The sequence below is a fragment of the Streptomyces sp. NPDC086519 genome, from assembly GCF_040686075.1.
GTDB lineage: Bacteria > Actinomycetota > Actinomycetes > Streptomycetales > Streptomycetaceae > Streptomyces > Streptomyces shenzhenensis.
In genome coordinates, this window is the sequence record NZ_JBFBJL010000050.1 from 1 (window position 1) to 57,671 (window position 57,671).

Consider the following 57,671-nt stretch of genomic DNA (forward strand, 5'->3'; position numbering starts at 1 on the left):
GCCGCCCCACGGGGGGCGGCCGGCACGGCGCATGTGCGGTCGGCCTGCCACCCGCCCGTGGCGATCACGTTGACGACCTTCCAGGTGGCGCCGCCGTCGGTGCTGGCGTACAGGGCGATCGCCAGGTCCTTGCGGTCACCGTCGTCGGACGGCGTCCAGTCCGGGTCGGCGGCCTTGTGCTCCTTGTAGTAGGCGTCGTCACCCGACACGACGCCGGCCGGCAGCAGGGTGCCCTGCTTCAGGGTCCCGACGTCCTGCGGCAGCGTGTACCGGTACGGGTTGGTCCAGTTGCTGGTGTACTTCGCGTACCGCGGGTCGTCGGACAGGTACGCCGGGGCCTTCACCTCCGACAGCGGCTGCCACGTCGTTCCGTGGTCGTCGCTCTTGCAGACCGGGAGGGTCTGCCCGTCGGCACCGCCCGACGCGGACCCGACGGTGGGCCTCTCGAACGAGGCGACCAGCCGCCCGGTCGGCAGCTGCGCCGACTTGGGGTAGCTCACGCGGTTGCCGCGCCCTTTCAGACAGGGCCCGCTGCCGGGCTGGTAAAGGATCCCGCCGGTCGGGGCGTACGCGCGCGCACTGGCGGGCGGGGTCATCAGCAGCGCGGACGCCGCGGCGAACGTGCCCGGTGCTCTCGCTGTCCTTCTTCTCCGCATGGCCTCTCCCGGGCGGTCAGCCGATGCCGGCGGCGACGAGTACACGGACGTCCCACGGGCCGAGCTCCAGCGCCGTGCCCGCGGGGACGGACGTGCCGTCGAGCACGTCCGTGAGGTGCACCGGGACGGCGACGCTCGCGCGCTCCCAGCTCCAGTTGTGCACGATGTGCACGCGCCGCCCGTCCGGTGCGGTGCCGGTCGTCGCGGTGACCGGCACCGGCAGGTCGCGCCAGCCGTGGGCGGGGGCCGGGGCCAGCCACTCGGCCAGGGCCCGGCCGAGTTCCCGGCCCGGCACCGTACCGGTGTACGTCACCCGGCCGGCGCCGTGCCGGCGGGTCGTGACCGCCGGCCAGCGGCCGAAGTGCGGGTGGTCGTACCCGGCGAGGATCTCGGCGTCGGTGACGGTCAGGCCGTCCGCCCAGCGGGTCGCCGTGGCGCCCTCGGGCAGGCGGAGCGGACCGCCGGGCACCGACCGCACCGGCACGTCCCGCACCAGGTTGCTGAATTCGTCGTACGACACACCGGCGGCGTCCGTGAGCCGTCCGGGGGCCGGTTCGGTGCGGGCCCGCGCCTCGTGGTCGGCGTAGCCGGTGCGCGGTCCGAGGACCAGATGGCCGCCTGCGTGGGCGTAGGCCGCGAGCCGGTCGAGGGTCGCGTCGTCCGCGAGATACAGCGCCGGCACGACCAGGACCGGGTGCCGGCGGACCGTCTCCTGCGGCGTCAGGCCGTCCCCCACCTGCAGTCGGCGGGCGTGCAGGATCCGGACCTGCCGGCCGGCGTCGAAGGCGCCCCGGTAGAAGGCGTCGAACACGCGGTGGTAGGCGTCCGGGTCGGGTTCGCCGTCGGGCGTGGCCAGCGGCGGGTACTTCTGCATCAGCCACTTGCTCGGCGTCGAGTACACCAGCGTGAGGTCCGCGTCCGGTTCCAGCCCGGCGACGAGCGCGCCCGCCGTCTCGAACTCCGCGCCCAGCCGCGCCAGTTCGGCGTAGACGCGGCCGGGCCGGCCGGTGTGCGGCAGGATGCCGCCCCAGTAGGTCTCCGCGCCGAAGTGCAGGGTGTGCCAGTGCCAGTACTCGATCATGCGGGCCCCGCGCCCCACGAGCGCCCAGGCCGCCTGCCGCCACTGGCCGTCGTAGCCGGGCCGGTTGTCCCACGGGAAACCGATCGAGCCGGCGTTGGTCTCGGTGACCAGGAACGGCGCCTGCCGGGAGGAGAACATCCAGTCGGCGGTCCGGTGCAGCGCCCACACGCCACTGGTCTTCCACTGCTGCTCGTGGTGGTCGGGGGTGGGGTCGGGCAGCAGCAGCCCGTCCTGCATGTCGTAGTACGGGTTGCCGGCGGCGATGTCGAGGCGGTCGGTGAGCAGGTCGTCCTCGACCGCCGGGCGGGTGTACGAGATGCAGGTGGTGACGAACTGCTCCGGGCGGGCGTACTCGCGGACGATGTCCGCCTGCCAGCCGATGAACTCGGTGACCTGCCGGGCCTGGAACTCCCGCCAGGCGACGTCGTACTGGGGCTGCGCGTTGCCGTCCGGGGTCCACAGGTCGGCCCAGGTGGACAGGCGGTGCGACCAGTACACCAGGCCCCACGCGCGGTTCAGGGTCTCGACGTCGCCGTACTTCTCCCGGAGATGGTCGACGAACCTCTCGAACACACCCCGGTTGTACAGGAGTTCGTTGCCCGGCTCGTTGTCGACCTGGAAGCCGATGACGGCCGGGTGACCGGCGTAGCGGCCGACGATCCGCCGGACGACCCGCTCGGCGTGGAACCGGAACGCCGGGTGCGTGAAGTCCACCTCCTGCCGGGCACCCCAGCCGATCCGCTCACCGGTGCGCCGTTCGCCGGTGATCTCCGGGTACTGGCGGGCCAGCCACGGCGGGACGGCGTACGTCGGCGTCCCCAGGACGACGGAGATCCCACGCTCGTGGGCGCCGTCGAGGACCGGTTGCAGCCAGTCCAGGTCGAAGCGGCCGTTCTCCGGCTCCCAGGTCGACCAGACCGACTCGCCGACCCGGATGACCGTGACATGGGCGTCGGCCATCAGGTCGAGGTCGGTCTTGAGGCGTTCGGCGGGACGTTCGTACGGCTGGTACTCGTGGTAGTACGCGGCACCGAACAGGACACGGGCAGGCAGAGCCGCCATGAAGAGGACCTCCAGGAGAAGACAGGGGAGTCACTGCTTGACGCCGCCGGCCGCCAGCCCGCTCTGCCAGTACCTCTGGAGCAGCAGGAAGGCCGCGACGAGCGGGACGACCGAGATGAGCGAGCCGGTCACGACCAGCGCGAGCATGTCGCTGCTCGCGCCGGCCCCGCCGTTCTGGGCCTGGTCGGCCCACCGGGCGAGCCCGACCGTGATCGGGTACAGGTCCGGGTCGTTGAGCATGATCAGCGGAAGGAAGTAGTTGTTCCAGGTCGCCACCAGGGTGAACAGCAGGACCGTCACCAGGCCGGGGGCCAGCAGCCGCAGGGCGATCCGGAAGAAGATCCGGGCCTCGCCGGCGCCGTCGATGCGCGCGGCCTCCAGGAGGCTGTCCGGGACGGCGTCGGCCGCGTAGACGCGCATCAGGTAGAGCCCGAACGGGTTGACGAGGGAGGGCAGGATGATCGCCCACGGGGTGTTGACCAGGCCGGCCTTGGCGAAGAGCAGGTAGGTCGGGATCGCCAGTGCCGTGGTCGGGATCGGTCGGTGTCTTCATGGCCCTTGTCGATGTCGGCCTGGCTGACGGGCTTCGCGGCGGCGGCGGAACCGCCGGAGTCCTGGCCGCCGCAGGCGGTGAGGGCGGCGCCGAGCGACAGGGCGCCGGTGGTGGCGAGGAACAGTCGGCGGCTCATGGGGGACGCGCTGGAAACGGAGGTGAATCTGGGCATGGTGAACTCCCGCCGGTGGCGACGATGGCGGCACGCCTGGCGAGGGCGTGCGGGGGCTGAGCGTGGAGGGACAGAGCAGAGGAACAGATGCAGGCGCTTAGGCCTGTCTCGGGGCCCACTGGGGGTCAGGGGCGGCTCCGGGCGCCGGAGTCATGGCGGCGCACGCGGGGGCAGGGAGCGATCGGTGCCGCGTCAGTACGACGTGGATGACATCGGTACGGCGGCTCGTCCCGGGAATCGCGGAGGTGATCGCCGGCCTCTTCGGCCGGGCTCGACGGTGTGTCAGCTACGGTCTGGAGCACCTCCGTTCACGGGTTCGGGCCCGGAGGGCGCGCGGCGCCGTGCACGAGCCGGTGTCCTTGGGCCCGGCCAAGGCGCGGTCGAGGCGCGGACGATGAGGTCGACCGGTGGGGCGCTCGGCGGCAGGGGATCAGCCGTCGGGTTCTCGATGGCGTGGACCAGGCGCTTGAGCCCCTCCTGCGCCACGGCGTCGAAGGGCTGACGCACCGTGGTGAGCGGGGGAGTCACGTAGGCGGCGACCGGGATGTCGTCGAAGCCGACCACGCTGACGTCCTCCGGCACCCGGCGGCCGGACTCCGCCAGTGCGCGGATGAGACCGATCGCCATGTCGTCGTTGGCACAGAAGACGGCCGTGACCCGGTCGTCGGCGGCGAGTGTCCGGCCCGCCGTGTATCCGGACGCGGCCGACCAGTCGCCGACGACCACCGGCGGCACCTCCGCCCGCTGCCCGGCAAGAGCCGCCCGCCAGCCCTCCCTGCGGTCCCGGGCGGCGTACCAGCGCTGTGGACCGGCCAGGTGATGGACCGTCACATGACCCAGGCCCAGCAGGTGTTCGGTGGCGGTCCGGGCCATCAGGTCGGCGCCGTCCCCCGCGGTGAGCACGACGGGTGCGGTGACCGGCGGCGGCGCGCCCATCACGAGCACCGGAACGCCGACCCGCAGCGAGCCGGGGGTGCCCACCTCGCCGTCCGCCTGCTCGTCGATGGGCTCGGAGATGACGATGCCGTCCACGCCCTGGTCGAGGAGCGAGTCGACGGCACCGGAGAGGCCCGCCGGATCGCCCTCCACCGTGTTGACCACGCGCAGCGCGTAGCCGGTGTCCCGGACGACCCGCTCGACGCCCATGAGCAGCGAGGCGGGCCCGTACAGGGCGGTGCCCAGCGTCACCACGCCGATCGAGCGGGTGCGCCCGGAGGCCAGTGCCCGGGCGGCGTTGTTGCGCCGGTAGCCGAGGTGCTCGGCGGCGTCGAGGACGCGCCGGCGCACCTCCTCGGAGACGTAGGGCTCGTCGTTGAAGACCCTGGAGACGGTCTTCTGGGACACCCCGGCCAGCCGCGCCACGTCCACACTCCGCGGAGCCGCGGTGCTTCTGCCGCGTCCCGTGCCTGGTGTCATGGCGTCTCCCGGTGACCGCTCGATCGAGGTGATCGAGGCCCATCATGGCATGCGCGATCCGGACCGTCGGCTCTGACTACGCTGTCATGTCTGCGTAGTCATGTCTACGCAGTCATGCTGCGGACGTCAAGAGTCCGGACGTATGTCCGGGGGGTGCTGTACGAGTCCTGCCATGCGGCCGGGCACGGAGCCGGCGGTCCTCCGGGGCCGACCGGGCACCCCGCAACCGGAGGTGCGGGCCACGGTCACCGCGCTGTTCTTCAGGCCGGACAACCGACCGTAATACGGTTGCCCGATCACGGGACGCCCGTGGAGGCTTGCGCGGTGAGATCCGTGCTGTGGCCGTTCGACCTGACCTGGGACGAGGTGGACCCCGCCCGCCATCCGTTCGACGACACGACGGCGGCTCGGGTGGTGCGCTCGCTCGGCCCGGCCCGACGTGTGCCGAGCCCTCCCGACGCACGGCCCGGCGATCCGGTGATCAGCGCCTGGAACCGCGGCGAGGGCGATCTCTGGGCGAGTGCCGTGTCGGCCGCCCTGACGGAGCGTTACGGCCGCTGGGCCGTGGGCTGGCGCTGGGCGCACGACGAGGGGGACTTCGACGGCGGTCCCGTCGGGAGCTGGTGCTGCCCGCGACATTCGATCACCACCCCCGAGGAGACGCTCGACCGGGTCGCCGCGGCGCTGTGCGAGTGGCGGGCGTGGCTGGAGAGCCTCGCCGGGTGGTTCGAGACGTACCCGCTGGATCCGGCCGACATCGAGGACCAGCGGATCCTGTGGGAGCGCACCGCCCGGAACCTCATCCTGCACGTGGTCGACCGTACGGGCTGCGGCAGCGGCTGGTACGGGCACTGCCGGCAGGTGCTCGTCTGGTTCCTCGACCGCTGGGGGGTCGCACCGGACCGCGCGAAGGACCTCGTGGACGACGCGGTGGGCGGCCGGTTCCGCAGTTGGACCGGCCCCGGCATCGTGCTGGTCGACGACATCGCGGAGCGCCTCGCGCAGGCGGTGGACACGCCCGGCGAACCGGCGACGCCCGCCGGGCCGGCCGTCGACCACCTGGAACGCTGGCTGGCCGTGCGCGAGACCGTGGCCTGGCAGGACGTGTACGGCCGCGGTGGGGAAGGACCGGTGACCGGGACGCGGGACGGCGCGGCGGAGGACATCCGCGCTTTCGACCGCGTCCTGGACCCGGCCCGCGGCGACGGGCTGCTCGCCGCGCTGGAACGGCTCCGGGCCGACGCGGCGCACGGCGCGCCGCTCGGCTTCGGACTGCTTCAGGGCTGGCAGCAGCACGTCCTGGGCACCGCGCGGCCGCCCGCGATGCGCACCCTGCCCGCCTTCGCCAAGCGCGGCCGGGAGCGCTACGGCATCGCCCCGGACACCCGGGCCCGCCTCGACGCCTGCCTGGCCGAAAGCGCCAAGGAGTGCGCCGCGGAGCGCGGCGCGCCGCTGCCGCTGACCGTCCGGGCCGCCCGCGCCTACCTCGACGTGTGCTTCTTCCACCCCTTCGAGGACGGGAACGCCCGGTGTGCCTTCCTCGCCCTGGTCTTCGTCCTCGCTCGTGAAGGAGTCACGCTCGACGGCGTCAGCCTGCTGCGCCGCTACGCCTTCGACGCCGACAACCCGCGGGACGCGCTGACCCTCGCCAACTGCGTCGACCTCCATCTCGCGGAGACCCGGCGCCGCGCGGCCCTGCCGGCCTCGTGACCGATTCGCCTCCGATCAGCGGAAGGTCTCCTCCCCGGCCTTCCAGCCCCAGACGGTGAGCATGCCGGCCGACAGCGCGGCGCACTCCTCGGAATCCAGGTACCGGACCGCCGCGTCGACGGCCGCGTCGTCGACCAGGCCGGTGGCGAGCATGGCGGCCCGGCTCCGTTCCCAGGTGTCCGCCCAGAAGCGGCTGACGGGACTGCCCGGCTGTAGCGGGGGCACATGGATCTCGGCGGCGACGGACCCGAGCCCCGCGCCGCGCAGCAACCGCGGGTACGACGGCACCCAGGAGACGTCGGTGCCGATGGTGGCCCGCAGCCCCTGCCACATCGCCCGCATCGCCGTGGTGTACGGCGTGCCGGGCGTGCGGTCGCTCGTCAGGTCGACCGCGTCGCTGAGCACCAGCACACCGCCGGGCGCGACGAGTTCGGCCAGCGTGGAGATCAGGCGCACGTGCTCGGGCAGGTGCATCAGCACGAAGCGCGCGTGGACGAGCCGGAACCGGCCGCGGACGGCGCCCGGGGCGGTGATGTCCGCCTTCAGCACGTCGAGCCCGGGCCGCTCGCCGAGGAAACGTACGTCGCGGTCCACGGCGAGCACGCTCTCGACCCCGGCCTCGTCCAGCAGCCGCCGGGAGACCGTGCCCGTACCGGCCCCCACGTCGAGGCAGTGCCACCCCGGTCCGGCTCCGAGGGCCCGCAGCCGGGCCATGGTGATGTCGTCGTAGGCAAGGGCACCGGCGTCGATGCGCTCGCCCTCGCCGGCCTGTCCGGGACGGAAGACGGCCTCGCCGTATCGGCCGCCGCCCGGCGCGGTGGTCATGCCGCCACCACCGGCCGGACACCGGGACCGCCGGCAGGCCGGCTCTCCTGGAGAAGCACCTGGGGGTGGACACGACCCAGGCCGTGGCCGGCTTCGTGGAGGTGCGTGAACTGACCGGCCCGCACCGCCTGCGGACCTTCTGAACGGCGGGCAGGACCAGGCGGACGGCCTGATCCGCGCCCGCCGCCGGACGGCTCGGGCGCGCCGTACAGTGCCGGTGATCCGCACCCGCCGGACGACGACCAGGAGACGCGACGACGACACAAGCGACCGGCAGCCCCGGTGCCCCGGTGCACGGCTTCGTCGGGCTCGGGGTGATGGGACAGCCCATGGCGCTCAACCTCGCCAGGGCCGGCACGCCGCTCGTCGTGTGGAACGGGACGCCCGCGCGGGCGGAGGCGTTGCGGGCGGCCGGGGCGCCGCCGCCGTCGACCGACTAGGCTCCCGGGCATGCGGATCTCCGTCTCCTCCGACATGGACGAACCCGTCGCCCGCCTCCTCGTCGAGGAACTGGGCCGTCGCGGCCACGAGGTGCGCACGTACGGCGCGCTGGAACCGGGGTCCGACCCGCAGTGGGCCGTCTGCTCGGAGGCGGCCGCCCGGGACGTCGCCGCCGGCGCCGCGGACCAGGCGGTGGTGTGCTGCTGGACCGGCACCGGCGCCTCGATCGCCGCCAACAAGGTGCCCGGTGTCCGCGCCGCGCTGTGCGCCGACGCCTACACCGCCGACGGCGCCCGCCGCTGGAACGACGCGAACGTCCTCGCCCTCAGCCTGCGCCTGACCTCGCAGCCGGTGCTCAAGGAGATCCTCGACGCCTGGTTCGCGGCCGCCCCGAGCCAGGACGCCGAGGATCTCGGGAACCTGGCCCACGTCGGGCACCTCGACGCGGGCCGGGGGACTGTCTAGAGACCGTCCGCGGTCAGTGGGCGCCGAGCCCGCCGCCGCCGAACGAGCCGCTGGAGCCCTTGCTCCAGCGCGGCCGGTCCTTCGACGCGCTCGGCCTGGTCTGCTGGTTGCTGAGTTCGTACGGGGTGAGCGGACGGCCGCCCTTGGGCATCTGCGGGATCTCCTCCGACTCGCGGTTCTCCCGGACCTCGTGCACCGCGCCCTCCGGCGGCAGCTTTGGCTGCTCCTCGGGACGCGGCCGGGGCGACTCGCGGTACTTGACCCGGTTGCCCAGCCAGAAGCCTCCGGCGAGCATCGCCAGCACGGCCACGGCCACCAGGAAGAGCGCGAGACTCAGTAGGCCGCTGGGAGCGGCCAGCTGCATCGGTTCCGTACTCATAGCAAAGGGATACCCCGCCCAGAACGGTATGAACCGGACGCTTTGGGTGGCTGACCGTACACAGCGGGCGACAGCGGTCGGTGCCGACGGCTCAAGAGGGGGCCGCCTGGGCGGCGGCGCGGACCGTCGCGTACCGAAACGGCGTCAGCGCGACGACGGCGTCACGAACGGGGCGTCGCGGCCTGCCGCGACGGGGAGCGGGTGATCGTGTCGGCGACGGTGCACGGACTGCCGTACACGGGTGCCGGTGCCTCCTCGGACCCCGCCGATCACGACGAGAGGGCGGGAAGGACCCCATCCGCTTCTCGCGGATCCTGATTGCGCGGTGCGCGGTCGGCCCGACCGCTTCCCCGCGTCACTTCGGGTCCTTCCCGTCACCTTCAGCACACCATGGGACCGCCCGTGCCGCCAGGGCCGAACGGCCCGGATTCCACCGTGCCGCGCGCGGGCGGCGGGGCGTGCCGTGTCATGCCCCCGGCCGCACTTCTCTGGCGGTGCGGCCGCCGGTCGCGCAGCGTGGAGGAGGGGCCTGCCGAACGCCCGAGGGGAGCCCGAGGAGTGGTGGAACGCATGGACAGGGACGTCACCGAGCGGCGGGTCGTCGTCGGCGTCGACGGGTCGCCGTCCTCGTACGCGGCCCTGCGCTGGGCCCTGCGGTACGCCGGCCTCGTCGGCGGTGTCGTGGAGGCGGTCGCCGTGTGGGAGCTGCCGGGGCTGTACGGCTGGTCGGGGCCCGCCGTGGACATGGACCTCGACGTGGAGGAGGCCCGGGACCGGATGCGGCAGGAGCTGACCGACGTGCTCGGCGCGGACGCGGCGGGCTCGGTCCGTTCCCACCTGGTGCACGGCAACGCCTCCGACGTCCTGCTGCGGGCCGCGGAGGGTGCCGAGGCGCTGGTCGTCGGCAGCCGAGGGCGGGGCGGGTTCGCCCGCGCCCTGCTGGGTTCCGTCAGCCAGCAGGTGTCCCAGCACGCCACCTGCCCGGTCGTGATCGTCCGGGCGGACGAGGGCTGATCCGCGGGTCGTGCCGCGCCGCGTTTGTCGATGCCGCGTGCAGGCTACCCGGGCCGCATGATGTCGACGCCTTCGCAGCAGGACCTGTACCGGTTCCTGGAAGACCGGTTCGCGTGCGCGCAGACCTGCGCCGAGTGTGCCCGGATGTGCGTGCTGCGTGCGGGCGTGCTGGATCCGGACGGGTCCGCCGAGATGGACCGCCTGCGCCGCACCGGCGTCAGGTGCGCCGAGGTGTGCGACGCCACCTGCCGGGCGCTGACCGAGGAGACCGACCGGGACGAGGACGCTCTGCGCGTCCAGCTGGAGTGGTGCCGCACGGTCTGCCTCGACTGCGCGCGGGTCTTCGACGCCCGTCCGGGCGCCGGGCGGAGCGCGGCCGCCTGCCGGGCGTGCGCCGCGGCCTGCACTGACTTCATGGCGGCGCTCGGCTGAACCCCGGGCGCCCGGCACCGGCGAACCGGGCGGCACCGGCACCCGGTCCGGCGCGTGCGCGGAGGCCGACGAGCGACCGGCAGTCCCCGAGCAGAGGACAGGGCATGGGCCCGGAACAGGGGGCTGCCGGGTGGCGCCGGGTCGCCCCCGCGGTCGCCGCGGGGGCGATGTTCGGCCTGGCTGCGGGGCCCGCGCCGGTCCCGCTTCTCTCGGGGCGGCACGGTGCGCTGAATATACTAAGGCTGCTTTATAAGGTAGCCTTAGTATATGAACGATGATCTGGACCCTGACGAAGTCGCCTCGGTCCTGCTGGCCGGTCTCAGCGTGCTGGTGCGACGGGTGCGTCAAGTGCCCGTCGACGGCGGACTCACGATGCCCGAGCGGACCGCCCTGTCACGCCTGGACCGCTTGGGCCCCACCACCTCCTCGGCACTGGCCCGCGAGGCGCAGATCACCGCACAGGCCATGGGGGCCACGCTCGGTGCGCTGCGGTCCCGCGGCCTGGTCGAACGCCACCCGGATCCGGACGACGGCAGGCGCATGGTGCTGTCGGTGACCGAGGCGGGTCTGCAGGCGCTGCAGGACAAGCGCAACGCGCGGGTCGACCTCATTGCTCGGGCCCTGACCAGCAGCGCGTTCACCCAGGCGGAGCTGGAGCTGCTCGCGGAGGCCGGGCCGCTGCTGGAGCGGCTGGCCCAGAGCATCTGACGCCGACGGAACACCGAGGAAGCACACTGATGACGGATCCTCCCAAGACGCGCGCCCCGGGCCGTCTGCCCGGTGACCGGTACAAGTGGACGGCGCTGACGAACACGACCGCCGCGGTCTTCATGTCCGCGCTGGACGGCTCCATCGTGCTGATCGCCCTGCCGGCGATCTTCCGCGGCGTGCACCTGGACCCGCTGGCTCCGGGCAACATCGCCTGTCTGCTGTGGATGATCATGGGCTACCGGCTGGTCCAGGCCGTCCTGGTGGTCACGGTGGGCCGCCTGGGAGACATGTACGGCCGGGTCCGGATCTACAACTCCGGGTTCGCGGTCTTCACTTTCGCGTCGGTCCTGCTGTCCTTCGACCCCTTCGACGGCGGGCACGGGGCGATGTGGCTGATCGCCTGGCGGGTGGTGCAGGCCGTCGGAGGTTCGATGCTGGCCGCGAACTCGGCCGCGATCCTGACCGACGCCTTCCCCGCGGAGCAGCGCGGCTTCGCCCTGGGCGTCAACCAGGTCGCGGGGCTGGCCGGGATGTTTCTCGGTCTGGTCGCCGGCGGGCTGCTGTCGGCCTGGGACTGGCGGGCGGTGTTTTGGGTGAACGTGCCTGTCGGCGTGTTCTTCACGCTGTGGGCCTACCGCACCCTGCGGGAGACCGGCAAGAGCGGTGGCGGCCGGATCGACTGGTGGGGCAACATCACCTTCGCGGTGGGTCTCAGCGCGGTTCTCATCGCGGTCACCTTCGGCCTGCAGCCCTACGGGGGGCACACCATGGGCTGGACCAACCCGCTGGTCGACATCCTGATCGTCGGCGGACTGGGCCTGCTGGCGGCATTCGTGGTCATCGAGAACCGCGTCGCCGCGCCGATGATCCAACTGGGTCTCTTCCGCCTGCGGGCCTTCACGTTCGGCAATCTGGCGGGCCTGGGCATCTCGATCGGCCGTGGCGGCATGCAGTTCGTGCTGGTCATCTGGTTGCAGGGCATATGGCTTCCGCTGCACGGCTACGACTACGGGGACACGCCCCTGTGGGCCGGCATTTTCCTGCTGCCGCTGACCGCCGGATTCCTCGCCGCGGGCCCGGTGTCCGGCCACCTGTCCGACCGGCTCGGCTCCCGGGGCCTGGCCACCGGCGGCGCGCTGCTGTTCGGCGCCAGCTTCCTGGGCCTGATGCTGCTGCCGATCGACTTCAGCTACTGGGTTTTCGCCGTGCTGATCGCGATCAACGGGATAGCCAGCGGTATGTTCGCCTCCCCCAACTCCTCCTCGATCATGGGCAGCGTGCCCGCACAGCTGCGCGGCGTCGCCTCCGGCATGCGCTCCACCTTCCAGAACTCCGGCACCGCCGTCTCCATCGGCGTGTTCTTCTCCCTCATGATCGCCGGACTGGCCGATGCCCTCCCGCACACCCTCACCACCGGCCTGCAAGAGCAGGGCGTACCGGCCCACGTCGCCACTCGGATCGGCAGCCTGCCCCCGGTCTCGTCCCTGTTCGCCGCCCAACTGGGCGTCAACCCGATCCAGCACCTGCTCCAGCCCGGCGGCACCCTGACCCACCTGACGGTGGCGCAGCAACAGACCCTGACCGGACGTGACTTCTTCCCGAGCCTGATCTCCGGGCCGTTCCACTCCGGCCTGGTCGTCGTGTTCGCCTTCGGCGCCACCCTCGCCTTCCTCGCCGCGCTCGCCTCCCTGTTGCGCGGCACCAGTCCCGCCGTCGAGACCCCCGGACCGCGAACGGCCGCCGACGACACCCATGGCGCCGCGGCCGACACCGGGACGGGACTGACGCGGGCGGAGACCACCATGCGCCCTGACCCCGGCAACTAGCCGACATCCACAGGAGAAACACTGATGGCACTGACAGCGGTCGACCCCACGCCCGCGCTCGTCGTGATCGATCTGCAAAAGGGCATCGTGGCGGCCCGCGCCGACAGCCGGGCGACCGCCGCCGTCAAGCGGGCGAGTCAGCTGAGCACCGAGTTCCGACGGCACGGCCTGCCCGTGGTCCTGGTCAACGTCACCGGACGCGCGCCGGGCCGCACCGAGGCCCAGCGGTCCGGGAGCGGCGTCGCACTGCCGTCCGGCCGGGCCGACCTCATCGACGAACTCGACGTCCGGCCGAGCGACCACCTGATCACCAAGCGGCGGCGCAGCGCGTTCCACGACACCGGCCTCGACACCCTCCTGCGGGACCTGGGCGTCACCCAGACCGTGCTCGCCGGAATCGCGACCAGTTCGGGCGTCGAGTCGACCGCACGCTCGGCCCACGACTACGGCTACCACGTCGTCCTGGCCACCGACGCCATGACCGACCCGGACGCCGATGCCCACCGCCACAGCGTCGAACGCGTCTTCCCGAAACTCGGCGAGACCGCCACCACCGCCGAGACCGTCGACATGATCGAGGCGACGCGATGACCCTGCTGGGCCGCATCCTGAAGAACCGCAGGGCAGGCGAGACCCACGCGGCATGGAATCTGCCCAATCTGCAAGGTCCCGAGCTGCTGACCCTCACCAGCCGGAACTTCGGTGACGGAGACCCCATTCCGCTGGAGCACTGCCTGAAGAACATCGGCGGCGACGACCTCTCCCCTCAGCTGGCCTGGACCCCGCCGCCGGCCGGCACCGCCCAGATCCTCCTGGTCGTCGAGGACGTCGACGTCCCGCTGGCCAAGCCCGCCGTGCACTGCGCCGCCCTGATCGACCCGGCAGCCGGACACCTTGAACCCGGTGCCCTCGACGCACGGAAGCCGGCCACCGGAGTGCGGCTGCTGCGGTCCTCCCTAGGGCGCGGATACCACGGTCCCGGGCCCGTCAAAGGCCACGGGCCACACCGCTACGTCTTCCAGTTGTTCGCCCTGGCGGCACCCGTGGACAGTGCCCCCGGCACCGCGTCACCGGACCGGGCACGGCCCCGCACCCTCCTGCCCGCCGTCACCGCACCCGTCCTCGCCCGCGGCCGACTGACCGGCACAGTCGAGCGCTGACCCGCGCCCCGGGCCGCCGCACCAGCGGCGTGCCCGGGGCCGAGGAGATCCTGTCACCGAGGTGAGCCCGGCTCCTTCCTCGCGGCTGTCCTCGTCGTCCTCGTCCTGGCGTCCGAGGAGATCCGCACGAGGGCGGACCGGGCCGCCGGGAACCGCCTGCCCCGATGGCTGGCATCGCCGATCCGCGTTTCCGCCGCGGCGCAGGGCTGCCTAGCGTGGCGTGAGCACCGCCCCGTTCCCAGCTTCCCGTGTGCCACAAAGAGGAGCGCCGCCATGAGCCAGCCGCCCCGCCGGATCGTCACCGGTCACGACGAGACGGGCATCTCCGTGTTCCTCTCCGACGGCGAGCCGCCCGTCGTCCGCACCGCCCCCGACGGCGCCGTCTTCTACGAGATGTGGAACACCGACTCCGTGCCGGCACCCGTCGCGGCGGACGAGGCCGAGCCCACGGAACGCGACCTGACGGTGCCGCCGGCCCCCGGCGGCACCAAGATCCGCGTCAACGAGTTCCCGCCGGGCTGTGTCTCCCCGACGCACCGCACCCAGACGGTGGACTACGGCATCGTCCTGGACGGCGAGGTCGTCCTCGTCCTCGACGACTCCGAGCGGGTGCTGCGGGCCGGGGACGTGGTGATCCAGCGCGGCACCGACCACCGCTGGGAGAACCGCACGGACTCGGCGGCCCGGATGGCGTTCGTCCTCGTGGACGGCGTCTTCACCGAGCCGCTGCTGCGGATCCTGGGCCCCGGGGTGCTCGGCTCCCTGCACGGCAGCCCGCTGGCGCCCGGCCAGTCCTGACAGCGGGCGCGGTGAGCCGCCGCCATTCCCAATTTCTGGAACACGTTCTACGGTGTGCGCCGTCAGGACCGCCCTTGGGGAGCCTGGAGGCGCCGTGCACCTCGACCACACGCCCGAGCAGCAGCGGCTGCGCACCGAACTGCGCGCCTACTTCGCCGGCCTGGTGCCGGACAACGCCTACGCCCGCTACGCCGACCCGGCCGCGCAGAAACGCTTCTACCGGGAGACCGTCCGGAGGCTGGGCGCCGACGGCTGGCTCGGCGTCGGCTGGCCGAAGGAGTACGGCGGCCGCGGCCTGACCGCGATGGAACAGTTCATCTTCTTCGACGAGGCCGCCCAGGCCGGCGTGCCGCTCCCGCTCATGGCGCTGAACACCGTCGGCCCGACGATCATGCGGTACGGCACCGACGAGCAGAAGTCGTACTTCCTGCCCCGTATCCTCTCCGGCGAGATCGACTTCGCCATCGGTTACAGCGAGCCCGACGCCGGCACCGACCTCGCCGCCCTGAAGACCCGGGCCGTGCGCGACGGCGACGAGTACGTCGTCAACGGCCAGAAGATCTGGACCACGAACGGCGACACCGCCGACTGGGTCTGGCTCGCCACCCGAACCGACCCCGAGGCCCCGCCGCACAAGGGCATCACCATGCTCCTGGTGCCGACCACCGACCCCGGCTACTCCTGCACCGTCATCAACACCCTCGCCTCGCACGACACCACGGCCAGCTACTACGAGAACATCCGCGTCCCCGTCTCCCGCCGGGTCGGCGAGGAGAACCACGGCTGGCGGCTCATCACCAACCAGCTCAACCACGAGCGCGTCACCCTCGCCGCCCACGGCACCATGGCCATCCGCGCCCTGCACGACGTGCAGCGCTGGGCCATGGAGACCAAACTCGCCGACGGCCGCCGCGTCATCGACCTGCCCTGGGTGCGCCGCCATCTCGCCCGGACCCACATCCGCCTCGACGCCATGAAACTCCTCAACTGGCAGATGGTGAGCGCCGTCGAGGAGGGCACCCTCACCCCGCAGGACGCCTCCGCCGTCAAGGTCTACGGCTCCGAGGCACGCCGCGACGCCTACGCCTGGCTGATGGAGGTCGCCGGCGCGGCCGGGCCGCTGAAGGAGGGCTCGGCGGGCGCGGTCCTCCACGGCGACCTGGAACGCGGCTACCGCTCGGCGGTCATCTTCACCTTCGGCGGCGGCAACAACGAGATCCAGCGGGAGATCATCTCGTGGATCGGACTGGGGATGCCACGGGTACGGCGCTAGCCTGCTGTGACCACCGACGCCAGTTGTCACATACGGTCGACAGGTGGCACCGGATTTCCCGTGGCGACGGTAGCCCTGCGGTCGGTCAAGATCGAGTGGGCACCGTCTTCCGGTTCGTGAGTTCGCCGCTGGTGCCGCGTCCGAGGTTGCCCGTGCACGTAGACCAGCGGCAGCGGGCATTGCGACGGGGATCTTGGAGATGCCCTTCGCGGGTTCGCGGGCGACGGATGACATCGGAGGTGGGCGTGGCGGGCCGTCGAGGTCTGTCGGTCACGGGCGAGCGGCGCCCCCGCATCCGCGCTCGCTGTGTTCTACCAGTGTCCAGTGCAGATTTCCCGACGCTGAGGGGCCTTGGGCCAAGGCCCGCTCCTATCAATGGGCTGGCCGGTGCGTGACCTCAGCCGCGGCTCGTCTGCCGGTCGGGCGGTCATCGATGAGCCGAGATGAGATTTGAGCCCCGCCAGGTGCCGCACATACGATGAGCGCTGTGCCCTTTGCGACGACGGCCACACTCCGCTGTGCAGCCTCCGCTGCGCTTCCGGACGTCGAAGACCTGGCAGACTCCCTGAATCTGGTGATCACGGCGACCCTCCCGGAACTCGTCGAGGATCCGCGCACCGCAGAGGTCTTCCGGAGCACGGTGCTGGACAATGTCATGTCGGCTCTGCGTGCGCTGAGTACCGACGACCAGACCGAGGAGTTCCCGGCGCCTCCGGTCGCCTTTGAGTTCGCCCGGCGGCTCGCGCAGCAGGGCGTTCCGATCACCACCATGTTGCGGGCCTACCGGATCGGGCAGGCGGCCTTCCATCAGCGGATCATCGCCTGGATCGCGGCCCGGGACGTCACCGCGAACGAGGTCGCGGACGCCGCGATGGCGTTGTCGTCGTTCACCTTCTCGTTCATCGACCGAGTGTCCGAGCAGGTTGTCACCGCATACCTGAGGGAGCGGGACACCTGGATGCGGCACCGCAACACTCTGCGGCTAGCAAGGGTTCAGGCGCTGCTCGACGGCAGAAACTCCGATGCGGAGGAACTGGAGGCGGTGAGCGGCTTCCCGGCAACGCTCCCCATGGTGGGTGTGGTCGTGTGGTGTGGCCGCGAGACCGGTGAGCCGGACCGTCTGGGCGTCCTGGAGCGTCACCTGGCCCGGGTGGCGTCGGCTCTGGACACGGGGCCGCGGCCTGTTCTGTCCGTCGCTCCGGACGACTCGACCCTCTGGGCCTGGATTCCCTGCCCGGCCGTCGATCCGGTGTCCGTGGCCGACCGCATGGGTGAGGAGGCCGACGGCGTACGAACAGCCGTGGGCGAACCCGGGGCCGGGCTCGACGGGTTCCGCCTCAGCCATCGCCAGGCTCGTCAGGCCCAGTCCATCGCCCTGGCCGCGGATCCCGCGCACGCGAGCCCCCTCATGGTGTCGTCCCAGCTCGGCCCGCTCGCACTGGTGGGGGCAGAGGTGGAGGACCTGCGCGCCTGGGTCCAGTCGGTGCTCGGCGGTCTTGCCGCCGACGACGAGCACTGCGCCCGCATGCGCGCAACGGTGTGGGCCTACCTGTCCAGCGGGCACAGCCTCAACACCGCCGCGGCCGAACTGCATCTGCACAAGAACACCATTCAGTACCGGATCCGCAAGGCGGAGGAAGTCCGCGGCCGGCCGCTCTCGGAGGGCCGGATCGACGTGGAGGTCGCCCTGCTGGCCTGCCTGCTGCTCGGCAGTACGGTCCTGCGCCCTGCTCAGCCGCCACACCCCTGACGGCGCCGACCGCGGCGCTGTGCCGCGTAACAGTCGCGCACCGGCACATCCGGTTTCCAGACCGATGACCCTCCGGGGCACGAGACGAACACTTGCGGTCGTCACGACTCTCCCCGGAGGACCGCATGTTCGACCCCGCATCGACGCCGCAGGCCGCCGAGTACGACGACGGTTACGACACCGACGTCCTCGTCATCGGATCCGGTTTCGGCGGATCCGTGAGCGCCCTCCGCCTGTCGGAGAAGGGATACCGCGTCACCGTCCTGGAGGCGGGCCCGCGCCGCACGCAGGAGACGCTTCCCCGGACGTCGTGGGACGTCCGCAACTTCCTGTGGGCCCCGCGACTGGGCTGCTACGGCATCCAGCGCATCCACCTGCTGCGGGATGTCGTCATCCTGGGCGGCGCGGGCGTGGGCGGCGGCTCCCTGAACTACGCCAACACGCTGTACGAGCCGCCGCGGCCGTTCTTCGAGGACCGCCACTGGGCGCACATCACCGACTGGCAGGACGAGTTGGCGCCCCACTACGACCAGGCGCGCCGCATGCTCGGCGTCACGCCGAACCCGACGGTGACCGCCGCGGACACCGTGCTGCGTGGGGTCGCGGAGGACATGGGCGTCGGTTCCTCCTTCCACCTGGCCCCGGTCGGCGTCCTCTTCGGCGAGCCCGGAACGGCACCCGGCACGCTCGTCCCCGATCCCTATTTCGGGGGTGCGGGCCCGGCCCGGCGCACCTGCACCGAGTGCGGGTCCTGTATGACGGGTTGCCGGGTCGGCGCCGAGAACACCCTGGACCAGAACTACCTGTACCTCGCGGAGAGCCTGGGCGCCCGGGTCGTGCCGATGACCACCGTCACCGATCTGCGCCCCTCGGCCGATGGAGGGTGGGAGGTGCGAACGGTCCGCACCGGCCGGTCCCGGCGGCCCGGCAGGAACGGGCGCGGCTGGCGGGCCCGGGAGGTGATCGTCAGCGCCGGCACGTACAACACCCAGCGGCTGCTGCACCGGGCCCGGGCCACCGGTTCACTGCCGGACCTCTCGCCGAGCCTCGGCCGGCTGACGCGCACGAACTCCGAGTCGATCCTCGGTGCGAAGTCCTTGCGCAAGGACGTCGACTTCACCAGGGGCGTGGCCATCACCTCGTCGATCCACCCGGACGAGCACACGCACATCGAGCCGGTGCGCTACGGCAGAGGCAGCAACGCGATGTCGCTGCTGCAGAACGCGCTGACCGACGGCGACAGCCGGGCGCCGCGCTGGCTCACCTGGTTGGGGACGGTACTGCGGCACCCGCGGAACCTGACCTGGTTCTCCCCGCGGCGCTGGTCGGAGCGGACCATCATCCTGCTGGTGATGCAGACGCTGGACAACTCCATCACGGTATCCGGCCGGCGGACGCGCGCCGGACGCTTCAAGCTCACGTCGGGCCCGGGCCACGGCGAGCCGAACCCGACCTGGATTCCCGCGGGCAACGACGCCGCCCGGCGGGTCGCGGCGAAGATCGGCGGGATCGCCGCCGGCAGCACCGGCGAGATCTTCGACATCCCCATGACGGCGCACTTCATCGGCGGCTGCACGATCTCCGACGACCCGGCGCACGGTGTCATCGATCCGTACCACCGGGTCTGGGGCTACGACGGACTCCACGTCGTCGACGGGTCCGCGGTCTCCGCCAACCTGGGCGTCAATCCGTCGCTGACGATCACCGCCCAGGCCGAGCGCGCGATGTCGCTGTGGCCGAACAGGGGAGAGCCGGATCCGCGGCCCCCGCTGGGCGCTCCGTACCGGCGCCTCGATGCCGTGGCTCCCCGTCGAGCGGCGGTTCCGGCGCATGCGGTGGCGGCCCTGCGGCCGCATGCCCCTTCCCGGAAGGGAGGGCTGACCCCGTGAGGGAGGCCGGACTGGTGGTCGTAGGGGCGTCGCTGGCGGGGCTGCGAGCGGTGGAGGGCGCCCGCGCCGGCGGCTACGCGGGCCCGATCACGCTGATCGGCGCCGAGCGCCACATGCCGTACGACCGGCCGCCTTTGTCCAAGGCGTTCCTCCAGGACGAGGAGGACCCCGCGGTGCCCACGCTCGCGGGCGCACACACGCTCGCGGATCTGGGCGTCGACGTCCGTCTCGGAGAGTCGGCGAGCGGCCTCCGCCTGGACGACCGGGAAGTGGTGGTCGGCGGCCGCCCGGTGCCGTACGACGCACTGGTCATCGCCACCGGCTGCTCACCCGTCGCCCTCGCGGGTACGGAGGGCATGGCGGGCGTGCACACCCTGCGGACCCTCGACGACGCGCACGCGGTCCGGGCCCACGTGGCTGCCGGCGCCCGCACCGTGCTGGTCGGTGGCGGCTTCATCGGTGCCGAGGTCGCCACCGCCCTGCGCGCACGAGGCGCGGCCGTGACGATCGTCGAGGCGGCCGAAGTACCGCTCGTACGGGCCGCCGGGCCGGTGATCGCCCCGGCGCTGGCCGCACTGCACGCCCGTGCGGGCGTCGACCTGCGCTGCGGTGTGTCGGTCCGGGCGGTGCGCCAAGGGCCGGACGGCAAGCGGGTCGAGCTGACGGACGGCTCGGCCTTGACGGCGGACCTGGTCCTCGTCGGCATCGGCGCCCGGCCGGCTACCGGCTGGCTGTCGGATTCGGGGCTCACCGTCCGCGACGGCGTCCTCTGCGACGAGACACTGCGCGCGGCACCCGGCGTCTACGCCGCCGGTGACGTGGCCCGCTGGCACAATCCGCTGTTCGGCACCGCGATGCGGCTGGAGAACTGGGCGGCGGCAGCCGAACTCGGCGCCGCCGCGGGACGCCATGCGGTCGACCCGGCCGGGGCGACCGCCGTGTCCGCGGTGCCCTACTTCTGGTCGGACTGGTACGGCTCGCGCATCCAGATGGTCGGCGTCTGCGCGGCCGACGAGGTATGTGTCGTCGGCGACCCGGACGGCGGCTCCTGGTCGGCCCTCTACCGGGCAGGAGACCGCCTCGTGGGGGCGCTGACTCTCGACCAGCCCCGGAAGACCATGAAGTACCGGGCCATGATCGCGCGCCGTACGCCATGGGCGGCGGCACTCGAATTCGCGGGCGCGCCCGCACGCGTGGGGGGAATCGCATGACGATCCAGCACCGCCGGCCGGCCGACGCGGAAGACCCGCTCGCGGCGCACGCCTCGGTGGAACGCGCCGTCTCAGCCCTTGAACAGGGCGAACAGACCTGGTCCGGTCTGACACTCGGCCACCGACGGCGCCTGCTGACCGACCTGATCGCGCTCGTCGCCCGCCATGCCGAGGAGTGGGTCGAGATCGCGGGACGCATCAAGGGACTGCGGCCCGGCTCACCGCTCATGGGTGAGGAATGGATCTCCGGTCCCTGGGCCGTGCTCGGATACGCACGCGCCCTCGCTGACACCCTGGCGCGGCTCGAAAAGGGCGAGGACCCGCTCTCGGGATTCGCGACCCGGCCCGCACCCGGGGGACGCACCGCGGTCGAGGTCCTCCCGCACGGGATCCACGACCGCCTGCTGCTCAACGGGTTCTCGGCAGAGGTCTGGACCCGGCCCGGCGTGACGCCGGAGCACCTCAGAAGCACCGCCGGCCTGGCCCAACGCGATCCCTCCCGCACCCGGGGACGGGCCCTCGTCCTCGGCGCCGGCAACATCCTCTCCATCGCCCCGCTGGACACGCTCTACCAGCTGTACGCCATGAACCGCGTCGTGGCGCTCAAACCGAACCCGGTCACCGACCCGCTCCGGCCCGTCCTGGAGGCCGTGTTCGCGCCGTTCATCGAGCTGGGGGCGGTGGTCGTCGTCGCCGGAGGCGCGGATGTCGGCAGCGCCCTCGTCCGGCATCCCGGCATCGGCGCCGTGCACATGACGGGCAGCGAGGCGACGCACGACGCCATCGTCTGGGGACCGGGAGAGAGGGGCACGGCGGCGAAGGCGGCCGGTGTCCCGTTGCTCGACAAGCCCGTCACGAGCGAGCTGGGCGGAGTCGCGCCCGTCATCGTGCAGCCCGGCCGATGGTCCCGCGCCGACCTGCGCCACCAGGCCCGCCACGTGGCGACCCAGCGTCTGCACAACGGCGGCTCGAACTGCATCGCGGCCCAGGTCGTGATCGTCAGCCGCGACTGGCCGCAGAAGGACGCCTTCCTCGACGAGCTCCGGGCCGCTCTCTCGGCCGCGCCCCAGCGACCCGCCTGGTACCCGGGCACCGAGGAGCGTGTTTCCCGCGCCCGCGCACTGCACGAGATGGCCGAGTGCGTGGGCGGCGCACCGGGCCGCACCCTGCTGCCCTCCCTCGACCTGTCCGACGACTCGGAGACCGCCTTCCGGACGGAGTACTTCGGTCCGGTCCTCGGCGTCGCCGAGCTCGACGGCACGGGAGCCTACTTCCTGCACTCGGCCGTATCGGCGGCGAACGACCGCCTGCGGGGCACGCTGGGCGCGAACATCGTCATCGACCCCCGGACGCGTCGCGACCTGCGCGGCGACTTCGACCATGCCGTCCAGGCCCTCCACTACGGAACGATCGGCGTCAACGCGTGGACCGGCGTCGGCTACCTGGTCCCGTACGCGACCTGGGGCGCCTTCCCCGGACACCCACTCGATGACATCCAGAGCGGGCGGGGCGTCGTACACAACGCCGGACTACTGGCCGACGTCGAACGCACGGTGGTCCGGGGGCCGTTCCGCCCCGCACCCAGGTCGGTTCTCCACGGCGAGTGGACCATCTCCCCGAAGCCGCCGTGGTTCGTGGACAACCGTACGGCGGCCACCACCGGCCGCCGCCTGGTCTCGTTCGCCGCACGTCCCCGCTGGTCCGTTCTGCCGGGCATCTTCCTCTCCGCGCTGCGCGGCTGAGTACACCGGCTTCTTCCCTCTTCTTCCCCCCCACCCCGTTGTCCGTTCCTCAAGGAGGCGTCGTGAAGACCTTCCCACTCCCCGCTCCGATCGACGGGAAGGAGGTCTGGCAGGACCGGAAGCGCTACCTCTGGCCGCTGGGCCTGGTCGTCCCGTTGCTGCCCTTCCTCGCCGGCGCGCTGCGCGCACTCACCGGAACCGACCTGTTCCTGTGGCTCGGGCCCGTCGTGCTGCTCGCCGTCGTTCCGCTCGTCGACCTCGTAGCGGGCAACGACCCGACCAACCCGCCCGACGCCGTCATCGACGCGCTCGAAGAGGACCGCTACTACCGCTGGGTGACGTACCTCTATCTGCCCTTGCAGTACGGCGGCTTCGTCTACGGCATGTGGGTCATCGCGACCGGCGGCGTCTCGGTCCAGGGCCGTATCGGCATGGCGTTCACGCTCGGCACCGTGGCCGGTGTCGCCATCAACACCGCGCACGAACTGGGACACAAACGGGACGACCTGGAACGATGGCTCGGCAAGATCGCGCTCGCCCAGTGCGCCTACGGCCACTTCTACATCGAGCACAACCGCGGTCATCACGTCCGCGTCGCCACGCCCGAGGACCCGGCGTCGAGCCGGATGGGAGAGAGCTTCTACCGCTTCTGGCCGCGCACCGTGTCCGGCTCGCTGCGCAGCGCCTGGCAGGTCGAGCGCAAGCGCTACAAGCGCCGCGACACGCACCCGTTCCGTCTCGGCAACGACGTCATCAACGCCTGGCTCATGACCGTCGTCCTGTGGGGCGCGGTGACCGGGTGGCTGGGCGCGGGCGTGCTGCCGTACCTGGCGATCCAGGCCGTGTTCGGCTTCTCCCTGCTCGAGGTTGTCAACTACATGGAGCACTACGGGATGCTCCGGCGGAAGGTCGCCCACGGCAGCAAGCAGCGCTACGAGCGGGTCACGCCGGCACACTCCTGGAACTCCAACAACATCGCCACCAACGTCCTGCTCTACCACCTGCAGCGCCACAGCGACCACCACGCCAACCCCACCCGGCGCTTCCAGACCCTGCGCGACTTCGAGGAGAGCCCCGTCCTGCCGACCGGGTACACCGGCATGATGGTCGTCGCTCTGTTCCCGCCGTTGTTCCGGCGGCTCATGGACCCCCTGGTGGTCTCCCACTTCCGGGGTGACATCCGCCGCGCAAACGTCCAGCCCGGCAAGCTCGGGAAACTGCTCGCCCAGTACCCCACGCCGGCGGGCGCACCCGCCACCGCCGGCGGCGTCGACCACTCGGCCGGTACCTTCACGGACAACGTCGAGGCCGCCCGCTGCCCCGGCTGCGGCCACACCTATCTCGTGGCCGAGGGCAACGAGTTGGAGGGGTTCGCCGCCGGCACCCCGTGGTCGCAGATCCCCGACGACTGGACCTGCCCGGACTGCGGTGTCCGCGAAAAGGTCGACTTCGTCCCTCTGGCCACTGAGGAGGCCTGACATGCGTATTCTCGCCGACCTGCACAAATGCGAGGGCCTCGGCATGTGCGAGGCCATGGCCGACCGCTATTTCGAAGTCGGTGACGACGGCCAGGTAGTCCTGCTCGACGACCACCCCCGGGAACAGGACCGCCCGCTCGTGGACTCCGCCGTGAGATCGTGCCCGGTGTCCGCGCTGCGCCTGGAAACCTGACGGCAGCGTCCCCGCAGCGTCCACGGGAAACCACTTCGTGGGCCCTGTGGCGCCTCGCGATCGCGGGCGCCACTGCGGCACCGACACCCCCGCCCGCGGGCTCCCGGGCGCATTGCCCGGCAGCCCGCGGGCGGCAGGTCCGCATCACGTTGAACAGGCCGGAAGTCACCGGACGCGCACCCGCAGGATGGCGAACGCACCAACTACCGCGCAGATCGTGCCGACCGTGTACAAGGCGGTGTAGTTGTCTCCTCCTCCGATGGCGGGGAAGGCCGGGGCGAGCGACCGGGGAAGCTGGTTCGCCAGGTCGAAGACGCCGAGGTCCTTGCCCGCGGCGTGGTCGCTGTCCGGCAGGACTTCGGTGGCCAAGGCCAGGTCGACCGCGAAGCAGGTGCCCTCGCCGAGGCTCACCAGGACCATCGCGATCAGGAAGCCCGTCTCGCTGCGGTTGACGGTGAGCGCCGGCAGGCCGACCGCGGCGATGAGCGCCGACACGAAGACGAACACCCGGCGTCGCACGCCCCGGTTCAATAGCCACCCCGCCGCGTACGAGGCCAGGAGGACCGGCACCGTCTGAATGCCGGTCGAGATCTGGATCAGCTCCTTCGCCCTGTCGTCCGACAGGCCGATGGTGTCCGTCCGGTAGTAGAGCCGGTAATTCAGGACGGACGAGATCGACATGAAGATGAGGAGGCGGTTGATCCAGGACCAGCCGAAGTCGGGATGCCGGACGGGATTCACCCAGAACGTCCGCCCCAGCTCCCGCAGGCCGAACGCGGTCCGGGCATCGGCGGTGGCCGGCCGGTCCGGGAGGCGTGCCACCAACCACAGGCAGGCCAGGACGGCGAAGGCGCCCCGTACGCACATCGCCACCGGCAAGGGGCGTCGATCCGGTGACGATCACGCCGACCACGGCCGCTCCTGCTTGGGACATACCGAGAAGGCCGGACGTGAGTCCGCGGCGGTCGGGTCGCTGCGTTCTCGGTCGGCCGAAGTCATTCTGGCTGAAGTCCGTCGGTCGCACCCGAGGGAGCCTTCCGCCAGGAGGGCACATGGCCCCCCGTGCCCCCGGTGAAACACTCCGTGACCTGCGCTGTACCAAAGTGCCGACTGTCTCTCTGATTTCGTACCGCCAGTTGCTGAACCTAGTTGGCAGCAGCGCAGGTCACAATCGTTGCTTGATGCCAACCAAGAATCCTGGTCACACTGCCGGTATGGACGCTGAAACGGGGCTCTTCACCCCCGACTCCGTGACTTGGCAGATGCACGGCGACCCGATGATGTGGGTCGCCGGCGTCCGTGCGCTCTACCTGCAGGCGCTGCACCCGCGCGCGGTGCGCGGCGTGCTGGAGAACTCCGACTTCCGGCGTGACGCCTGGGGCAGGCTGTTGCGCACCGCCGACTTCGTCGGCGCCACGACCTACGGCACCAGCGAGGCCGCCGAGCGGGCCGGAGCCCGGATCCGGAAGATCCACAGCATGCTCGGCGCGACGGACCCGGACACCGGCGAACGCTACGGCGTGGACGAGCCCGACCTGCTGCTGTGGGTGCACTGCGCCGAGATCGACTCGTATCTGCACGTCGTCCGCCGCTCCGGCTTCCCGCTCACCGACGCCCAGGCCGACCGCTACCTCGCCGAACACCGGGTCAGCGCCCGCCTGGTGGGGCTCGACCCCGCCGTCGTACCCGGCGACCGCGCGGAGATGGCCGCCTACTTCGAGAAGATGCGGCCGCGGCTCGCCGCCGGGGCCGACGCACGCGTCGTGGACGACTTCCTGCTCCGCCCGCCGACGCACCCCCTCCTGATACCGGCGCGCGAGGTGCTGTGGCGGCGCGTGGCACATCTGGCGTACGCCTCCCTGCCGCCGTACGCCCATGAGCTGTACGGCAGACCGGCCCCCGAACCGGCGGTCGTCACCCGCCGGCTGCGCGCCACCGGCTCCCTGTTGCGCTGCGTTCCCGCACGTCTGCGCTGGCAACTCCCGCCCAAACACATCCTGCGCGCCATGGCGAGGCTCGGCCCGGACGCACGCCCCGCACCGTACAAAGTCGGGCGATAGGCCGCCGTACTGGACGAGTGGGGGGTGCGTCACGGCGCGGCCGGACCCGGACGGCGCCCTGCGGGGCGGCGGAGCTGGAGGCGAGGGCTGACAGCAGGCTGGTCCAGCGGCGGTACCGGCTGCTCGACCTGATCGGGCGGGGCGGGGCGGGACGGGGCGGGAGAGGTGTGGCGGGCCCGCGACGAGTCCCTCGGCCGGCAGGTCGCCGTGAAGCGCCTCAAACCGTTCGGCCCGCACCAGGACCAGGCGTTCACCCGCGTCCTGCGGGAGCAGGTTCAGGCGCGAGGCGAGAGCGGCCGCCGCGCTCTCCCGCCGCGGCGTCACCGTCGGCACGGTGAGGAGCTGCGCCTTCGGCGGCCGGCCGGACGCGCTGACCGCGTACCGGCGCGTCGCCTCCGCCCGGGAACGCGTCCCCGGCTCCGCCCACCCGGACACCCTGGCCGGCCGCAACGGCGAGGCGCACTGCCTGGAGCAGCTGGGGCGGGGCGCCGAGGCGGTCGAGCCGTACCGGAGGGCGGCGGTAGCGCGCCGGCAGCGCGCGTCAGGAGGCCGGCTTCAAAACCGCCCCCACCACGCGCCCCACAGGGGCGCGGGGAACCGCGCGCCCAGCCACATCCGGCCCGCACGTACATACGACGTACGCCCCCCGCGCCTCGAAAGCGGCCCCCCGGCGGAGCGCACCGGCACGCCTCTTACCCGCCTAGATCATCATGTGTTACGAAGAACCATGCCCGCTGCCACCGAAATCTCGCGCACCTACGACGCCATCATCGTCGGCGGCGGCCACAACGGCCTCGTCGCGGCCGCCTACCTGGCCCGGGCCGGCCGCACCGTGCTGGTGCTGGAGCGGCTGGGCCGCACCGGCGGCGCCGCCGTCTCCACCCGCCCCTTCGCCGGTGTCGACGCGCGGCTGTCCCGCTACTCCTACCTGGTCAGTCTGCTGCCGAGGAAGATCGTCCGCGACCTCGGCCTGGACTTCCGGGTCCGCGGCCGCACCATCTCCTCGTACACGCCCGTGGAGCGCGACGGGCGGCCGACCGGGCTGCTGGTCGGCGGCGGCGAGCGGCGGATCCGCGAGGCGTTCGAACGGCTGACCGGGGGCAAGACCGAGTACCAGGCGTGGCAGCGGTTCTACGGCATGACCGGCCGGGTCGCCGAGCGCGTCTTCCCGACGCTCACCGAACCGCTGCCCGCGCGCGACGAACTGCGCCGCCGGATCGACGACGAGGCGGCCTGGCGGGCGCTGTTCGAGGAGCCGATCGGGGTGGCGATCGAGGAGAACTTCACGGACGACCTGGTCCGCGGGGTCGTCCTCACGGACGCGCTGATCGGCACCTTCGCCGACGCCCACGACGCCTCCCTGCGCCAGAACCGCTGCTTCCTCTACCACGTCATCGGCGGCGGCACCGGTGCCTGGGACGTGCCGGTCGGCGGCATGGGCGCCCTCACCGACGCGCTGGCCGCCGCCGCGCGCGCGGCGGGCGCGGTCTTCGCCACCGGGCACGAGGCGGTACGGATCGAGACGGACGGCCGCGCCGCCGAGGTCGCCTACCGCACCGCCGACGGGGAGGGCGTCGCCGCCGCCCGGCACGTCCTGGTGGGCGCCTCCCCGCAGGAACTCGCCGCCCTCACCGGCGACCCGGCTCCGGAGCCCGCCGAGGGCGCCCAGCTGAAGGTGAACATGCTGCTCAAGCGGCTGCCCAGGCTGCGCGACACCGCCGTCGACCCGCGTGAGGCGTTCTCCGGGACCTTCCACATCGCCGAGGGCTACGAGCAACTGGCCACCGCCCACGCCCAGGCGGCGGCCGGCCGGCTCCCCGCCGCCCCGCCCTCGGAGATCTACTGCCACTCCCTGACCGACCCCACGATCCTCGGCCGTGACCTGGCCGAACGCGGCTACCAGACGCTCACGCTCTTCGGCCTGCACACCCCGGCCCGGCTCTTCACCGCCGACAACGACGCCGTGCGCGACGAACTCCTCAAGTCCACCCTCGCCCAGCTCGACGCCCACCTCGCGGAGCCGATCGCCGACTGCCTGGCCCTCGACGCCCACGGCCGCCCCTGCATCGAGGCGAAGACCCCCCTGGACCTCGAACGCGACCTGCGCCTGCCCGGCGGCAACATCTTCCACCGCGACCTCTCCTGGCCCCACGCCCAGGACGGCACCGGCCGCTGGGGCGTGGAGACCCGGCACGCCAACGTCCTGCTGTGCGGGGCGGGCGCGGTGCGCGGGGGAGGGGTGAGCGGGGTGCCGGGGCACAACGCGGCGATGGCGGTACTGGAACAGGGCGACAGCTGACCGGGCGCGACGAGGACGCGGTCACCTCACCGCGGTGGCGGACGAGCTGGGCGGTGCTGGTCGGCAGCGATCCGTGATCATCACTGGCCCGGCGCGCCGGCACGTGATCAGGGAGACCTCGCCCGCCGGGGAGGGACGGCGGGCCGGACGGGTACCGGCGCCGGGCGAGGGCGGCAGGGAAATCCGGCCGGGAACCCAAAGAATCTGACGGGGCATCAGAAAACCTCTTCCTTCGGCCGCGCGACTGCGGCATCCTGCGCCCATGCAGACGGAGTTGAGCAAGGCCCTGGGAGTCGAGCACGCCGTCTTCGGCTTCACGCCGTTTCCCGCCGTGGCCGCGGCCATCAGCCGGGCCGGCGGTTTCGGAGTGCTCGGCGCGGTCCGCTACACCGCCCCCGACGACCTCAAACGCGACCTCGACTGGCTCGAGGCGCATGTCGACGGGAAGCCGTACGGACTCGATGTCGTCATGCCCGCCAAGAAGGTGGAGGGCGTCAGCGAGGCCGACGTCGAGGCGATGATCCCGGAAGGCCACCGGCAGTTCGTACGGGACACCCTGGCCAAGTACGGCGTGCCCGGGCTCGCCGACGGCGAGGCGTCCGGCTGGCGCATCACCGGGTGGATGGAGCAGGTCGCCCGGACCCAGCTCGACGTCGCGTTCGACTATCCGATCCGGCTGCTCGCCAACGCCCTCGGCTCGCCGCCCGCCGACGTCGTCGACCGCGCCCACGACCAGGACATCCTGGTCGCCGCCCTGGCCGGCAGCGCCCGGCACGCCGTGAAGCACCGGGACGCGGGCATCGACATCGTCGTGGCCCAGGGCTACGAGGCCGGCGGCCACACCGGCGAGATCGCCACCATGGTGCTCACCCCGGAGGTCGTCGACGCCGTGGACCCGCTGCCCGTACTGGCGGCGGGCGGCATCGGCAGCGGGCCGCAGGTGGCCGCCGCGCTGAGCCTCGGCGCCCAGGGAGTGTGGCTGGGCTCCATGTGGCTGACCACCACAGAGGCCGATCTCTCCTCGCCCGCCGTGACCCGCAAACTCCTCGCCGCCGGCTCCGGCGACACGGTCCGCTCCCGCGCCCTGACCGGCAAACCGGCCCGCCAGCTGCGCACCGAGTGGACCGACGCCTGGGACGACCCGAACGGCCCGGGCACCCTCCCCATGCCCTTGCAGGGCCTGCTCGTCGCCGAGGCCCTCACCCGCATCCAGAAGTACGAGGTCGAGCCCCTGCTCGGCACCCCTGTCGGCCAGATCGTCGGCCGCATGACCAGCGAACGCAGCGTCCAGGCGGTCTTCGACGACCTCACCCGGGGCTTCGAGCAGGCCGTCGACCGCATCAACCGCATCGCCGGAAGGAGCGGCACGTGACCAGCACGCCCCCCGCCGGATTCTGGGCCCAGGCCACCCTGGACCCCGACCGCACGGTCCTCGTCGCACCCGACGGCGAGGAATGGACCGCCGGCCGTCTGCACGCGGCCACCAACCAGCTCGTCCACGGCCTGCGGGCCGCGGGCCTGGAACGGGGCGACGCCTTCGCGGTCGTCCTGCCGAACGGGCCCGAGTTCGTCACCGCCTACCTGGCCGCCACCCAGGCCGGCCTCTACCTGGTCCCGGTCAACCACCACTTCGTCGGCCCGGAGATCGCCTGGATCGTCGCCGACTCCGGTGCCAAGGTGCTCCTCGCCCACGAACGGTTCGCCGGCCCGGCCCGGCACGCCGCCGACGAGGCCGGCCTCCCGGCCACCCACCGGTACGCGATCGGCGCGGTCGAGGGCTTCAGGCCGTACGCCGAACTCCTCGACGGACAGCCCGGGTCGGCGCCCGCGGACCGCGAACTGGGCTGGGTCATGAACTACACCTCGGGGACGACGGGCCGCCCCCGCGGCATCCGCCGCCCACTGCCCGGCAGGCTCCCCGAGGAGGCCTACCTCGGCGGCTTCCTCGGCATCTTCGGCATCCGGCCCTTCGACGACAACGTCCACCTGGTCTGCTCGCCGCTCTACCACACGGCCGTACTCCAGTTCGCCGGCGCCTCCCTCCACATAGGCCACCGTCTCGTCCTCATGGACAAGTGGACGCCCGAGGAGATGCTCCGCCTGATCGACGCACACAAGTGCACCCACACCCATATGGTCCCCACCCAGTTCCACCGCCTGCTCGCCCTCCCCGAGGATGTGCGGGCACGCTATGACGTCTCCTCCATGCGGCACGCCATCCACGGCGCCGCCCCCTGCCCGGACCACGTCAAGCGGGCCATGCTCGACTGGTGGGGCCCCAGCGTGGAGGAGTACTACGCGGCCAGCGAGGGCGGCGGCGCCTTCGCCACCGCCGAGGACTGGCTGAAGAAGCCCGGTACGGTCGGCAAGGCCTGGCCCATCAGCGAACTCGCGGTCTTCGACGACGACGGCAACCGGCTGCCGCCCGGCGAACTCGGCACCGTCTACATGAAGATGAACACCGGCGGCTTCGCCTACCACAAGGACGAGGCCAAGACGAAGAAGAACCGCATCGGTGACTTCTTCACCGTCGGCGACCTCGGCTACCTCGACGAGGACGGCTACCTGTTCCTCCGCGACCGCAAGATCGACATGATCATCTCGGGTGGGGTCAACATCTACCCCGCCGAGATCGAGTCCGTGCTCCTCTCCCATCCCGCCGTCGCCGATGCCGCCGCCTTCGGCATCCCGCACGACGACTGGGGCGAGGAGGTGAAGGCCGTCGTCGAACCCGCCCCCGGACACGAGCCCGGCCCGGACCTCGCCGCCGGACTCCTCGCCCACTGCGCCGGGCAACTCGCCGGCTACAAGTGCCCGAAGACCGTCGACTTCATCGCGGAGATGCCCCGCGACCCCAACGGCAAGCTCTACAAGCGGCGGCTGCGGGACCCCTACTGGGAGGGACGCACCCGGCCGGTGTGACCCGCACCCGGCGCCTCAGGGACGCGGGTGGTGAAGGGCCACAGGCCGACCGCCGGTCACCTCGGCAAGCACGCACAGCGCCTGCCCGACGGCCTAGGCGGCACCGGACTCCCGGGCCCGGGACACGGCTTCCTCGGCATGACCGACGGCTTCTTCGGGGGCGACGGGGGCGAGCGCGGACGCCGGCCGCAACCGCCCCGGGCACCAGGCCGGGTTGCGCCGGTCCCGCATGTCCAGCCAGTCCCCGACCGCGGCCGGCAGCCGCGCCGCCTCGGCGTGCCGCCCCTCGGCCAGGAGCAGTTCGGCGCAGACGGCGCGGGGGCCGGGGCAGATGACGGCGTCGACCGGTGCCGCGCCGAAGTGGTGCTCGTCGGCCAAGGCGCGCGTCGGCGATACGCCCCGGCCGGCGGGGTCTTGACGGGAATGCGCACGCCGAACCACTGGGCGGCCATGGGCCACTCCCGTGTGCTCCCGCCCGGTCCGGCCGTCCAGGCCCCGAGCGGGAGGCAGAAGGCGAGCGAACGGCCCCATGGGTTTTCGGTGCTTCCTCCGCGGTCGCTTGACCTGTCCCGGCGACGGGCCGAGGATCATGAGTCATGACGCAGGGACAGGGCAGCACGGTGGACGGGGTACTGCGGCGCAGCGCCCGGCGCACTCCCGCGCGGGTCGCGGTGCGCTACGGCGAGCGGCGGTGGACGTACCAGGAACTCGACGCCGCCGTCTCGCGCGCGGCGAGCGTACTGCTCGGCCAGGGCCTCGACCGCGGTGACCGGGTCGGCACCTACGGCCACAACTCCGACGCCTACCTGATCGCCTTCCTCGCCTGCGCCCGCGCCGGCCTGGTCCACGTCCCGGTCAACCAGAACCTGACCGGCGACGACCTCGCCTACATCGTCGCCCAGTCGGGCAGCTCGCTGGTCCTCGCCGACCCCGACCTCGCCGGCCGGCTCCCCGACGGCGTACCGGCGCTGCCGCTGCGCGACGCCGACGGCTCGCTGCTCGCCCGGCTCACGGACGCGGCGCCGTACGACGGGCCCGAACCGCGCACCGAGGACCTGGTGCAACTGCTCTACACCTCCGGGACCACCGCGCTGCCCAAGGGCGCGATGATGACCCACCGGGCGCTGGTGCACGAGTACCTGAGCGCGATCGCCGCCCTCGACCTGAGTGCCGGGGACCGGCCCGCGCACGCGCTGCCGCTCTACCACTCGGCGCAGATGCACGTGTTCCTGCTGCCCTACCTGGCGGTGGGCGCGACCAACATCATCCTCGACGGGCCGGACGGCGACACCCTCTTCGACCTGATCGAGGCCGGCGAGGTGGACAGCCTGTTCGCGCCGCCCACCGTGTGGATCGGGCTCTCCAACCGGCCCGACTTCGCCACCCGCGACCTCGCCGGACTGCGCAAGGCCTACTACGGGGCGTCGATCATGCCGGTGCCGGTCCTGGAGCGGCTGCGTGAACGGCTGCCGGACCTCGCCCTGTTCAACTGCTTCGGGCAGAGCGAGATCGGACCCCTCGCCACCGTGCTCGCGCCCGAGGAGCACAAGGGGCGGCTGGACTCCTGCGGCCGCACCGTCCTGTTCGTGGAGGCCCGCGTGGTCGGCGAGGACGGCGAGGACGTGCCCGACGGCACCCCCGGTGAGATCGTCTACCGCTCACCGCAGTTGTGCGAGGGCTACTGGGACAAGCCCGAGGAGACCGAAGAGGCCTTCCGGGACGGCTGGTTCCGCTCCGGCGACCTCGCGGTGCGCGACGCCGACGGCTACTACACGATCGTCGACCGGGTGAAGGACGTCATCAACTCCGGTGGCGTGCTGGTCGCTTCACGGCAGGTCGAGGACGCCCTCTACACCCATGAGGCGGTCGCCGAGGCCGCGGTCATCGGCCTGCCCGACGAGCGCTGGATCGAGGCGGTCACGGCGGTCGTCGTCCCGCGCGGCGAGATCGACGAGGCCGGGCTGATCGCCCATGTGAAGGAGAAGCTGGCCGCCTTCAAGGCGCCCAAGCGGGTCCTGTTCGTGGACGAGCTGCCCCGCAACGCCAGCGGGAAGATCCTGAAGCGGGAACTGCGCGAGCGGTTCGGCCCCTCCTCGTGAGAGGCCGGGAAGCGACTCCCGTCAGGTTCGGGGCCGGGGCTCCCAGGCGGACCCGAGAAATCCGGACCCGTACCTTGTGCGGTCCCGGCACCACGTCCGCCGTTCACCGGTGACGCGCACACAGCAGACACGGGCTGCCGCCTTCCGCCCCCTCGGCGCACTCGCGGGCGTCCCGGGCCCCTGCGGGACGCCGCGCTCCGGCCACCTGCCGGCCGCCCGTGACCTGTCCGGCACCGGCCGGCCGGTCCCGCCGGCGGCGCACCCCCGTTCGCCCCAAGGGATGACGGCCGTCCCGGACGCCCGCCCGGAGGTGGCCCGAAGAAGGGCGCCTCCGTAACTTGGTGCCATGTCGACCCTGTGGGAACTCATGCGCGACTGCATCCCCGACGACCACGCCCGCCAGGTCACCTCCCGCTACTACCTCGACGAAGCCATGAGCTCGCCGCGGCGACCGGACCGGGTGGTCGACCTCGGCTGCGGGCGCGGCACCTCGGCCGGACTCTTCCGCAAGCACCACTCCGGCGTCCGGTGGGTGGGGGTCGACATCCGCGATTCACCGGAGGCCGCCCAGCGCGGGCCCGGCGACGACAGCGTGGTGCACTTCGACGGAGTCAACCTGCCGTTCCGCTCCGACGCCGTGCCGCTCGTCTACTCCCACCAGGTCTTCGAACACGTGGCGCGGCCCAGGGAACTGCTCGCGGAGGTGAGCAGGGTGCTGCGCCCGGGCGGGCTGTTCATCGGCAGCACCTCCCAGTTCGAGCCCTACCACTCCTTCAGCCTCTGGAACTACACGCCCTACGGGTTCCGGATGCTGGTCGAGGAGGCCGGGCTCGCCCTGGAGGAGATCCGGCCCTCCCTCGACGGCGTGACCCTGATCATGCGCACCTACCACGGCTCGCGGCGGCAGGAGTACGGTCAGTTCTGGCGCAAGGAGTCGCCGCTCAACACGGAGATCGACGCCTGGGCCCGCAAGGGCAAGCGGGACCCGGCCCTGGTGAACCTCCGCAAGCTCACGTTCTGCGGGCAGTTCGTGTTCCGGGTGAGCAAGCCGCAGGCGAGTCCCTGAACCCGAGGCCGTCCGGCCAAATCCGTTGCGGCACCGCGCCGCCGTCCCCGAAGATCGGCGCCATGCCCACCTTCACCGCGGCGGACGGCACCCGCCTCGCCTGTCACGTCAGAGGCGAGGGCGAACCGCTCGTCGTACTGCCCGGCGGCCCCATGCGCGCCTCCGCCTACCTCGGCGACCTCGGCGGTCTAACCGCCCGTCGCCGGCTGATCCTGCTCGACCTGCGGGGGACCGGCGACTCCGCGACGCCCGCCGACCCGGCGTCGTACCGCTGCGACCGACTGGTCGACGACGTGGAGATGTTGCGGGCCCACATGGGGCTCGACCACATGGACGTACTGGCGCACTCGGCGGGCGCGAGTCTGGCGATCCTGTACGCGGCAGCCCATCCCGACCGGGTGCGGCGGCTCGCCCTGATCACCGGCAACCCCTCGGCTCTGGGCCTGCACGCCACCCCCGAGGAGCGGCTGGCGGCGGCCCGGCTGCGGGCCGCGGAGCCCTGGTTCGAGGGAGCGTTCCCCGCGCTGGAGGCATGGCTGACCGGCTCCGGGGACTTCGACGAGGTGTTCATGCCCTTCTTCCACGGCCGCTGGGACGCTGCCGCCAGGGCCCATGTCGCGGCCACCGGCGAGCAGACCAACGACGAGGCCGCCGACCGGTACTTCGCCGAGGGCGCCTTCACCCCGGACACCACCCGGGCCGCCCTGCGCGCCCTCGCCGCGCCGGTCCTCGTGTACGCCGGAGAACTCGACGGCGGACCCGGCCCCGCCCTGGCCCGGCGGACCGCGGAGGCCTTCCCGCACGCCGAGGTCGCCGTACAGCCCGGCGCCGGTCACTACCCCTGGCTCGACGACCCCGAGTGGTTCGTCCGCCGCACCGTCGGCTTCCTGGACGCCTGAGCCGGAGTCGGGTCCTGCGGTCCGAACGCCGTCAGGAAGCGGTCGCGGAACCGGTCCATCGCCCAGATCGGCGCGTCGGCGGCGGGCTTGGGGCCCGGCGTCCAGCCCCAGCCGGCGACCCGGTCCAGGACCGCCGGGTCCCGGGCGACGATCGTGACGGGGACGTCCCGGCGCGGGCTGCCCGCGACGACCTCCGGGCGGGGCTGGTGGTCGCCCAGGAAGACCAGGACCGTGTTTTGGCGGGCGTGGCGCCGCATGAACCCGAACAGGCTGCGCAGCGAGTACTCGATCGAGACCCGGTACTCGGTGCGCACGCGCTCCGTGTCCTTCCAGACCTCCGCCGGGTCCTTGCCCGCCCGCCGGATGGGCCCGAAGACCGAGCCGTCGCCGAGGTCCTTCCAGTCGATCATGCGCGGCAGGGGCGCCCAGGGCTGGTGGCTGGAGGCCAGGATGATCTCCGCCATCATCGGGCGCCGGTTCTTCCTGCCGTACTCCAGGCGGTCGAAGGCCTCCAGCGTGAACTGGTCGGGGACGGGCGTCCAGCTGAAGTACGGGCCGTGGTAGCCGAGGCGCGTGGAGTCGTAGGAGCGGTCGAGGCCGAAGAACCGGGCCTCCGGCCAGGCCTTGCGGACGCCCGGGACGACGCCGACCGTGCGCCACGCGCCCGTCCTGCGGAAGTACGCGCCGAGGGTCGTCCGGTCGCCGGAGACCAGGTTGCGGTAACGCCGCTGGTTGTTGATCCACAGCCCGGACAGCAGCGTGGCGTGGCACATCCAGCTGCCCGCCCCCAGCACCGGGGAGCGCAGCCAGCCGCTGCGCGCCTCGAAACCGGCCGCCCTGAGGGAGGCGGCGCCCTCGGTGAGGACCGCGCCGACCGGCCCCGCCATCGCCGGGTCCTCGATCGCCGTACGGCCGTAGCTCTCGACGAACGTGAACAGCACGTCCTTGCCGCGCAGCCCCGTCAGCAGCCGGTCCGGCGGAGTGCTCGCGAAGGCGTCGACGGCGGCCTCCGCCGCGAAGACCCGCGCGTCCGCCAGACCGGCGCGCACCGCCCGCACCCGCTCGTCCACCAACTGGGCGTCGAGCGTGGCGGCGACGGGCGCGCCGCCGGCCCGGAGGCCGAAGGTGGCACAGGTGACCCAGGTGACGGCCAGGACAAGGGCCGTCCGACCTGCTCGGGGGCGCCGGCGCGCCAGCCGCTCGGCGAGCCGTACCAGCGCGAGGGCGGTCACGGCCGGCACGGCCGCGGCCAGGAGCAGGGCCCCGGTGATCGCGAGCACCTCGCTGGTCCGGCCGAAGGACTCCCGCAGGTAGTCCGCCGCGTCGTCCAGCAGGATCCAGTCGAGCACCAGGTCGAACGGCCGTTGCAGCACCTGGTAGAAGCCCATGTCCAGGCACTTCACCAGGGTCAGCACCCCCAGCGCCGCGCCCGCCGGCACCGCCGTGACGCGCCGCGCCCGCCCGGGCAGCACCAGCAGGACCGCCATCAGCACGATCCCCTCGGCCGGGAGCCGCAGGAACGACTCGGGCCTGAGCTCTTCGAGCCGGTCCGGCAGCAGCAGCGCGGCCAGGAGCAGGGCGGCGGCCAGGACGGTCGTCCCGGCCGTGACGGTCCGGGCGACACGCGGATGCCTTCGCGGCCGGCCGCCCGCACCCCCCGCACCGGTCGGCGTGGCTCCGGTGTCCGGCAACCGGGCGGGCGTGGGGTGCGGCACCGGAGGTCCTTCCGTGCGACCGTCATGACACCGTGTGCATGATCGACGCCGTATCGTATGCACAGAGTGTGACCGCGAACGCCCCGTGCCGCCCCGGCGTGCCGCCGGGGCGGACGTCTGGCCTGCCGGCCACCCGGGCGAACTCAGCCCTGCGGCCCGAACGCCTTCAGGAAGCGGTCCCGGAACTGGTTCATGGCCCACTCCGGTGCGTTGTCCGCGGGCTTCAGCCCGTCCGTCCAGCCCCACCCGGAGACGCGCGCCAGGACCTTCGGGTCGCGGGCGACGATGGTGATCGGCACGTCCCTGCTGGTGTTGCCGCCGCCCGTGACCGTCGGGACGGGCTGGTGGTCGCCGAGGAAGACGAGGACCGTGTTGTCGTCGCCATAGCGCTGGACCCACTGGGTCAGGCTGTCCACGGAGTACTGGATCGCCTTGCGGTACTCGGTCCGCACGCGCTGCGCGCTCTTCCAGACCTCCGTGGGGTTGGTGCCCTCCTTCTTGATCTTGTAGAAGATCCTGCCGTTCCCGAGGTCCTTCCAGTCGATGATGTGAGCGATGGGGGACCAGGGGTTGTGACTGGAGGCCAGGATGATCTCCGCCATGATCGGGTCGCGGTTCTTCTTCCCGTGCTCCAGCTTCTGGAAGGCCTCCAGGCTGAACTGGTCCGGCACCGGCGTCCAGCTGAAGTACGGGCCCTGGTAGCCGAGGTGCGTGGAGTCGTAGATGTGGTCGAGGCCGAAGTACTTGCCCTCGGGCCAGGCCTTGCGCACGCCCGGGACGATGCCCACCGTGCGCCAGGCGCCGGTCTTCTGGAAGTAGCTGGTCAGGGTCGCGCGGTCACTGGTCGTCAGGGTCCGGTACCGCTGCTGGTTCTTGACCCACAGACCGGACAGGAACGTCGAGTGGGCGAGCCAGCTGCCGGCGCCCGTGACGGGCGACCTGAGCCAGCCGCTCTGCGCCGCGAACCCGGCCGCCTTGAGCCGGGCGTTCCCCTCCGCCAGCGTCGCGTCCATCTCCGGTGCCATCGCCGGATCGTCGATCGCCACCCGGCCGTAGCTCTCGATGAAGGTGAACAGCACGTCCTTGCCCCGAAGCCCGGTCAGTAGCCGGTCGGACGGCGTGTCGGCATAGGCGTCGACGACGAGCTGCTTCTTGAAGACGTCGGCGTCCCCCAGCCCCTCGCGGACGTACTTCACACGGTTGGCCAGGAACTGGCTGTAGCCCTGGGTGGCGAACGGGACACCGGTGAACTGCACGCTCAGCGTGAAGCAGGTGACCCACACGACGCCCAGGACGAGCGTGGTGCGTACCGCCACGGCACGGTGGCGGGCCAGCACGTTCGCCAGCCGCACCATCGCGAGCGCGCTGAGCACGAGCACGGCGACGATCAGGACGATCACGCCGATCACCGCGAGAACCTCGCCCGTGTGGCCGAACGAGTCCTTCACCCAGTCCGCCGCGTCGGTCAGCAGAACCCAGTCGAAGACCAGGTCGAACGGCCGGGCCAGGGTCTGGTAGAAGCCCATGTCGAGGCACTTCAGGACGGTGGACAGGCCGATCAGCGCCCCCGAGACGACGGCCGCGATCCGCCGTGCCCTCGACGGCAGTGCGAGCAGGACGATCGCCAGGAAGAGCGCCTCGACGGGGAGGCGGAGGAAGTTCTGGAGAGCGAGCCGGTCGAGGCGGTCGGGCACGAGGATCGCCACGAGCACGAACACGGCGGCCAGGACGGTCGTGCCCACCCGCACGAAGGCCGCGGCACGGGGGTGCAGCCGACGCCGCCGGAACCAGCCGGTACGGGCGGAGCCGGCGGCGGGGGCGCCCTGGACGGCTGTCCCGGTTCCGTCCTCGGCCGGGGCGGGCCCGGCGGCCTCGGCTCCGGCGCGGTCGTCGACGGCGGGCCCGGCGGACTCCTCGGCCGCCCCGGACGGCTCTCCGTCACCGCTCGCCCCGGCCTCGGCCTCCGCCCGGGGTCCGGCCTCGGCCTCCGCCCGGGGTCCGGGCTCGGCCTCCGCCCGGGGTCCGGGCTCGGCCTCCGCCCGGGGTCCGGGCTCGGGCTCGGGCCCGGCCTCCGGTTCGTCGTCCGTCGGGCCTGTGTCCGTCTCGGCGCTCGGCTCGGAGCCGGTTGCCGCCGGTGCGGGTGATGCCTCCTCCAGCCGGTCCGGCGCAGACGCGTCCGCGTCCGTGTCCAGTTGCTGGCGAGGGGGCGTGAGGTGCGACACCCGTACGTCCTTCCGTGCGAAGCCCCGTGCTGGCATGGCGGACCGGACCCGCAGGCCACGACCGCCAACCTCGCGTACGGCTCCGCGTCACCCCACGTTCAACCGCCCGGGTCAACCGCGCGCAAAGAGTACGCCCGGCTTGTCACCCCCGCCCGCACGGGTACCGTCAGCGGTCCGCCGCGACCGCCACCTCCCGCGCCCACCGGTAGTCCGCCTTCCCGCTCGGCGAACGCTGTATCGCCTCCGCGATCACCAACTGGCGCGGGATCTTGTAGCCGGCCAGGCGGGTACGGCAGTACGACTGGACGTCCTCCAGGGAGGGGCGCGGCGCCCCCTCGCGCAGCTGCACCACGGCGGCCACATGGCTGCCCCACTTCGCGTCCGGCACCCCGGCCACCAGCGCGTCGTACACGTCCGGATGCGACTTGAGGGCCTGCTCGACCTCCTCCGGGTACACCTTCTCGCCCCCGGTGTTGATGCACTGCGAACCCCGGCCGAGGACGGTGACGACGCCGTCCTCGTCGACCGTCCCCATGTCCCCGAGCAGCACCCAGCGGCGGCCGTCCTTCTCGAAGAACGTCTCGGCGGTTTTCCGCGGGTCGTTGTAGTAGCCGAGCGGTACATGGCCGCTCTGCGCGACCCGGCCGATCTCGCCCGCCGCGACCGGCTCGTGGGTGACCGGATCGACCACCCGGGTACGGGAGTTCACGCGGACCCGGAACTCGCTGCCCGCCCCGGAGTCGTTGGTCGCCGTGCCGTTGAAACCGGACTCGGAGGACCCGAAGTTGTTCAACAGCATCGTGTTCGGGACGAGTTCGGTGAACTGGCGGCGCACGGTCTCGGAGAGGATCGCGCCGGACGAGGAGACGCTGAACATGGAGGAGCAGTCGGTGCCCTTCATCGGCCCTCGCAGGGCGTCGATCAGCGGGCGCAGCATCGCGTCGCCCACCAGCGACATGCTGGTGACCTTCTCCTTCTCGACCGTCCGCAACACCTCCTCGGGCACGAACTTGCGGTGGATCACGACCCGTTGCCCGAAGTTGAAGCCGATGAAGGAGGTGAGCGTGGACGTGCCGTGCATCAGCGGGGGAGTGGGGAAGAAGGTGATCCCGCTGCCGCCCGCCGCGACCCGCTCGGCCAGCTCCTCCGGCCGCCGCACCGGCTCACCGGTGGGCGCTCCGCCGCCCAGCCCCGCGAAGAACAGGTCCTCCTGACGCCACATCACACCCTTGGGCATCCCGGTCGTGCCGCCGGTGTAGATGATGAACTGGTCGTCCGCCGAACGCGCCGGGAACCCCCGCTCGGGCGACCCGGCCGCCTCGGCCTCGGTGAAGGCGAGAGCCTTGAGCCCCGCGTCCACCGGCTCACCCACCCGCACCAGGTGCCGCAGCTTCGGTGCCCGGGGCAGGGCCGCCGCCACCCGGTCGTCGAACTCCGCGTCGAAGACCAGCGCGACGAGATCCGCGTCCCGGTAGAGGTACACCAGTTCCTCTTCGACGTAGCGGTAGTTCACGTTGACCGGTACGACCCGCGCCTTCAGGCAGCCGAGCACGGTCTGGAGGTACTCGACCCCGTTGTAGAGGTGCAGGCCGAGATGCTCGCCCGGCCGGATGCCGCTGTCGATCAGATGATGGCCGATGCGGTTGGCGGCGGCGTCCAGCTCCGCGTAGGTCAGCCGGCGTTCCGCACCCGTGCCGGGGTGGTCGAGGTAGACGAGCGCCTCGCGGTCCGCGGCCACGTCGACGACCGACTCGAACAGATCGGCAAGGTTGTACTCCACCGCTCCTCCTGACCCCGGCGACCGTGACGAAGAAAGGCGCACCTGTCCGTTCGCCGGTCATCAGAGCAAAGGGCGCGGCAAGTGGGAAGGGTTCGCGCGAAGAAATCTGACTGTCTGTCAGAAAACCCTTGAAGTGCCTCCCCGGCTACTGCAACCTGTTCTCGTTCTTGTGGAGGGGGGACGATCCCTTCCGGAGGGGAGAGGGTCCATGGGTGGGACGGAACACCTCACCGTGCGGCGCGAGGGCGCCACACTCGTGCTCACGCTCAACAGGCCCGAGGCGAAAAACGCGCTCTCGATCTCCATGCTCGTCGGCCTGTACGACGGCTGGATCGAGGCCGACGAGGACGACGGCGTCCGCTCGATCGTGCTCACCGGGGCCGGGGGTGCCTTCTGCGCCGGGATGGACCTCAAGGCGCTGGCCGGAAAGGGCATGGCGGGGGAGCACCTGCGCGACCGGCTGAAGGCCGACCCGGATCTGCACTGGAAGGCGATGCTCCGCCATCATCGCCCGCGCAAACCGGTGATCGCCGCCGTCGAGGGGTACTGCGTCGCCGGGGGTACCGAGATTCTCCAGGGCACCGACATCCGGGTGGCGGGCGAGTCCGCGACGTTCGGTCTCTTCGAGGTCCGGCGGGGGCTCTTTCCCATCGGGGGTTCCACGGTGCGGCTCCAGCGGCAGATTCCGCGGACGCACGCTCTGGAGATGCTGCTGACCGGGCGGCCGTACACCGCCCGCGAGGCCGCCGGCATCGGGCTCGTCGGCCATGTCGTACCGGACGGCTCGGCGCTGGACAAGGCCCTGGAGATCGCCGAACAGATCAACGCGTGCGGGCCGTTGGCGGTCGAGGCGGTCAAGGCGTCGGTGTACGAGACGGCGGAGCTGACGGAGGCGGACGGGCTGGCCGCCGAACTCAAGCGGGGCTGGCCGATTTTCGACACCGCCGATGCGGCGGAAGGCGCTCGTGCTTTCGCCGAGAAGCGACCGCCTGTCTACAAGCGTGCGTAGCGCAGCGCCGGCCTGGGCCGGTCCGCAGGCCGCGGGCCGCGGGCCGGTGGGGGCTTGTCGCGCCCACGCGGCGGAAGCCGCACATGTCTACGCCCGCGCCCCTGAAGGAAAGGGGCGCGATCACCGACCTTCTCAAGGAGGCAAGGCCCCGATGCCCGAAGTCCTCAAAGCCCCCCTCGTCGTCGAGTTCCCCTTCACCCGTTCCCTCGGCCCCGTCCAGAGCGCCTTCCTCACCGGCCTGCGCGAGCGCGTCGTCCTCGGTGTGAAAGCGGCCGACGGCCGCATCCTCGTGCCGCCCGTCGAGTACGACCCGGTCACCGCCGAGGAGATCCGGGACCTCGTCGAGGTCGCCCCCACCGGCACGGTCACCACCTGGGCCTGGAACCACGAACCCCGCCGCGGGCAGCCCCTCGGGACCCCCTTCGCCTGGGTGCTGGTCCGGCTCGACGGCGCCGACACCGCCCTGCTGCACGCCCTCGACGCGCCGGGGCCAGAGGCCGTGCGCACCGGCATGCGGGTCCGGGTGCGCTGGGCCGAGGAGCGGTCGGGAGCCGTCACGGACATCGCCTGCTTCGAGCCGTACGACGGAGCGGCGGTGGATGTGACCGGGCACAGCGGCGAGTTCGAGGACGCCGTCCACGGCATCGTCGCCCACGCCCGCCTCGACTACGTCTACTCGCCCGGGCGCGCCCAGTCCGCCTACATCAACGCGCTGTCGTCCCGGCGGACCTTCGGCGAGCGCTGCCCCTCCTGCCGGAAGGTGTACGTCCCGCCGAGGGGTGCGTGCCCCACCTGTGGAGTGGCCACCTCGGAACAGGTCGAGGTGGGTCCCGGCGGCACGGTCACCACCTTCTGCATCGTCAACATCAAGGCGAAGAACCTCGACATCGAGGTGCCCTACGTCTACGCCCACATCGCCCTCGACGGCGCCGGCCTCGCCCTGCACGGCCGGATCGGCGGAATCCCCTACGACCAGGTGCGGATGGGGCTCAGGGTCGAGCCGGTGTGGACCGAGGGGGCCCGCTACCCCGACCACTACCGGCCGACCGGCGAACCCGACGCGGACTACGAGACGTACAAGGAGCTGCTGTGATGCGTGACATTGCACTGGTCGCCTTCGCGCAGACCGACCACCGCCGCACCAGCGACGAGCTCTCCGAGGTCGAGATGCTCATGCCGGTGCTGCACGACGTGCTCGGGCAGACCGGCCTGAAGACCGCCGACATCGGCTTCACCTGCTCCGGCTCCAGCGACTACCTGGCCGGCCGCGCCTTCTCCTTCACCCTCGCCCTCGACGGCGTCGGCGCCTGGCCGCCCATCTCCGAGTCGCACGTCGAGATGGACGGCGCGTGGGCCCTGTACGAGGCCTGGACCAAACTGCTCACCGGGGACGCGGACACCGCGCTCGTCTACTCGTACGGCAAGTCCTCACCCGGCTCCGTGCGCGACGTGCTGACCCGCCAGCTCGACCCCTACTACGTGGCCCCCCTCTGGCCGGACTCCGTCGCCCTCGCCGCGCTCCAGGCCCAGGCCCTCATCGACGCGGGGGAGACCGACGAGCCCGCGCTGGCCGCCGTCGGTGCCCGCAGCCGGACGGACGCGGAGACCAACTCCCATGCCCAGCTCAGGGGTTCGGTCCCGCAGGGCGACTACGTCGTACGTCCGCTGCGTACCGGCGACTGCCCGCCCATCGGTGACGGCGCCGCCGCCGTGATCCTCGCGGCGGGGGAGCGGGCCCGGCAGCTGTGCGCACGGCCCGCCTGGATCCGGGGCATCGACCACCGCATCGAGGCGCACGGTCTGGGCGTGCGTGACCTGACCGACTCGCCGTCCGCGCGGCTCGCCGCCGAGAAGGCCGGTGCCTTCGAACGGCCCGTGGACACCGCCGAGCTGCACGCGCCGTTCAGCTCGCAGGAGGTCGTACTGCGCAAGGCGCTGCGGCTCGGCGACGACGTACGCGTGAACCCGTCCGGCGGGGCCCTCGCCGCCAACCCGATCATGGCAGCGGGGCTGATCCGCATCGGCGAGGCCGCCGCCCGCATCCACCGCGGTGAGTCCGACCGGGCCCTCGCCCACGCCACCTCCGGGCCCTGTCTGCAGCAGAACCTGGTCGCCGTACTCGAAGGGGATCCGCGATGAGCAAGGAGCCCGTGGCCGTCATAGGGATCGGCCAGACCAAGCACGTGGCGGCCCGGCGGGACGTGTCGATCGCCGGACTCGTCCGCGAGGCGGCCCGACGCGCCCTCGAGGACGCCGAGTTGGGCTGGGCCGACATCGACGCCGTCGTCATCGGCAAGGCGCCCGACTTCTTCGAGGGCGTGATGATGCCCGAGCTGTACCTGGCGGACGCGCTGGGCGCGGTGGGCAAACCCATGCTGCGGGTCCACACGGCGGGTTCGGTGGGCGGCTCGACCGCGCTCGTCGCGGCCAACCTCGTCGCCGCCCGGGTCCACTCCACCGTGCTGACCCTCGCCTTCGAAAAGCAGTCCGAGTCCAACGCCATGTGGGGGCTCTCCCTGCCCATCCCCTTCCAGCAGCCGCTGCTGGCGGGCGCGGGCGGTTTCTTCGCGCCCCATGTGCGGGCGTACATGCGGCGCAGCGGCGCCCCGGACACCGTCGGCTCGCTGGTCGCCTACAAGGACCGGCGCAACGCGCTCAAGAACCCCTACGCCCACCTCCACGAGCACGACATCACCCTGGAGAAGGTGCAGGCGTCCCCCATGCTGTGGGACCCCATCCGCTACTCGGAGACCTGCCCCTCCTCCGACGGCGCCTGCGCCATGGTCCTCAGCGACCGTGCCGGAGCCGCCCGCTCGGCGAAGCCGCCGGCCTGGATGCTCGGCGGGGCCATGCGCAGCGAACCCACCCTGTTCGCCGGCAAGGACGCGGTGTCGCCGCAGGCCGGGAAGGACTGCGCGGCCGACGTCTACCGGCAGGCGGGGATCGCCGACCCGCGCCGGGACATCGACGCCGTCGAGATGTACGTGCCGTTCTCCTGGTACGAGCCCATGTGGCTGGAGAACCTCGGCTTCGCCGAGGAGGGCGAGGGCTGGAAACTCACTGAATCGGGTGTCACCGAACTCGACGGTGACCTCCCCGTCAACATGTCGGGCGGCGTCCTGTCCACCAATCCGATCGGCGCCTCCGGGATGATCCGGTTCGCCGAGGCCGCCCTCCAGGTGCGCGGCCAGGCCGGAGAACACCAGGTGGACGGCGCCCGGAAGGTGCTCGGGCACGCCTACGGCGGCGGTTCCCAGTTCTTCTCGATGTGGCTCGTCGGCGCCACGGCCCCCGACAACTGAAAGGACCGGTTCACGTGGCCTGTTGAGTGCCGGAACCGAAAGCTAGGCTGGCCGCGGACGACGAATTCGGGAGGAGCACGGACGTGGCCGAGAGCACCATCCAGCAGCAGCGGGCAGTGGGCTGGGACAAGCCGGAGCTGGACCTCAGCGAGGCCGACTGGCAGTCCAGCAGCCGAGGCCTGGGGGATGTCCAGATCGCCTTTGTCGAGGGATTCATCGCGATGCGCAACAGCGGCCGCCCGGAGAGCCCTTCCCTGATCTTCACCCCCGCCGAATGGGGTGCCTTCGTGTCGGGGGCCCGGGAGGGCGAGTTCGACCTGACCTGACCGAGCGCCTTCCCCGGTTCCGTCGGCAGAGAGGTGAACCAGGGGGTGTTCCGCAAGGATTTCCGGACACGTGACCAGCAGCGCCCTCCCGGGGCCGCCGCCTCGGACAGGCTGGCCCCGGAAAGGGAAGGTCGTATTCCGGAGGTGAGGAACGATGAGCACTGCGCCGGTCATCGCCGCGGCGGACGGTTCCGACGACAGCCTGCGCGCCCTGGACTGGGCCGTGGCGGAGGCCCGGCAGCGGGACGCGCCGCTGCGGGTGGTGCATGTACGCCAGTACGCCCCCTGGGGGCAGCCCGACGTCCTGGTCGCCGCGGAACCGGACGAGGGGGGCGACCCCGTGCTCGACGAGGTCCGCGACCGGCTGCGCACCACCGCCGGGCTGACCGTCGAGTACGTCGCCCTGGAGGGCGCCCCGAGCGCGCTGCTGCCCGAACTGGGCGCCGACGCCCAGCTCCTGGTGCTCGGCTCCCGCGGCCGCGGCGGCTTCGCCAGCCTGCTGCTCGGCTCCAACGGCATGGCCGCCGCCCGGGACGCCGCGTGCCCGGTGGTCGTCGTGCCCCGCCCGGGGCGGGAGGTCCGGGAAGAACTGCCCACCGAACCCGGTCCCCGGGTCGTCGTCGGCATGGACGTGGACAGCCCCGACGACGCCACCCTCGCCTTCGCCTTCGCGGAGGCCGCCCGGCGCGGCGCCCGGCTCCAGGTGATCGCCGCCTACCCGTGGCCGGTGCAGAGCTGGGCCGCCGCCGGGGGACTCGTCCCGTCCGCCGTCGACCAGCACGAGGTCGAGCAGGAGACCCGGACCCTCGCCGAGGGCTTCCTCGACCCGCACCTCAAGGACCACCCGAACGTGGCAGCCGACGTCCTGGCGCTGCCCGGAGACGCGGCCGGCCGGCTGGTCGCCGCCTCGAAGGACGCCGCCCTGGTCGTCGTCGGCCGCCACCGCCGGCGGCTGCTCGCCCCCGCCCGCATGATGGGCTCGGTCACCCACGCCGTGCTGCTGCACGCGGCCGCCCCCATCGCCGTGGTCCCGCCTTCGCCACCGCAGGAGTGATGTCAAGCCCCCTCGGTCAGTTACCGTCAGTAGGGAGCGGATGACCGCCGTGAAGCGTACGCTGAGCTGCCTGCAAGCCACGGTGCGCGCCCGCTCCCCGCGCTCGCGTACCACCGTGGCGGGGGGTGGTCATGGGACAGCGGGTTCTGCGGGACCGGCGGACGCTCTACGAGCGTGACAGCCAGCTCGCCGCCGTCGACGAGGCGCTGGCCGAGCTCACCGGCCTCGGGACGGACGGCGCGGCACCGGGCGACCGGCCGCTCGGCGCGCTGCTCGCCTTCGCCGGGCGGGCCGGCATCGGCAAGACGACCCTGCTCGCCGAGGTCCGCCGGCGCGCCGCCGCCCAGGGCTGCACCGTGCTCTCTGCGCGCGGCGGCGAGCAGGAACAGCGCGTCGCCTTCCACGTCGCCCGCCAGCTCCTGCAACCCCGGCTCGCCGGCGCACCGGAGGCCGAACTCCGCGCCTCGCTGGGCAGCTGGTACGACATCGTCGGCCCCGCCCTCGGCCTGTGCGCCCCGAGCGAGGGCGCCCCGCCCGACCAGCAGGGCCTGCGCGACGGACTCGACTGGGTGCTCACCCACCTCGCCGTGCGCCGGGCCCCGATGGTCCTCGTCCTCGACGACGCCCACTGGGCCGACCCCGAATCCCTCGGCTGGCTGGCCGCGTTCGCCCCCCGCGCCGAGCAGCTCCCGCTGCTCGTCGTCGTCGCCTACCGGCCCGACGAACTCCCCGAGCACGCCGACGCGTTCCGTGGCCTGCCCGGACGCGCCGGCGGCCGCCCGCACGGCCTGGAACCGCTCAGCGCCGACGCCGTCGCCGACCTGGTCCGCGAAAGCCTCGGCGAACACGCCGACGACGCCTTCTGCCACGAGTGCTGGGCCGTCACCGCCGGCAACCCCTTCGAGGCCGTCGAGCTGACCGCCAAGGTCCACGACCGGGGCCTCGACCCCACCGAGGCCGGCGCACCCCTGCTGCGCGACCTCGCCGCCGCCGTCAAGGGCAGCGGGCTGATCGCCCGCCTCGAACGCCTTGGCCCCTCTGCCGTCCGGTTCGCCTGGGCCTGCGCCGTCCTCGGCACCGAGATCCATCCTTCGCTCGCCGCCGCCGTCGCCGGACTCGGCCACGAGGAGGCCGCCGACGCCGCCGACGCCCTGCGCGGCGCCCGCGTCCTCACCGGTACCGAGACCCTGGAGTTCGTCCACCCGCTGATCGCCACCGCCGTCTACCGGGCCATCCCGCCCGCCACCCGGGTCGCCCTGCACGGCCAGGCCGCCTGGTGCGTGACCGACGACGGCCAGGGCGCCACCGCCGCCGCCCGCCACCTCCTGGAGACCCATCCGGAAGGCGACACCTGGGTCGTCCGGCAACTGCGCGCCGCCGCAGGCGAGACCCTCCGGGCCGGCGCCCCCGACACGGCCCGCGGCTACCTCGCCCGCGCCCTGCGCGAACCCCCGACCGCCAAGGAGCGCGCCGCCGTCCTCTACGAACTGGGCAGCGCCTCCCTGCTCACCGAACCCGCCACCACCGTCAACCACCTGCGCGCGGCCCTCCAGGAGCCCATCGCCGAGCCCGCCCTGCGCCACCACATCGTCTACCGCCTCTCCCAGGTCCTCGCCCACAGCGACCGCCTCGCCGAGGCGTCCGAGACCCTCGCCCGCGAGATAGCGGTGACCGGCGATGCCCGCGTACGGCTGCGCATGCTCTCCGAACAGTTCATGTGGGACGCCTTCCGCGCCGACGAACCCGACCACCCCTCCCGCTCCCGCCGCCTGGCCCGGCTCGCCGACCGCCTCCGGGGCCGCGACCTCACCGAGCGGTACGTCATCGGGCTGCGCACCTGGGACGCGATCCAGCGCGGCGAACCCGCCGACGTCGCCCTCCACCACGCCGAGCGCGCCCTGGCCGGCGGACTCGGCTGGGCGGAGGCCGACCGCGGGTTCGAGGTCCCCGTCCTCGTCGCCCTCGCCTTCATGTACGCCGACCGGCCCGACCGCACGGAGGAGCTCTTCGCCGCCGGGATCGCCGACTACGAACGCCAGGGCTGGCGCGGCGGCCACCTCTCCTTCGCCTACACCCTCCTCGGATACGTCCGTTACCGGCGCGGCCGGCTCGCCGAGGCCGAGGACCTGGCCCGCTCCGGCCTGCGCCTCGCCGAACGCGTCGGCCCCGGCACGCCGGCCCACTGGTACGCCCTCGGCACCCTGATCCAGACCCTGCTCGCCCGCGGCCGCACCGACGAGGCCGCCTGCCTCGCCGAGGACCACGCCTTCCGGGAGCCCTTCCCGGCGGCCGTGGTCTTCCCCGACGCCCAGACGGTCTACGGCGAACTGCTCCTCGCCCGTGGCCTCACCAAGGACGCGGCAGCCGAGCTCGCCGCGGCCGGCCGCCGCCTGGAACCACGCGGCATCCGCAACCCCTCCTGGTGCCCCTGGCAGCTCCACCTGGCTCGCGCGCAGAGCGACGAAGCCCCGGAACGCGCCCTCACCACGGCCCTGGACGCGCTGACCCGCGCCCGCCGCTTCGGCGCCCCGTCCGCGATCGGCCAGGCCCTGCGCACGGCGGCGGAGGTCTCTTCGGGCGAGACCCGCCTGGCGTACCTGCGCGAGTCGGTGGCCTGCCTGGAGCGCTCCCCGGCCGCCTATGAGCTCGCCTGCGCCCTGGTGACGCTCGGCACGGAACTCCACGACCCCGCCCACCTCCGAAGGGGACTGGAAACCGCCGAGCGGTGCGGGGCGGACGGCTTGGCGACCACGGCCCGAACCGAGCTGGCGGCAAGGGAAAGGGCCGCTCTGTAGCGAACGTCGACGACGACATACCCGGGGAGCAGGGGACAGAGAGGGCGCCTTCGCGGCGGGCGTCGACGACGACGTACCCGGGCGCAGGGGAACGGAGGGGGCGGCCCTGTGGCGGGCGTCGTCGACGACGTACCCGGGCGCAGGGTAAAGGAGGGGCGCCTTTGCGGCAGGCGTCGACGACCACGTACTCAGGGGCGCGGGGAACTGCGCGACAAGCCACGACGGCGCCGCACCCGCCGAACGACCGTCAGAAGTGTCAGAAGTGCCGGCCCCCTCCACAGGCGCCGGCCCCGGACGAAGGCCGGCCGACCCGCACCCCGCACTGAGCCGCATCCCACAACCCCGGCCCCGTACCATGGACCGCATGTCGTTCCTCCGCCGCCGCAGCGCCACTCCCGCCGGTCCCGAATTCGACGTACTGGCCATGGACCCGGGTGACTGGCCCGGCAACCTCGGTGCCGGTCTGCTGCCCGCCCCCGACGGCACCTGCCAGGGCGTCTTCCTGCGCTACGACCTCTTCGGCGGCCGCGGCCCCGCGATGATCATCGGCAACCTCCCCGAGGGCTCCCCGGCCCGCGAGGTGGAGGAGGGCGAGGTCCCCTTCGAGGTCGGCCAGCTCCTCCTCGCCCTGGAGAACGACGAGGACGTCACCGTCGTCGGCACCGAGGACATGCCGGTCCTGCAGGGCGACAACCTGCTGATCGTGCGCCGGCTCAAGCTCTCCGAGAGCCGGATCTCCTGCGTCCAGTTCGACCGCAGCGACGGCGTCCTGGTGACGATCGCGGCGTGGGACCGCCCGATCACCGACGACCTGTACGCCCTGCTGAAGCCGCTCCCGGCGGAGCTTTTCCAGCAGGGCTGAGGCCGGCCGCCCCCGTCGGCTACTTCCCGTGGTGCCGTCCGCCCTTCGCGGCCGGCACCACGTCCACGTCGGCCGCACGGACGAACTCGACCCGGTGGCCGTACTGGATCTCGTAGTACAGGTCCTTGCCCACCACGACCTTGTGCGAGTCGGTGGTGAAGGTGACCGCGTAGTAGTACTCGCCCGGCACCTCGTCACCGGCCACGTACTCCTGCCCCGCGGGGATCGTGTACGGCAGCGGGGAGACCGACTGAACCGGTACCCCGGAGGGGTAGGCGGACGCCTCCGGATAGGCGCGGCCGTACACCGGGATGCTGGTCAGGCCCGCCTTCGGCGTGATCAGCGTCCCCGTCGCGCGCACCGCCGTCGGGGCGCTCGCCGGGTTCCTGAACCACGCCTTCTGCCCGAGGTACCAGATCGCCGTCCAGTCCCCCCAGGTGTCCGCCACCGCGTACTGCTGGCCGGTGGAGGCCCGGGAGGAGAGGTCGTTCACGTCGGTCGTCGGTGCCGTACCGAGGCCGATGTCCTTGATCAGGGCCGAGTTCTCGTCGTGGTCGGAGTACAGCCGTACCTCGCTGGAACCGTGCGCGGAGCAGGGCTGGCCCTTGGCGACGCAGCCGGTGTACGCCGGCTGGTTCGTGGCGTAGTCCGGCAGGATCGTGACCGCACCGCCCGCCGTCACCCGGTGCTTCCTGCCCGCCTTGTGCTTGAAGGGGTGGTCCAGCAGCTCGAAGTAGTGCCGCCAGTCCCAGTAGGGGCCCGGGTCGGTGTGCATCCCGGGGATCGTGGACGTGGTCGGGCCGGGCACGGTGTCGTGGCCGAGGATGTGCTGCCGGTCCAGGGGGATGCCGTACTGCTCGGAGAGGTACTTCACCAGCCGGGCCGAGGAGCGGTACATCGCCTCCGTGTACCAGGCATCCGGCGAGGCGAGGAACCCCTCGTGCTCGATGCCGATCGACTTGGCGTTGATGTACCAGTTGCCCGCGTGCCAGGCCACGTCCTTCGCCTTGACGTGCTGGGCGATCAGACCGTCGGTGGAGCGGATGGTGTAGTTCCACGACACATAGGTCGGGTCCTGGACCAGGCTGATGGTCCCGTCCCAGGAGCCCTCCGTGTCATGGATGACGATGTACTTGATGCTCTGGGAGGCCGGCCGGTCACCGAGGTCGTGGTTGCCGTAGTCGTTGTCCCCGAACTGCGCGTAGGCCGCGGGGATCCACTCGCATGACACCGTTGTCGGGCATTCCGTGCCGTCGTCCGCCGCGGTGCGCAGCCCGGTCAGCTTCAGCTGCGCGGTGTCGGCCCGCAGGCCCGGCTGGGCGGCGAGGGCGACGGACTGTCCCGCGTCGGTGGTGCGCTCCTCGCCCGTGCGGAGGACGTCGAACACGTCGTTGGCGTACGCCGCCGCGGTCGCCGTGTCGTCGGCGCCGGAGAACCGGGCGATCGCGCCGTACCAGTTCGCCGGATCGGCGCTGAGCGGCTGGTGCAGGTCCCGCTGGGCGGCCGCGAGCAGCGCGGCGCCGCCGGCCACGTTGGCCGCCGCGTCGGTGCGCAGGTCCCCGGCCGGGATCCCGGTCAGCGCGGCGGCCTTCGGCAGCGTCGTGAGACGGGCCGGGAGCACGGAGTTCCGCGGGACCTTCGCGCTGGGGCGCAGGGCGGGGCGGGCGCTGTCGCCGCGGGCGTCCTCGGTGCCGTCGGCGAAGTGCTCGGTGGCCGTGGCCAGCGCGGTGTGCGCGTCGGTGAGGTGCATCGGGCCGTAGCCGCCGGTCACGCTGGGCGCGCCGCCGTGCATGTCCCAGCGGGACTGGAGGTAGGAGACGGCCAGCAGCACGCTCTGCGGCACGTGGTACTCGGTGGCCGCGGACGCGAACGCCCGCTGGAGCAGTCCGGCGGACGACTCGCCGGTGTTCGGGGGCGGAGCCGCGCCCAGCAGCGGCAGCAGCAGAGCCGCGGCGGCGACGGCACCGGCCGTCCTGCGCGTACGTCTGCCGCTGTGCGGGGCAGTGGGCTCGGTGACGGATCCTCGCAATGCTGCCTCCTGGGGCGATGGTGCGCGACGGGGCGTGCGGGGCTGAGCGTGGCTCAGTGGTACCGGCTTGCCGACGATCCGTCAATCATGCCCAGAGAGACCTGAATTCCCATGTCATCCGATGGTCGTGGGAGTTTCGCGGTGGCGGCCCGCCCGCCTGCGGGGCGTCAGTGGCGTACACCACTGGGGGGTCCGCGGCACCCCCGGACACGCGAGGATCCGCGGTGCGCAGCTGCCCTGAGCGCACCGCGGATCCTCGTCCCCGTCAGCGAGTGCCGACCGCCGCGCGTACGGCCCGGCGGGCCAGCTGGCAGTCGTCGTGCAGTCGCCGGAGCAGCAGCCGCTGTTCCTCGCCGGTCGGCGCGGCGCTCGGGTGGGCGGCACCCGGTGCCGCCGGGGTCGCGTCGTGCATCGAACGCTGCACGGCGGTCTCGTACGTCCGGATCTCCCGGGTGAGGACCAGCATCAGGTTCACCAGGAAGGCGTCCCGGGACGCGGGCCCCGCCGCCTGGGCGATCTGGCTGATCTGACGGCGCGCCACCGGGGCGTCGCCGAGGACCGACCAGAGCGTGGCCAGGTCGTACCCCGGCAGATACCAGCCCGCGTGCTCCCAGTCCACCAGCACTGGACCGGCCGGCGACAACAGGATGTTCGAGAGCAGGGCGTCGCCGTGGCAGAACTGGCCCATTCCCTGGCGGCCCGCCGCGACCGCGATGCCGTGCAGCAGCTTCTGGAGGTCACCCATGTCCCGGTCGGTGAGCAGCCCCAGCTCGTGGTAGCGGGCGATACGGGCCGGGTAGTCCACCGGGGCGTCGAAGGTGCCCGCCGGCGGCCGCCAGGCGTTCAGCCGGCAGATCGCGCCCAGTGCGGCCCGGGTGTCCGCACGGGGCGGGGCTTCCGCCGGGTGGCGCTGGACCGCCGCCACCCGGCCGGGCATCCGCTCGATCACCAGCGTGCAGTTGTCCGGATCCGCCGCGATCAGCCTCGGCACCCGGATCGGCGGCCGGTGCCGGACGAACGAGCGGTATGCGGCTATCTCCTGGCGGGACCGCTCCGCCCAGGCGGGGGAGTGGTCCAGTAGACACTTCGCCACGGCCGTGCTGCGCCCCGTCGTCCCGACGAGGATCACCGACCGCCCGGAGCGGCGCAGCACCTGCACCGGAGCGAACTCCGGGCAGATCCGGTGCACCGACGCGATCGCGGTGCGCAGCTGCGCGCCCTGGGGGCCGGAGAGGTCGAGTCTCCCGCTGAGGGGCTGGGTGCCGAGACCCGCGGCGCGCCGTTGCCGGCTCACCACCGGTACGGCGGCGCCTGGACGAGCTGGGTCGAGATAGGGTTCGCTCCCCGCCGGGCGGGGGCGCAGCGACCGGGGCGGAGCGGACACGGAGGACGATGCTGCGTACATGGGCGATACAGATCCCTTCGTGTACCTGCGGTGCCTGCCTGAGAAGTCCTGTGAGGGGTTCTCGCGTCCAACCCGTCCCGGCCGCCCGGGCACACCCTGGGGAGTGTGCCCGTCGAGTGGTGACCGGGTCGGGGTGGCGCGTTCCTACCCGACACCCGTCGCCCAGTGGCACACCATCTGGCGCACCCTGGCGAACCGTGGCGAATAGTCGCCCGGCAACCGGCACGGGGCTACTGTCAACTCAGCCGAGAACCTGGGGGCTTGACGTGACCGGAGAACCCAACACCCGTCTCTCGGACCTGTTCGGCCTGGCCGGCTGGTCCAAGGGCGAACTCGCGAGGCTGGTCAACCGGCAGGCGGCGGCCATGGGCCACCCCCAGCTGGCGACCGACACCTCCCGGGTGCGGCGGTGGATCGACATGGGAGAGATCCCGCGCGATCCCGTGCCGCGGGTGCTGGCGGCTCTGTTCACCGAGCGTCTCGGCCGTGTCGTGACCATCGAGGACCTCGGTCTGGTACGGCACGGGCGTACGGGAAAACGGCCGGACGACGGGAGCGTGGAACATCCCGACGGCATGCCGTGGGCGCCCGAACGAACCGCCGCGGTCCTCACCGAATTCACGGGAATGGACCTCATGCTCAACCGACGCGGCTTGGTGGGCGCGGGTGCCGCGCTCACCGCGGGATCCGTACTCAGCAGCGCCATGTACGAGTGGCTCCACACCGACCCCACACTCAAGGCCGACGCCCCCGTCCTCGACGATCCTCTGCACGCCGACCCCGCTGGGTTCGACCGCTACGAGGCCGCCCCCATCGGATCGGAGGAGATCGAGGAACTGGAGCGCTCCGTCGAGGTGTTCCGCGCCTGGGACGCCGCCCGGGGCGGCGGGCTGCAGCGCAAGGCCGTGGTGGGACAGCTCAACGAAGTGGGCGGCATGCTCGCCTACCGCCACCCCGAGCATCTCCAGCGGCGCCTGTGGGGCGTCGCCGCCAACCTCGCCGTCCTCGCGGGCTGGATGTCGCACGACGTCGGCCTAGAGCCCACGGCCCAGAAGTACTTCGTCATCGCCGCCCACGCGGCCCGTGAGGGCGGCGACCGGCCGCGTGCCGGGGAGGCGCTCTCCAGAGCGGCTCGCCAGATGGTGCACCTCGGCCGGCCCGACGACGCGCTCGACCTGATGAAGCTCGCCAAGTCCGGCTCGGGCGACGAGGTGCTGCCGCGCACCCGGGCGATGCTCTGCACCATCGAGGCCTGGGCGCAGGCGTCGATGGGCAAGGGCCAGGCGATGCGCCGCACCCTCGGCCAGGCGGAGGACCTGTTCGTCTCCGACCGGGGCGACGTGCCGCCGCCGAGCTGGATGCAGATGTTCAAGGAAGAGGATCTGTTCGGCATGCAGGCCCTCGCCTACCGCACGCTGGCCGAGCACGACCCGGCCGCGGCCGTGCACGCCCAGCACTACGCGGAGAAGGCCCTGGCCCTGAGGATCGACGGCCGGCAGCGGTCGAAGATCTTCGACTTCCTGTCCATGGCCTCCGCCTGCTTCATCGCGGACGACCCCGAGCAGGCGGACCGTTACGCCCGGCTGGCCCTGATGTCGATGGGATCGAACTCCTCCCACCGCACCTGGGACCGGCTGCGCCAGATGTACCGGCTCACCGCCGAGTACTCCAGCTACCCGAGGATCCAGGAGCTGCGGGAGGAGATCAAGCTGGCCCTGCCCAAGGCCCGGAGCAAGGGGAGCAACAGCAGCGCACAGGCATAGGGGCCTGCGCGCGACACGAGCCCGCCGGTCTTCTACTCACCCACCTTGGCGACGAGCACACAGGCCTCGTCCTCGCGCTCGTTCTCGCCGAACTCCTCGACCACGGCCCGGACGCAGTCCTGGGCGGTGCGCGCCGCCCCGAACCGGGGGGCCAGGCGGAGGAGAGCGTCCAGAGAGTCCGCTCCGCTGTGCCCGGGCACCACTCCGTCGGTGTGCAGCAGCAGCAGATCGCCCGGTTCCAGGGTCACTTCGGCCTGCCCGTAACCGGCTCCCGAGGTGACACCGAGCAGCACGCCCTCCGGCGCGCTGAGCGCACACCCCGTCCCGCCGCGGAACAGCAGCGGGGCGGGGTGTCCTGCCTGTGCCCAGGTCAGGGTGCGGGTGGCGGGGCGGTAGCGGCAGCAGAGGGCGCTGCCCAGGGCGGGTTGCACGGTGGCGTCGAGTAACTGGTTGAGCAGGCACATGAGCTGCCCCGGCCGGGTGCCTGCCATCGCCATGCCGCGTACGGCGCCCAGCAGCATCGTCATGCCCGAGGCGACGGCGACGCCGTGCCCGGTGAGGTCGCCGACGCTCAGCAGGGTGTCACCGTCGGCCAGCTCCAGCGCGTCGTACCAGTCGCCGCCCAGCAGGCCGCGGGCCCCGGACGGCAGGCAGCGGGCGGCGACGTCGAGTGTGCCCGGCCCCTGGCGCGGCAGCCGCAGGGCACCGCGTCCCGGCGGCAGCACGGCCTGCTGGAGCTCGACGGCGAGCCGCTGTTCGGTCTCGGCGCGCCGGTGGTGCCGCTGCAGCGTGTCCCGGGTCTCGTGCACCGTCCGCTGGCTGCGCCGCAGTTCGCTCACGTCCCGCAGCACGGCCCACATCGAGGCGGTGCCGGCGTCGCCGTCGAGCACGGGCTCGCCCATCATGTGGACGGTCCGCACGTCCCCGTCGGGCCGCAGGACACGGAACTCGCCGTCGATCGGCCTGGCGTCGACCAGGCAGGCGGTGACCATCGCGGTCAGCCGGGGCCGGTCCTCGTCCAGCACGAGGGCGGGCAGCTCGTCGAGGGTGAGCGCGGGCGCGGCCGGGTCGCGGCCGAGGATCCGGTAGAGCTCACCGGACCAACTGGCCTCGTCCGTCAGGAGGTTCCACTCCGCGCTGCCGACCCGGCTGAGCAACGAGCCGGAGGCGGGCGCGGGGTGGCGGGCGGGCGCCGTCTCCACTCCGGCCGGCAGTTGTGCCGGTCCGTCCCGCAGCTGGGCCAGGTGCTCGTCCAGGTCGTTGAGTTGATGCAGGGCCAGGTCGTACAGGGCCCGCTGCCAGCGCTCCTCGGGGTCCGAACCGGAGCTCTGGGTGCCCCGCCGGACCGCGTCCACGTCGCCCTTGAGCCGCCGCGTCTGCGATATCAACGCCTCCACCGAGCCGCGTCCGGGCGGCTGGGCGGCGGGGCGGTCCGCGGAGACATGGGACGGCATGACGCACTCCGATGCGGGACTGTACGGCCAAGGCGAGCGGTGGGACCGGTTACGACTGTTGCACAGCCTGCGACGCCCTGTAAGGGATTTGGCAACACACGATACGGTGGTGCTTCTGGCATATGCCAGAGTCTTCACGGGCTGGTCGACCGCCATGAAAGGCGTACTCGACCGGGTGCGCAAGTCGTAGTCGGACTACGTGACTTGGTGGACTCCACGGCATTTCCGGGTCGCGCTCGGGCGGTTGTTCGACGCCTCTGTGTTCACAGTGTCGCGGTCTCGGCCAACCCCGGCAACTCTGTCCGGATTTCGCGTCATGCGAGAGGCCCTCCCGGAGTCCTACAGGCATGGACATCATCTTCGAGCAACCCGC

General features: G+C 72.4%; 45 protein-coding genes and 5 pseudogenes (1 of these 50 running past the window's edge). 35 read left to right on the plus strand and 15 right to left on the minus strand.

Annotated features, from left to right (window positions below):
* The 5 genes and pseudogenes from AB0P24_RS34725 to AB0P24_RS34745 all read right to left on the minus strand — a co-directional run.
* Positions 1–656, minus strand: a 656-nt coding sequence (locus AB0P24_RS34725) for a sialidase family protein (RefSeq protein WP_365801113.1), incomplete at its 3' end; no start/stop codon positions are given.
* A gap of 16 nt (positions 657–672) precedes the next feature.
* Positions 673–2,799 (minus strand): beta-galactosidase, encoded by a 2,127-nt coding sequence (locus AB0P24_RS34730; protein ID WP_365801115.1) that lies wholly within the window; start codon positions 2,797–2,799, stop codon positions 673–675.
* Between the two features lie 30 nt (positions 2,800–2,829).
* Positions 2,830–3,336: pseudogene (locus AB0P24_RS34735) on the minus strand (carbohydrate ABC transporter permease); the annotation flags it as partial.
* Positions 3,335–3,524 (minus strand): annotated as a pseudogene (locus AB0P24_RS34740) (sugar ABC transporter substrate-binding protein); the annotation flags it as partial. The pseudogenes AB0P24_RS34740 and AB0P24_RS34735, both read right to left, overlap by 2 nt.
* 282 nt (positions 3,525–3,806) lie before the next feature.
* On the minus strand, positions 3,807–4,940 hold the full coding sequence (locus AB0P24_RS34745; protein ID WP_365801117.1) for a LacI family DNA-binding transcriptional regulator: 1,134 nt from the start codon (positions 4,938–4,940) through the stop codon (positions 3,807–3,809).
* Between the two features lie 324 nt (positions 4,941–5,264).
* Between AB0P24_RS34745 and AB0P24_RS34750 the strand changes: the two genes are divergently transcribed.
* On the plus strand, positions 5,265–6,650 hold the full coding sequence (locus AB0P24_RS34750; RefSeq protein ID WP_365801119.1) for a Fic family protein: 1,386 nt from the start codon (positions 5,265–5,267) through the stop codon (positions 6,648–6,650).
* Between the two features lie 15 nt (positions 6,651–6,665).
* On the opposite strand, the gene AB0P24_RS34755 is transcribed toward AB0P24_RS34750, so the two are convergent.
* Positions 6,666–7,475: a class I SAM-dependent methyltransferase gene (locus AB0P24_RS34755; RefSeq protein ID WP_365801121.1), complete on the minus strand. Its 810-nt coding sequence runs from the start codon at positions 7,473–7,475 to the stop codon at positions 6,666–6,668.
* Positions 7,476–7,765: 290 nt separating this feature from the next.
* Here AB0P24_RS34755 and AB0P24_RS34760 point away from each other — a divergent pair.
* Positions 7,766–7,894: pseudogene (locus tag AB0P24_RS34760) on the plus strand (NAD(P)-binding domain-containing protein); the annotation flags it as partial.
* Positions 7,895–7,925: 31 nt separating this feature from the next.
* A complete protein-coding gene (locus tag AB0P24_RS34765) occupies positions 7,926–8,381 on the plus strand; it encodes an RpiB/LacA/LacB family sugar-phosphate isomerase (protein WP_365801123.1) in 456 nt (151 codons plus the stop codon).
* Positions 8,382–8,394: 13 nt separating this feature from the next.
* Here the strand turns inward: AB0P24_RS34765 and AB0P24_RS34770 are convergent, their stop codons facing one another.
* Positions 8,395–8,760, minus strand: a complete 366-nt coding sequence (locus tag AB0P24_RS34770; RefSeq protein WP_181809238.1) for a DUF6479 family protein — start codon at positions 8,758–8,760, stop codon at positions 8,395–8,397.
* A 570-nt stretch (positions 8,761–9,330) separates the two neighbouring features.
* Between AB0P24_RS34770 and AB0P24_RS34775 the strand changes: the two genes are divergently transcribed.
* The 15 genes and pseudogenes from AB0P24_RS34775 (at position 9,331) to AB0P24_RS34845 (ending at position 24,237) form a co-directional block, all read left to right on the plus strand.
* Entirely contained in the window at positions 9,331–9,774 is a 444-nt protein-coding gene (locus AB0P24_RS34775; RefSeq protein ID WP_365801125.1) for a universal stress protein, read from the plus strand.
* Positions 9,775–9,831: 57 nt separating this feature from the next.
* Positions 9,832–10,206, plus strand: a complete 375-nt coding sequence (locus AB0P24_RS34780; protein WP_365801127.1) for a ferredoxin — start codon at positions 9,832–9,834, stop codon at positions 10,204–10,206.
* Between the two features lie 267 nt (positions 10,207–10,473).
* Entirely contained in the window at positions 10,474–10,914 is a 441-nt protein-coding gene (locus AB0P24_RS34785) for a MarR family transcriptional regulator (protein ID WP_365801129.1), read from the plus strand.
* Positions 10,915–10,943: 29 nt separating this feature from the next.
* The gene (locus AB0P24_RS34790; RefSeq protein WP_365801131.1) at positions 10,944–12,743 is read left to right on the plus strand and encodes an MFS transporter; all 1,800 of its coding nucleotides are present in this window, start codon (positions 10,944–10,946) and stop codon (positions 12,741–12,743) included.
* 24 nt (positions 12,744–12,767) lie between these two features.
* Positions 12,768–13,334 carry an isochorismatase family cysteine hydrolase gene (locus AB0P24_RS34795; RefSeq protein ID WP_365801133.1) on the plus strand — a complete coding sequence of 189 codons (567 nt, stop codon included), beginning with the start codon at positions 12,768–12,770 and terminating at the stop codon, positions 13,332–13,334.
* Complete coding sequence (locus AB0P24_RS34800) at positions 13,331–13,903, plus strand: YbhB/YbcL family Raf kinase inhibitor-like protein (RefSeq protein ID WP_365801135.1); 573 nt, start codon at positions 13,331–13,333, stop codon at positions 13,901–13,903. The genes AB0P24_RS34795 and AB0P24_RS34800 overlap by 4 nt, the downstream gene beginning before the upstream one ends.
* Positions 13,904–14,176: 273 nt before the next feature.
* Positions 14,177–14,701, plus strand: coding sequence for a cupin domain-containing protein (locus tag AB0P24_RS34805; protein ID WP_365801137.1), 525 nt, complete (start codon positions 14,177–14,179; stop codon positions 14,699–14,701).
* A gap of 94 nt (positions 14,702–14,795) precedes the next feature.
* A complete protein-coding gene (locus tag AB0P24_RS34810; protein ID WP_365801139.1) occupies positions 14,796–15,974 on the plus strand; it encodes an acyl-CoA dehydrogenase family protein in 1,179 nt (392 codons plus the stop codon).
* Positions 15,975–16,548: 574 nt separating this feature from the next.
* Positions 16,549–17,724 (plus strand): helix-turn-helix domain-containing protein, encoded by a 1,176-nt coding sequence (locus AB0P24_RS34815; RefSeq protein WP_365801141.1) that lies wholly within the window; start codon positions 16,549–16,551, stop codon positions 17,722–17,724.
* A gap of 125 nt (positions 17,725–17,849) precedes the next feature.
* Positions 17,850–19,613: a GMC family oxidoreductase gene (locus AB0P24_RS34820; RefSeq protein WP_365801143.1), complete on the plus strand. Its 1,764-nt coding sequence runs from the start codon at positions 17,850–17,852 to the stop codon at positions 19,611–19,613.
* The gene (locus tag AB0P24_RS34825; protein ID WP_365801145.1) at positions 19,610–20,824 is read left to right on the plus strand and encodes an FAD-dependent oxidoreductase; all 1,215 of its coding nucleotides are present in this window, start codon (positions 19,610–19,612) and stop codon (positions 20,822–20,824) included. Before AB0P24_RS34820 ends, AB0P24_RS34825 begins: the two co-directional genes overlap by 4 nt.
* The gene (locus tag AB0P24_RS34830) at positions 20,821–22,566 is read left to right on the plus strand and encodes an aldehyde dehydrogenase family protein (RefSeq protein WP_365801147.1); all 1,746 of its coding nucleotides are present in this window, start codon (positions 20,821–20,823) and stop codon (positions 22,564–22,566) included. Before AB0P24_RS34825 ends, AB0P24_RS34830 begins: the two co-directional genes overlap by 4 nt.
* Positions 22,567–22,997: 431 nt before the next feature.
* Positions 22,998–23,648, plus strand: a pseudogene (locus AB0P24_RS34835) (alkane 1-monooxygenase); the annotation flags it as partial.
* A 243-nt stretch (positions 23,649–23,891) separates the two neighbouring features.
* Positions 23,892–24,044, plus strand: a pseudogene (locus AB0P24_RS34840) (rubredoxin); the annotation flags it as partial.
* Position 24,045: 1 nt separating this feature from the next.
* Positions 24,046–24,237, plus strand: a complete 192-nt coding sequence (locus tag AB0P24_RS34845) for a ferredoxin (protein WP_365801149.1) — start codon at positions 24,046–24,048, stop codon at positions 24,235–24,237.
* A 165-nt stretch (positions 24,238–24,402) separates the two neighbouring features.
* Here AB0P24_RS34845 and AB0P24_RS34850 read toward each other — a convergent pair whose 3' ends face one another.
* Positions 24,403–25,110: an MFS transporter gene (locus tag AB0P24_RS34850; protein ID WP_365801212.1), complete on the minus strand. Its 708-nt coding sequence runs from the start codon at positions 25,108–25,110 to the stop codon at positions 24,403–24,405.
* A gap of 341 nt (positions 25,111–25,451) precedes the next feature.
* Between AB0P24_RS34850 and AB0P24_RS34855 the strand changes: the two genes are divergently transcribed.
* The 4 genes from AB0P24_RS34855 (at position 25,452) to AB0P24_RS34870 (ending at position 31,518) form a co-directional block, all read left to right on the plus strand.
* The gene (locus AB0P24_RS34855; protein ID WP_365801151.1) at positions 25,452–26,297 is read left to right on the plus strand and encodes an oxygenase MpaB family protein; all 846 of its coding nucleotides are present in this window, start codon (positions 25,452–25,454) and stop codon (positions 26,295–26,297) included.
* A gap of 727 nt (positions 26,298–27,024) precedes the next feature.
* Positions 27,025–28,596 carry an NAD(P)/FAD-dependent oxidoreductase gene (locus AB0P24_RS34860; protein WP_365801153.1) on the plus strand — a complete coding sequence of 524 codons (1,572 nt, stop codon included), beginning with the start codon at positions 27,025–27,027 and terminating at the stop codon, positions 28,594–28,596.
* Between the two features lie 262 nt (positions 28,597–28,858).
* Positions 28,859–29,968: a nitronate monooxygenase family protein gene (locus AB0P24_RS34865; RefSeq protein WP_365801155.1), complete on the plus strand. Its 1,110-nt coding sequence runs from the start codon at positions 28,859–28,861 to the stop codon at positions 29,966–29,968.
* Positions 29,965–31,518 carry an acyl-CoA synthetase gene (locus tag AB0P24_RS34870; RefSeq protein WP_365801158.1) on the plus strand — a complete coding sequence of 518 codons (1,554 nt, stop codon included), beginning with the start codon at positions 29,965–29,967 and terminating at the stop codon, positions 31,516–31,518. The genes AB0P24_RS34865 and AB0P24_RS34870 overlap by 4 nt, the downstream gene beginning before the upstream one ends.
* A gap of 93 nt (positions 31,519–31,611) precedes the next feature.
* Here AB0P24_RS34870 and AB0P24_RS34875 read toward each other — a convergent pair whose 3' ends face one another.
* A complete protein-coding gene (locus AB0P24_RS34875) occupies positions 31,612–31,896 on the minus strand; it encodes a hypothetical protein (RefSeq protein WP_365801160.1) in 285 nt (94 codons plus the stop codon).
* A gap of 218 nt (positions 31,897–32,114) precedes the next feature.
* Here AB0P24_RS34875 and AB0P24_RS34880 point away from each other — a divergent pair, with 218 nt between their 5' ends.
* From AB0P24_RS34880 to AB0P24_RS34890, 3 genes are all read left to right on the plus strand, one after another.
* A complete protein-coding gene (locus tag AB0P24_RS34880) occupies positions 32,115–33,617 on the plus strand; it encodes an acyl-CoA synthetase (RefSeq protein WP_365801162.1) in 1,503 nt (500 codons plus the stop codon).
* Positions 33,618–33,963: 346 nt separating this feature from the next.
* On the plus strand, positions 33,964–34,683 hold the full coding sequence (locus AB0P24_RS34885; RefSeq protein WP_365801164.1) for a class I SAM-dependent methyltransferase: 720 nt from the start codon (positions 33,964–33,966) through the stop codon (positions 34,681–34,683).
* Between the two features lie 62 nt (positions 34,684–34,745).
* Positions 34,746–35,582 carry an alpha/beta hydrolase gene (locus AB0P24_RS34890; protein ID WP_365801166.1) on the plus strand — a complete coding sequence of 279 codons (837 nt, stop codon included), beginning with the start codon at positions 34,746–34,748 and terminating at the stop codon, positions 35,580–35,582.
* Here AB0P24_RS34890 and AB0P24_RS34895 read toward each other — a convergent pair.
* The 3 genes from AB0P24_RS34895 to AB0P24_RS34905 form a co-directional block, all read right to left on the minus strand.
* On the minus strand, positions 35,519–37,273 hold the full coding sequence (locus AB0P24_RS34895; RefSeq protein ID WP_365801214.1) for a sulfatase: 1,755 nt from the start codon (positions 37,271–37,273) through the stop codon (positions 35,519–35,521). The two genes, AB0P24_RS34890 and AB0P24_RS34895, sit on opposite strands and share 64 nt — an antisense overlap.
* A gap of 167 nt (positions 37,274–37,440) precedes the next feature.
* Positions 37,441–39,519, minus strand: a complete 2,079-nt coding sequence (locus tag AB0P24_RS34900) for a sulfatase (RefSeq protein WP_365801168.1) — start codon at positions 39,517–39,519, stop codon at positions 37,441–37,443.
* Between the two features lie 166 nt (positions 39,520–39,685).
* On the minus strand, positions 39,686–41,299 hold the full coding sequence (locus AB0P24_RS34905; RefSeq protein WP_365801170.1) for an acyl-CoA synthetase: 1,614 nt from the start codon (positions 41,297–41,299) through the stop codon (positions 39,686–39,688).
* A gap of 208 nt (positions 41,300–41,507) precedes the next feature.
* Between AB0P24_RS34905 and AB0P24_RS34910 the strand changes: the two genes are divergently transcribed.
* The 8 genes from AB0P24_RS34910 to AB0P24_RS34945 all read left to right on the plus strand — a co-directional run bounded on the left by AB0P24_RS34910 (position 41,508) and on the right by AB0P24_RS34945 (position 50,647).
* Entirely contained in the window at positions 41,508–42,308 is an 801-nt protein-coding gene (locus AB0P24_RS34910) for a crotonase/enoyl-CoA hydratase family protein (RefSeq protein WP_365801172.1), read from the plus strand.
* Positions 42,309–42,459: 151 nt separating this feature from the next.
* On the plus strand, positions 42,460–43,401 hold the full coding sequence (locus tag AB0P24_RS34915) for an OB-fold domain-containing protein (protein WP_365801174.1): 942 nt from the start codon (positions 42,460–42,462) through the stop codon (positions 43,399–43,401).
* Entirely contained in the window at positions 43,401–44,447 is a 1,047-nt protein-coding gene (locus AB0P24_RS34920) for a thiolase domain-containing protein (RefSeq protein ID WP_365801176.1), read from the plus strand. Before AB0P24_RS34915 ends, AB0P24_RS34920 begins: the two co-directional genes overlap by 1 nt.
* A complete protein-coding gene (locus AB0P24_RS34925; protein WP_181808711.1) occupies positions 44,444–45,610 on the plus strand; it encodes a thiolase domain-containing protein in 1,167 nt (388 codons plus the stop codon). The genes AB0P24_RS34920 and AB0P24_RS34925 overlap by 4 nt, the downstream gene beginning before the upstream one ends.
* Positions 45,611–45,693: 83 nt before the next feature.
* Positions 45,694–45,936 (plus strand): DUF397 domain-containing protein, encoded by a 243-nt coding sequence (locus AB0P24_RS34930; protein WP_365801178.1) that lies wholly within the window; start codon positions 45,694–45,696, stop codon positions 45,934–45,936.
* Positions 45,937–46,090: 154 nt separating this feature from the next.
* Positions 46,091–46,990, plus strand: a complete 900-nt coding sequence (locus AB0P24_RS34935) for a universal stress protein (protein WP_365801180.1) — start codon at positions 46,091–46,093, stop codon at positions 46,988–46,990.
* 131 nt (positions 46,991–47,121) lie between these two features.
* The gene (locus AB0P24_RS34940) at positions 47,122–49,785 is read left to right on the plus strand and encodes an AAA family ATPase (protein WP_365801182.1); all 2,664 of its coding nucleotides are present in this window, start codon (positions 47,122–47,124) and stop codon (positions 49,783–49,785) included.
* 364 nt (positions 49,786–50,149) lie between these two features.
* The gene (locus tag AB0P24_RS34945; protein WP_365801184.1) at positions 50,150–50,647 is read left to right on the plus strand and encodes a hypothetical protein; all 498 of its coding nucleotides are present in this window, start codon (positions 50,150–50,152) and stop codon (positions 50,645–50,647) included.
* Positions 50,648–50,666: 19 nt separating this feature from the next.
* On the opposite strand, the gene AB0P24_RS34950 is transcribed toward AB0P24_RS34945, so the two are convergent.
* Both AB0P24_RS34950 and AB0P24_RS34955 read right to left on the minus strand, forming a co-directional pair.
* Entirely contained in the window at positions 50,667–52,676 is a 2,010-nt protein-coding gene (locus AB0P24_RS34950) for a peptidoglycan recognition family protein (RefSeq protein ID WP_365801186.1), read from the minus strand.
* Positions 52,677–52,941: 265 nt separating this feature from the next.
* Positions 52,942–54,081 (minus strand): aminoglycoside phosphotransferase family protein, encoded by a 1,140-nt coding sequence (locus tag AB0P24_RS34955; protein WP_365801188.1) that lies wholly within the window; start codon positions 54,079–54,081, stop codon positions 52,942–52,944.
* Between the two features lie 266 nt (positions 54,082–54,347).
* Here AB0P24_RS34955 and AB0P24_RS34960 point away from each other — a divergent pair, with 266 nt between their 5' ends.
* Complete coding sequence (locus AB0P24_RS34960; protein WP_365801190.1) at positions 54,348–55,844, plus strand: hypothetical protein; 1,497 nt, start codon at positions 54,348–54,350, stop codon at positions 55,842–55,844.
* A gap of 32 nt (positions 55,845–55,876) precedes the next feature.
* Here AB0P24_RS34960 and AB0P24_RS34965 read toward each other — a convergent pair whose 3' ends face one another.
* Positions 55,877–57,298: a SpoIIE family protein phosphatase gene (locus tag AB0P24_RS34965; protein ID WP_365801192.1), complete on the minus strand. Its 1,422-nt coding sequence runs from the start codon at positions 57,296–57,298 to the stop codon at positions 55,877–55,879.
* 347 nt (positions 57,299–57,645) lie between these two features.
* Here AB0P24_RS34965 and AB0P24_RS34970 point away from each other — a divergent pair, with 347 nt between their 5' ends.
* A protein-coding gene (locus AB0P24_RS34970; RefSeq protein ID WP_365801194.1) for an SsgA family sporulation/cell division regulator crosses the window boundary here: on the plus strand, positions 57,646–57,671 show its 5' portion. It continues 388 nt past the right edge of the window; the window shows 26 of its 414 coding nt (coding positions 1–26); the start codon lies at positions 57,646–57,648; its stop codon lies off the right edge, out of view.

Bases quoted from the DNA above. Each gene is read 5' to 3' on its own strand.
- AB0P24_RS34730 (WP_365801115.1), bottom strand. From the start codon at position 2,799: ATGGCGGCTCTGCCTGCCCGTGTCCTGTTCGGTGCCGCGTACTACCAC.
- AB0P24_RS34745 (WP_365801117.1), bottom strand. From the start codon at position 4,940: ATGACACCAGGCACGGGACGCGGCAGAAGCACCGCGGCTCCGCGGAGT.
- AB0P24_RS34755 (WP_365801121.1), bottom strand. From the start codon at position 7,475: ATGACCACCGCGCCGGGCGGCGGCCGATACGGCGAGGCCGTCTTCCGT.
- AB0P24_RS34765 (WP_365801123.1), top strand. From the start codon at position 7,926: ATGCGGATCTCCGTCTCCTCCGACATGGACGAACCCGTCGCCCGCCTC.
- AB0P24_RS34770 (WP_181809238.1), bottom strand. From the start codon at position 8,760: ATGAGTACGGAACCGATGCAGCTGGCCGCTCCCAGCGGCCTACTGAGT.
- AB0P24_RS34775 (WP_365801125.1), top strand. From the start codon at position 9,331: ATGGACAGGGACGTCACCGAGCGGCGGGTCGTCGTCGGCGTCGACGGG.
- AB0P24_RS34780 (WP_365801127.1), top strand. From the start codon at position 9,832: ATGATGTCGACGCCTTCGCAGCAGGACCTGTACCGGTTCCTGGAAGAC.
- AB0P24_RS34785 (WP_365801129.1), top strand. From the start codon at position 10,474: ATGAACGATGATCTGGACCCTGACGAAGTCGCCTCGGTCCTGCTGGCC.
- AB0P24_RS34790 (WP_365801131.1), top strand. From the start codon at position 10,944: ATGACGGATCCTCCCAAGACGCGCGCCCCGGGCCGTCTGCCCGGTGAC.
- AB0P24_RS34795 (WP_365801133.1), top strand. From the start codon at position 12,768: ATGGCACTGACAGCGGTCGACCCCACGCCCGCGCTCGTCGTGATCGAT.
- AB0P24_RS34800 (WP_365801135.1), top strand. From the start codon at position 13,331: ATGACCCTGCTGGGCCGCATCCTGAAGAACCGCAGGGCAGGCGAGACC.
- AB0P24_RS34805 (WP_365801137.1), top strand. From the start codon at position 14,177: ATGAGCCAGCCGCCCCGCCGGATCGTCACCGGTCACGACGAGACGGGC.
- AB0P24_RS34820 (WP_365801143.1), top strand. From the start codon at position 17,850: ATGTTCGACCCCGCATCGACGCCGCAGGCCGCCGAGTACGACGACGGT.
- AB0P24_RS34830 (WP_365801147.1), top strand. From the start codon at position 20,821: ATGACGATCCAGCACCGCCGGCCGGCCGACGCGGAAGACCCGCTCGCG.
- AB0P24_RS34845 (WP_365801149.1), top strand. From the start codon at position 24,046: ATGCGTATTCTCGCCGACCTGCACAAATGCGAGGGCCTCGGCATGTGC.
- AB0P24_RS34855 (WP_365801151.1), top strand. From the start codon at position 25,452: ATGGACGCTGAAACGGGGCTCTTCACCCCCGACTCCGTGACTTGGCAG.
- AB0P24_RS34860 (WP_365801153.1), top strand. From the start codon at position 27,025: ATGCCCGCTGCCACCGAAATCTCGCGCACCTACGACGCCATCATCGTC.
- AB0P24_RS34865 (WP_365801155.1), top strand. From the start codon at position 28,859: ATGCAGACGGAGTTGAGCAAGGCCCTGGGAGTCGAGCACGCCGTCTTC.
- AB0P24_RS34880 (WP_365801162.1), top strand. From the start codon at position 32,115: ATGACGCAGGGACAGGGCAGCACGGTGGACGGGGTACTGCGGCGCAGC.
- AB0P24_RS34885 (WP_365801164.1), top strand. From the start codon at position 33,964: ATGTCGACCCTGTGGGAACTCATGCGCGACTGCATCCCCGACGACCAC.
- AB0P24_RS34890 (WP_365801166.1), top strand. From the start codon at position 34,746: ATGCCCACCTTCACCGCGGCGGACGGCACCCGCCTCGCCTGTCACGTC.
- AB0P24_RS34910 (WP_365801172.1), top strand. From the start codon at position 41,508: ATGGGTGGGACGGAACACCTCACCGTGCGGCGCGAGGGCGCCACACTC.
- AB0P24_RS34915 (WP_365801174.1), top strand. From the start codon at position 42,460: ATGCCCGAAGTCCTCAAAGCCCCCCTCGTCGTCGAGTTCCCCTTCACC.
- AB0P24_RS34920 (WP_365801176.1), top strand. From the start codon at position 43,401: ATGCGTGACATTGCACTGGTCGCCTTCGCGCAGACCGACCACCGCCGC.
- AB0P24_RS34925 (WP_181808711.1), top strand. From the start codon at position 44,444: ATGAGCAAGGAGCCCGTGGCCGTCATAGGGATCGGCCAGACCAAGCAC.
- AB0P24_RS34935 (WP_365801180.1), top strand. From the start codon at position 46,091: ATGAGCACTGCGCCGGTCATCGCCGCGGCGGACGGTTCCGACGACAGC.
- AB0P24_RS34940 (WP_365801182.1), top strand. From the start codon at position 47,122: ATGGGACAGCGGGTTCTGCGGGACCGGCGGACGCTCTACGAGCGTGAC.
- AB0P24_RS34945 (WP_365801184.1), top strand. From the start codon at position 50,150: ATGTCGTTCCTCCGCCGCCGCAGCGCCACTCCCGCCGGTCCCGAATTC.
- AB0P24_RS34955 (WP_365801188.1), bottom strand. From the start codon at position 54,081: ATGTACGCAGCATCGTCCTCCGTGTCCGCTCCGCCCCGGTCGCTGCGC.
- AB0P24_RS34965 (WP_365801192.1), bottom strand. From the start codon at position 57,298: ATGCCGTCCCATGTCTCCGCGGACCGCCCCGCCGCCCAGCCGCCCGGA.